Origin of the sequence: Amycolatopsis sp. NPDC098790 (genome assembly GCF_044759945.1) — a bacterium.
Taxonomy (GTDB): domain Bacteria; phylum Actinomycetota; class Actinomycetes; order Mycobacteriales; family Pseudonocardiaceae; genus Amycolatopsis.
Window position 1 is genome coordinate 511,066 of record NZ_JBIWAI010000003.1, and the last position, 55,093, is coordinate 566,158.

Sequence of the window (55,093 nt, forward strand, 5' to 3'; positions counted from 1 at the left end):
GGTGCCGGACGTGCTTTCCGGTGCGAGACTGGCTGCCGTGACCGTCGCCGCTGATCGTCAAGTCAAGGACCCGTGTGCCTGGCTCAGCGCCGTCACCCTCGATCTCGCCGGCGCCCATCCCGCCGACACGCGAGGGGTGCTTTTGACGGTGTGGGACGGGTTGGTCGCCGCCCGGCTCGCCGGGCTGTACGCCGCCGCGGCTTCGCCCAGATGGCAAGCCCGGCAACTGCACGCCGAAGCGGTCGAGTTCGACCTCGCGCTCCAGCTGGCCCGCAACTGCACCGTCGGCACCGGCCTGGCCATCCCGGCCCGGCTGCCGGGGGCCGCGGTCGCCTGGCCGGTCGCGCGGGCCGACGCCGCCGTCGCCGCGATCACCTCCTTCTGCGCCACGGCCGAAACGATGCTCCGCCGGGCCGGCGAGCTGACGCCGGTGTGGGAGGACAGCCTGCTCGGGCCGGTCGCGCTGACCCGCTGGCTGGCCGACTGCTGGACGGGCCGCCACACGGGCTGCCCGCTGCGGCTGCCGGTGCCCCCGCCGTCGTGGTGGCGCTGACCCGTCCGTCAGGAGAAGGCTGGACGCGGGGAGAAAGGAGGCGGGGGTGGCCGGATCAGCTGTCCCGCCCACGAGACTCGCGGAGCGAACCCGCGCGGCGGTGCGCGAGGTGCTGCTGGCCGAGCTGTCTTCGGCCGGCACCCGGGCGCTCGCCGCGGGTTGTTCGCGGGAGACGCTGTTCGAAGTGCTGGCCACCCGGTTGGGTCCGGTGGTCGAAGATCCTCGTGAGCAAACGATTTCCGCCTGCGGGCCCGCGATCCCGCCGTCGGCGGCTCACCCGGCGGCCAACGTTCCTTGCCAGCAGACAACTTCTCCCTGCGCGCCCACCCCTCCACCTTCAGCGGCCGAGGATCGCCAGCACCGTCGCGACGATCCGCTCGAGCCGGACCTCGTCGGCAAGAGCGGTGGCTAACCAGTCGTCGAGGGTGGATCCGGTGTGCGGCAACCGGTCCAGCGCGGCCCCGCCGGCTCCGAACACCCGCCGGACGACCGCGCGCACCGCGGCCGGCGGGTCCTCGCCGTCCGCCAGTCTCGCCTCGATCGCGCGCAGCGCCTGCTCGGCCAGCTCCGCCAGCCGGGCGTCGTCCTCTTCGGCCGCGCCTACCAGCTGCAGCGGGACGGGCTCGGCCGCGCCGTCCGCCGGCATCGGCGCCACCGGGGCCCGCTTGTGCCCGAGGGGCCGCTCGACGTGCTCGGCGTACCACTTCGGCCGCTTGCCCATCGCCGCCAGCACCTGCCGCACCTCGAGGTCGAGCGGGTCGCGGCCCGGCGGTGGCGCGCCCGTGACCTGGGCCCGGCGCGCCGCCCAGCCGTCCAGTGGCCACAGCTCCGCGCCCGCCGTCGCCGGCACCCCGGCCCACACCAGGATCTGCACGGCGAGGTCGCACAGCCACGGGTCGCCGCCGAGGGCGTCACCCAGCCAGGCCGGCAGCCGGGGCCGTTGCAGCGCCCCGATTTCGCCGCGCCGCCGCCGGTGGGCGTCGACCGTCGCCGGGCTCAGCCGGGTCGCCAGCCAGCCGTCGAAGTTCTCGATCGGGTCCGTCGCGCGCCGCAGCGCGTGCTCCACGACGGCTTCGACGTCGTCGTGGAAGCGGTCGAGGCAGTCGGGCCGCAGCCATTCCAGCCCGCGGGCGCAGTCCGGGTGCCGCCGCTGCCGTTCCAGTGGTTTGGTGATCCGCGCGAAGACCAGTGGCCAGGCCACCGTGTAGACCGCCCCGCGCAACCGGGCGAGGTCGCCGGGCGGGGCGGCCGACGCGGAGCCGGCGAGCCTGCCGTCGCGGGCCAGCCGGCGAACGCCTTCGACGTCCACCGGTCCCGCGCACGCAAAAGTGGTGTCGAGCAACCCGTCCTCCCCGATGCCGTCGACCGGGACATGGTCGGTCAGGCGCGGAACCGGCAACGGCCGTCGGCGGGCCGAATCACCGGGGAACTGGCCACGCGCTGGCCATCCCGGGAATCACCTGATCGGCGCAGGCGCTGCCCCCGATCGCGCGGAAGTCCGCGTGCCACAATCGAAACCCCATGGCACACGAGGACGGGTTGCTCCGCGAGCTCACGACGTTGCGCCGCGGCTGGGGTCTGGAGGCCGAACGGCTGCGCGACCGGCTCGGGCCGATCGTCGCCGGGTGGTGCGAAATCCACCGCACGGCGAACGACCGCGAAGCGCGGCGCGTGCTCCGCGACGCGATTTCCGCGGCCATCGCGGAGTTCCCGGCCGACGACCGGCTCGCGGTCAACGTCGCGCTGGGCATCGCCCCCGGCTCCCAGCACGCGTTGCTCAGCGACCGCGTCGGTGTCCTCGCCGACCAGCTGCGCGTCTCCGAACGCACGGCACGGCGCCGGATCGACCGCTCGTTCGCCCGGCTGGCCGCCGAAATCGAGGCCGCCGGGCGGCCCGGCGGCGAAGTCCCGGACCCCGACCAGGGCTGGTTCGTCAAGCGGTTGCGGGCCATCGTCCGGCTCGACACGCCCGGGCCGGAGCTGATCGAGGAACGGCTGATCGTCGCGACCCGCGACGGGCTGAGCCGGATCGCCGCCCAGTTCACCGTGCCGCGCCTCGAAGACGGCCACGACGGCGAGCGCGACGTGGCCGCCGACGCCCAGCACGGCGTGCGGATCACCGACGCGAAACGGGTGGGGCAGCGGCACTTCCGCTGGTTGCTCGACCTCCCGCGGCCGCTGTCGCGTGGCGACACCCACACGTACGCGCTGGTGATCCGAATCCGGGACGGCCTGCCGATCCGGCCGTCGTACACGTTCGTGCCGCTGGTGACGTGCGAGTCGTTCACGGTGCGGGTCCGCTTCGACCCGCGCCGGCTGCCGTGGCGGGTGTGGCGGGTGGACCGGGTGCCGCCGTCGGTGCTCGCCGACCCGCCGCAGCCGGGCGCGCCGCTGCCGCTGGACGGCGCGTGCGAGGTCGCGCAGGAGTTCACCGCCCCGCAGCTGGGCTACGCCTACGGCCTCCGGTGGCTGACCTAAAAGATATTCCTTGACTTGAATATTCTGCCATGTGAATACTGGGCACATGGACGGGATCGCGGCAGCACTGGGCGACGCGGCGCGCTGGCGTCTGGTCGAGCTCCTGGCGGAGCGGCCCAGATCGGTCGGAGAGCTGGCCGAGCTGACCGGCCTGCGCCAGCCGCAGACGACCAAGCACCTGCAGACGTTGGCGCGCGCCGGCCTCGTCACGGTGTTCCCGCTGGGACAGCGCCGGGTCTACGCGCTCGAAGCCGAGCCGCTGGCGGCGTTCGCGGCCCGGGTGGCGGACCTGGCGAAGGAGACCGAAGCGCACCGGGGTGAGCGGGACGTGGTCGCGCGATACCGCGAAGCGGTGGAGGCGGAGACGGCGGCGGCGGACCGCGACAGCTGGGCGGACGGCCGGGCGTTCGGCTTCGAGCGCGCACTACCGGCGGCGCGTGACGTCGTCTGGCGGTACTGGACGGACCCGGCGCTGCTGTCGTCGTGGTGGGTACCGCCGTCGATGACGGTGACGACGTGCCTCCTGGAGCCACGCCCGGGAGGCAAGGCGGCACTGGCGTACCGCGACGCGGACGGCGAGTACCGAGCGGAAGGCTGGGTCCGCGTGGCGGAGGAGCCAGGAAGGCTGGCATTCGACCTGGCGGTAACGGGAACGGCATCGTTCACCGGCCACTACGACCTGGAGCTGACGCCGGGACCGAACGGCACCCGCTTGCGACTGGGCCTCCGCATCACGGCAACAACGGTGGAAGCGGCCCCGGCGATCGCCGGAATAGAAACGGGCTGGGGCCAGGTCTTGGACCGCCTCGCCGAAGTACTGACACAGCAGAAAGGCTGAAAAATGACCCGCAGAGTAACCGCAAACCTGAGCCTCACGCTGGACGGCCGTTACCAGGGTCCGGGCGGCCCCACGGACATGAGCGCAATAGTCTCGTACGCGACAACAGAGGTGGCACGCCACCACCTGACCCAAATCTGGGAGAACGCAACAACGGCAGTACTGGGCCGCGTGAACGCGGAAGGTTTCCTGGGTTTCTGGCCAACGGTAGCGGCGGACGAGAACGCGGACCCCCGAGACCGGGCGTACGCAAAATGGCTGGTAGATGCCGAAAAGGTGGTGTTCTCGACAACATTGACCGAGGCGCCGTGGAACCGAGCCCGCCTGGCAAACGCCCCAGTAGCGGAGGTGGTCAAGGATCTGAAGTCCACCGGCTCGGGAGACATCCTGATCAACAGCAGCGCAAGCCTGATCAAGCCCCTACTGGCAGCGGATTTGCTGGACCGCATGTACATAATGATCTGCCCGGAGATAGCAGGCGGAGGCCCCCGCCTGTTCGAGGACGGCCTACCAGCATCGTCATGGCACCTGACCCACCAGGAAGCAGGCGAGAAGGGCGAACTGGCCCTGGTGTACGACCGCTGAATGTCCACTGTGGACCCACCATCCGGCAGCCGGCAGGCCAACCCGGCCACACGGACGGGGGTCCGGGGGCGAGCCCCCGGGCGGGGTGTGGGGGTTGCACCCCCACAGGGGGAAAGCGAACCGAGCGGTTCGAGCGTCAGCGAGAACCGCAGAGGGTAGGGCGGGCGGGGCTCGAACCCGCGGCCAAGGGATTATGAGTCCCCTGCTCTAACCAACTGAGCTACCGCCCCCTGGCCCCGGCGCGGTGGCGGCTCGGGGATGTGCGTTTGCACAGAAGACCCAGTTCGCTTCAAGTTATCACAGCGGCCATCCGGGCAGATCCGGTAGGCCAAACAGGTTGAAGTGGCCACCAAGCGGCGCAGGCTCGTCTAGGTTGCAAGGGCGTCGCCGCTGAACGGAACGGCGGGAGGGTGAGCGATGGTCACGGCACCGCGAGCCACCCCGTACGAGCCGCGCGTGTTCCGGCTGGCGTTGCTGGACGCACTCACCGCCGGGGCGGGTCTGGGGTACCTGGCGCACCTGTACCGGGAGGCGCTTGTGGCGAACCTCGCGGCCATCGGCCTGGGCTTGTTGCTGGCGTTCGCGGTGGGGTACGCGATCCGTGCGGCGGTGCGGTCGTTGCGCCGGGCGAACCGTCGTGTGGAGGGGATTTTCGCGGAGGAGCTACGGAAACCCTCACCGCGGCCGCGGTGAGGGTGCGGATTCCGCTCAGGAGCCGCCGCCGGTCGTCGTAGAAGTCGGCTCCGACGAGGTGGTCGGCGGAGGCGTTGTGGTCGGCGGAGACGTGGGTGTGGGCGTCGTCGTCTGGGGCGTCGTGGTCGGCGGTGCCGTCGGCGAACCGTAAGCCGCGTAGGTGAACCAGATCTGGCCGAATGTCTTCGGCGTGGTCTGGGTGAACATCGCCCGCACCTGGAACGTGGTCGCGGTGTACGACCCCAGCACCGTGTTGAGCGTGAACGCGTTGTTGGGGCTCGGCGTGTTCGGCGAGACCACGATCGCGTCCGGCACCTTGCCGAGCGAGTGCGTCACGGTGCAGACGCCGGCGCCGTCGGTCAGGCAGGTGGCCTGAGCCGCCTGGACGATCGGCGCCGGCGACGGCCCGACTGCCGACGACGCACCGGCGAAGGCCACCGCTCCCGCCGTCACCACCAAAGCCCCGGCCAGCGCGGCCACCGCGGTTCGTGCCATGACGATCCCCCTCTCTCGAAACGACGCCCCCGGAATCGTCCCGCCGCGCCCCGCCGTTACGCGCTCACCTCACTGTCCATCGGGGACCCGGTACCAGGCGTTCACGATCGGCCCGGCGTGGCTCAGCTCCAGGACCTCCAACCGCACCGGCGCGCCGGCCGGGCGCTCGAACAACCGCACCCCGTCGCCGAGCAGGACCGGTGCCACGTGCACCAGCACCTCGTCCAGCAGCCCCGCTTCCCAGCACCGCCGGGCCGTCGTGGCACCCAGCACCGCCACGTACCCGTCGCCGGCCGCCGCGGAGGCGGCCGACACCGCCTCCGGCAGGTCCGGGACCAGTGTGAACCCCGGGGTCGGTGCCGCCGAGCGGGTCACCACGAAGATCGGGCCCTCCCAGCGGCCGCCGTACACCTTGCCCTCGGCCGTCGTCGCCGGGGCGTACGTGTTGTGCCCCATCACGATCGCCCCGATGCCGGCGGTCACCCGCTCGACGACCGGGTTCGGTCCCGCGTGCAGCCCGGACAGCCACGTCATGTCGTCGCCGGGGGCCGCGACGAAGCCGTCCAAGGACATCGTGATGTGGTACAGAACCTTCGCCATGGTGCCGCCTTCCAAGTAGGTGTCACACCGTACTGACGACCACCGTCGGAAAACTCATCGGTCGAAGGCTCAAGCCGGGACGAGCTCCGGAGCGGACACGGCATACCGCCGCGCGAGTGAAGCGCACACGATCAGCTGGATCTGGTGGAACAGCATCAGCGGCAGCACGATCAGCCCCACGTGCGCGTGCCCGAACAGCACCGTCGCCATCGGCAACCCGCTCGCCAGGCTCTTCTTCGACCCGCAGAACACGATCGTGATCCGGTCCGCGCGCGCGAACCCCAGCAGCCGGGCGCCCCAGCTCGTCGCGGCCAGCACCGCCGCCAGCAGCACGCAACACAGTCCGACCAGAACCAGCAGCGGGACGACGTCGAGCCGGTGCCAGATGCCTTCGGTCATGCCCGCGCTGAACGCCGTGTACACCACCAGCAGGATCGAACCGCGGTCGAACAGCTTGAGCGGCGCGGAGTTCCGGGTGATCCACCCGCCGATCCAGCGCCGCGCCAGCTGGCCCGCGACGAACGGTGCCAGCAGCTGCAGCACGATCCCGAGCACGGCCGATCCGTCGACGCCGGCGCCGTCGCCGGCCAGCAGCAGCGCCACCAGCAGCGGCGTCAGCACGATCCCGGCCAGGTTGGACAGCGACGCGCTGCAGATCGCCGCCGCGACGTTGCCGCGGGCGATCGACGTGAACGCGATCGACGACTGGACCGTCGAGGGCAGCACGGCGAGGAACAGCACCCCGGCCGCCAGCTCGTCGGGCAGCACCGGCTCCGGCAGCAGCGTGAGCGCGAGGCCGAGCAGCGGGAACAGCACGAACGTGGCCGCCAGCACGACGGCGTGCAGCCGCCAGTGCCGCAGCCCGTCGAGGGCCTCCTGCGTCGACAACCGGGCGCCGTACAGGAAGAACAGCAGCCCGACGGCGATCGTGGTGGCGGTGCCGAAACCGTCGGCCACGACGCCCGAAGCGGGCAGCAGCGTGGCGATCCCGACGGTGGCGAGGATGGCGAGGACGAACGGGTCGAGACGTAACCAGGACATGGAACTCCTTCCACACCCAGTTTCGGCGGTGCAACGCTCATTGTGAACCCCGATCACCGGACTGACTGTCATCGCGAATCACGATAAAGTGGCCGCGTGCTCGACCCGCGCCTGTGCCGCTCGTTCCTCGCCGTCGCCGAGACGCGCAGCTTCACCGCGGCCGCGCGGCGCCTGGGCGTCGGCCAGCCGACCGTCAGCCAGCACGTCCGGCGCCTGGAGCGCGACTCCGGCGGGCTGCTCTTCGCGCGCGACACCCACACCGTCGAGCTCACCGCGCGCGGGCAGGCGATGCTGGGCTTCGCGCAGACGGTCGTCGACACCGAAGAGCGGGCCGAGCGGCACTTCCGCGGCGCCGAGCTGCGCGGCCGCGTGCGCTTCGGCGTCTCAGAGGACTTCGCGCTCGGCGAGCTGCCGGACATCCTGAACCGGCTGCGCCGCAGCCACCCGCTGGTGGACGTCGAGCTGACCGTCGAGCTGTCGGACGTCCTCGCGCAGCGGCTGCGCGCCGGTCAGCTGGACCTGGTGCTGGGCAAGCGCCGCCCGGGCGCGCACCACGGGCGGCTGCTCTGGCGGGAGCCGCTGGTCTGGATCGGCTCGGCCGCGACGGTGCTGGAGCCCGGTCAGCCGGTGCCGCTGGTGCAGTACCCGATGCCGTCGATCACGCGGCAGCTCGCCGTCGAGTGCCTCGAACGCGCGGGTCTCGAGTGGCGCGCGGCGTGCCAGACGTCGAGCCTCACCGGCCTGCGGGCCGCGGCGGCCGCCGGGCTCGGCGTCACCCTGCACGCGCGCAGCCTGGTGCCCGCCGACCTCGTCGAGCTGGCCGGCCTGCCCGAGCCCGGCGACATCGAGTTCATGCTGCTGGCCCGCGAGTCGAAGGAGGGACCGGCGGCGGCGCTGGAGGAGTTCGTCCTCGAACACGTGCGCCGCTGATCACCCGATCCGGAACCGCCGCCGGTGCTCGCTCGGCGTCGAGCCCAGCGCGCTGGCGACCATCACCGACCTGTACGGCGTGGTGGTGCCGGGCTCCGGCGCTAGTCCTCTTCGCCCGTCAAGAGCCGCCGCAGCCGACCCAGCGCGCGGTGCTGGGCGACGCGGACCGCGCCCGGTGTCGAGCCCACCGCGTCCGCCGTCTCCTCCGCCGACAGCCCGACCACCACCCGCAGCACGACGATCTCGCGCTGCTTGGCCGGCAGGACGTCCAGCAGCCGCGCCAGGCGCTCGTTGAGCTCGAACCGCAGGGCGTGCTGCTCCGGGCCGTCCGCGTCGGAGACGCCGTCGGGGATCTCCGGGACCGGGTCGGAGCGGTTGCGGGCGGCGGCGCGGTGGGCGTCGGCGACCTTGTGCTGGGCGATGCCGTAGACGAACGCGAGGAACGGCCGGCCCTGGTCCCGGTAGGACGGCAGCGCGGTGAGCACCGCGACGCACACCTCCTGGGCGACGTCGTCGGCCGAGGCGAACGACCGCTCGTTCCGCCCGACGCGGGCGCGGCAGTAGCGCACCACCAGCGGCCGGATCGTCGCGAGCAGGCGGGCGGTCGCGGCGTCGTCGCCGGCGATCGCGTCGGCGACCGGCTCGTCGTGGCGCCGCCAGTGCGCCGGGAACGCCTGCGGGGGCTCCGTCGCGGCGATCTCGCGGACGAGGGCGCGGCTGCGCACCCGCAGCAGCGTGCCCTCGACGTCGAGGCCGACCCGCAGCGAGTCGTGCAGCGCGGCGTTGGACTCCCGCAGCAGCTCGGTGATCGCCCGGTCCCCGTACTCGGTTGCCGGCATGGTGCTCACCCTTCCCTGTCCCGCTGGTCGCCGGGCGGTGCGGCCCGGTGGCGCCTGAGGCGTTCCCGCACGTGGCGGAGGTTGGAACGGACGGTCGCTGGGGCGATGCGCAGCGCGTTCGCGATCTGCGTCGGCGTGAAGCCGTCGAGCGACCACGCGAGCACCATCCGCTGCTGGCCGGGCAGGGAGGCGAGCACGTCGATGAACCCCGCGTGCTGGTCGACGAGCGCGGCCAGCTTCTCGTCGTCCCGCCGGTCGTCCGGGGTCCAGTCCGCGCGCGCGTCACCCACCGCGTCGAGCAGCCGGCCGGCGACGCGGCGCACCCAGGCGCGCGGGTCTTCGGGGACCGGCCACGCCTCCAGCGCGTGGAGCATCGCTTCGACGGCGACGTCACGGGCGATCTCGACCTCGAACCCGGCCTTGCACAGGAACGCCACGAGCGGGGGGAAGTCGGCGCGGAAGAACGCGTCGAAATCGTCGTCAGCCCACACGGACCCCTCACCACCCCTCGCCTCCACTGGAACAAGTGCGCCGAGGTGACCGCCACGTGTAACGATTCGATCAAGACTGCTCGGTCGGAGTAATGGCCTGCTCCGGATCGGTGACGAGCGGTGACGAATGGGTGCGGGCATCTCGGGTACCCGGGCCCGATGACCCAGCGAGACACGGTCGAGCGCCTGCTGAAGGAGGCAGGCCCGACGTACGCCGCCGAAGCGGGCATCAAGCTCGCCGACCAGCCGGCGCCGCTCTACCGGCTGCTGGTGCTGTCGGTGCTGCTCTCGACCCGGATCAAGGCGGGCATCGCGGTCGACGCGGCGCGGGAGCTGTGGGCCGCGGGGATGGGCACGGCGAGAGCCATGGCGGACTCGACGTGGCAGCAGCGGGTGGCCGCCCTCGGCCGCGCGCACTACAAGCGCTACGACGAACAGACCGCGACGGCGCTCGGCGACGGCGCCCGGTACCTGCTCGACGAGTACCGCGGCGACCTGAGACGGGTGCGCGAGGCCGCGAACGGCGAATTCCGGACACTGGCCGGGCTCCTCGGGAAGGTCCCGCGGCTCGGCCCGGTGGGCGCGGACATCTTCGGCAGGGAGGTCCAGCTCGTGTGGCCGGAGTTTCGACCGCGTCTGGACGGGAAAGCGTTGCAAGGGGCCGAAAAGCTCGGCCTGCCGACGCAGCCCGGTCGGCTCGCGAAGCTGGTCGATCCCGGCGAACTGGCGCACCTCGCGGCGGCCCTCGTGCGGGTCGCGCTGGAGCGTGGTCTCGCCGATCGGGTGACGTGATCGACATCGAGATCCCGGGAAGAAGGGCGTACTCTCATGTGTTGCAGTCTTGGTTGCCCGGAGGGTGAGCCGGGGACCGAAGCCAAAACCCCCTTGACCCACGCGGATGCGCTCGCGCGCCCGCGAGCGTCAAGTCGGTTGACGCGCCACGACAATGGGAAACAGAAGTAGCAGAGGGAGGTGAACGAAGGAAATGGAAGCCACGATGACGGGCTGGGCGGAACTCGCGGCCTGCAAGGACGAGGACCCGGAACTGTTCTTCCCGATCTCCGCGGTGGGCCCCGGCGCCCGGCAGACGGCGCAGGCCAAGGCCGTGTGCGCGCGCTGCCCGGTGCGCGCCGAGTGCCTCGGTTACGCGCTTGACAACGGCCTGGACCACGGTGTTTTCGGCGGGACCACCGCCGAGGACCGACGCCGGCTGGCGCGTACCGCGCCGCAGCGGCACCGAGCTGCTTGACCCGCTGCCCGGTGACCTCTTCCCGGCGGCCTCGAGGACGAACCCGAATCGGAAGAATTTCTTTCCGGATGGGTGTGCGCCCGGGCGGGTGATTCCCCGTGAATCGCCCGCCCGGGCTTTTTCACGTGCCGGCCCCTGGTCATCGTGCTCATTCACGCAGGATTTCCGGGAGGCCCCAGGCCGCCGCCGGGACGGACTCGAAGGCGGCGAGCTCCGTGATCAGCCCGTGCTCGATCGTCAGCAGGGAGACGCCGAACCAGCGGTACTCGGCTTCGCCGGGACGGCGGAGCCAGGTCGCGACCGCGGGCCGGCGGTTGGCGCGCGTTGGGCGCATCCGGAAGCGGCCGACGCACTGCGGCGACGCCGGGTCCAGCGACATCGACAGCGCGCGCACGATCGCCGCGGCACTGGCGAACCAAAGCTCGTACGGCGGCATGATCGCGCGGGCGTCTTCGTGCAGCAGCCGGGCGACGGCTCGCGGGTCACCGTTTTCGTAGGCGGCGATGAACCGCTTGAGCAGCGCGGTTTCCTCGGCCGTCGGAGCGCCGGCCGTCCACTCGGTACGGTGGGCGGGCAGTCGTGCACGCAGGGTGGCGCGAGCCCGCTGGAGGGCGCTGTTCGCCGACGCGACGCTCGTCTCGAGCAGATCCGCGGTCTCCTTGGCCGACCACCCGAGAACGTCCCGCAAGATGAGCGCGGCCCGCTGCCGCGGCGGCAGGTGCTGCAGGGCGGCGAGGTAGGCGAGTTCGATGGTCTCCCGCTCGACGGCGAGGGCGTCCGGCCCGGCCTCGTCGAGCAGCCGGTCGGGGAAGGGCTCGAGCCACGGCAGGTCGGCGGCGCAGATCGGGCCGTCCGGTTCGCCGGCAGGACCGAGCTGATCGGGCAGCACCCGCCGCGGCCGCCGCGCGAGGACGTCGAGGCAGGCGTTGGTGGCGATCCGGTAGAGCCAGGTCCGCACACCGGCCCGGCCTTCGAAGCGGTCGCGGGCCTTCCAGGCGCGCAGGAAGGTTTCCTGGGCGAGGTCTTCGGCGTCGGCGAAGGAGCCGAGCATCCGGTAGCAGTGCACCTGGATCTCCCGCCGATGCCGTTCGACGAGGGTTTCGAAATCCAGCGCGCGCCCCACCCGGGGCACGCTAGCGCACGCGGGCCGGGGTTGCGGGCTTCGCGGACGCGCTTCGGGTCGCGCTCGGCCGCGACGAGCCGACGGGTTGCGCGCTTCGGCTCGCGCTCGGCCGCCGCGGTCGCGACTCGAGTGCAGGCGGATTCGGCGGGCCGCGGTCCGGGTGCCGGCCCGCGGCTGCCGGTTTCGGCGCAGCCTTGCGCCGAGCTTCCGCGGGCCCGTGGTCCGGGTGCTGGGCGGCCGCTTTCGCCGGCTCGGCCGGCCTCCCTTCGCCGTGCGAGCGCGCTTCGGCTCGCCGAGCGAGCGCGCGTCGGCAAGCGCTCGGCCGCCGCGGTCGCGACTCGGGCGCAGGCGGATTCGGCGGGCCGCTTCGCCGGCTTGGCTCGCGTTCCGCCGCCCGCGGGCTGCGGGCCGCTTCGCCCGGCTTGGCTCGCGCTCCGCCGCCGCGGGTTGCGGGCCGCGGTCCGGGTGCCGGCCCGCTGCTGCCGGTTTCGGCGCAGCCTTGCGCCGAGCTTCCGCGGACCCGTGATCCGGGTGCTGGCCGGCCGCTTTCGCCGGCTCGGCCGGCCTCCCTTCGCCGTGCGAGCGCGCTTCGGCTCGCCGAGCGAGCGCGCTTCGGCTTGCGCTCGGCCACCACGGCTCCCGGCCCAAAGGTCTTGAATGAGTCATTCAGGACCTCCGAGGTCCCGAATGACTCATTCAAGACACCGGACCCAGCCGGCAGCCGCCCAAAACCCGCGCACCCCCGGCTGGGAGACTGCCTCCGTGAGCGGAACCCTCCTGGTCCTCGGCGGCCGCAGCGAAATCGGCCTGGCCGTGGCGGAACGACTGGCCGGCGACCACGACAAGGTCGTCCTGGCCGCCCGCCCCGGCGCGGACCTCACCGCCGCCCTGGCCACGCTGCAGAAGGCCGTAACCGTCGACTTCGACGCTGACGACCTCGCCGCCCACGGACCCTTCCTCGAGAAGGTCCAAGCCGAGCACGGCCCGATCGACGTCGTCGTCCTGGCCTTCGGCATCCTCGGCGACCAAGCCCGCGCCGAAGAGGACGCCGCCCATGCCGCCGCCATCGTGCACACCGATTACGTCGCCCAGGTCGGCGTCCTCACCCACGCCGCGAACCTGCTGCGCGCCCAGGGCCACGGCAGCCTCGTCGTGTTCTCCTCCGTCGCCGGGATCCGCGTGCGTCGCGCCAACTACGTCTACGGTTCCGCGAAGGCCGGCCTCGACGGCTTCGCGAGCGGCCTCGCCGACGCCCTCCACGGCTCGGGCGTCCACCTGCTGCTCGTCCGGCCCGGCTTCGTGATCGGGCGGATGACCGAGGGCATGAGCCCGGCGCCGTTCTCGAGCACGCCGGACCAGGTCGCCGACGCGACCGTCGCCGCGCTGCGGAAGCGGCGCGGCGTCGTTTGGGTGCCCGGCGTGCTCCGTCCGGTCTTCTTCGCGATGCGCCTGCTGCCGCGCGCCGTGTGGCGCAAGATGCCGCGTTGATGCCACTGTGGTCGCAACCACAGCACTCGCGCGTACGCGTTCCGGCACAGTGCGTCGCGAAAGCGGCGGAAAGGCTCGGCCGTTCGGCTAGCGTCACAGTTTTTCGACAACTTTCTCAGCTGATTCCCAGCTAACGCGGTGATCCTCGAAGGAGGGGATCCACCAGAGGGAAGCAAGGGGAAGTGTCGTGCTGCTGTCGTCCCGGGGGCGTCGCATCGGCGGGCGGGTCGCGCTCGGCGTCGTGTCGGCGCTCGTGCTCGGCGCCACCGGGTACGCCTGGTCGCAGCTGAGCAAGCTGGACGACGGCCTCGTCACCGCCGACGTCATCGCGCCCTCGGCGCAGGTGGACGAAGAGGACACCATCCCCGGCGAACCGCTCAAAGTCGCCCAGAACATCCTGCTCGTCGGGATCGACGCGCGCACCGACGCGTACGGCAACCCGTTGCCCCAGAACGTGCTCGACGCCCTCCACGCCGGCAGCGGCGACGACGGCGGCGACACCACCGACACGATGATCGTCGTCCACATCCCGGCCGGCGGCGCCGCGGCCACCGCGATCTCGATCCCGCGTGACTCCTATGTGGACATCGCAGGCGGCTACGGCAAGCACAAGATCAACTCGGCCTACAGCCGCGGCAAGAACGCCTCGATGTCCGGATTGCGCTCCCAGGGACTGTCCGGCCCGCAGCTGGAAGTGGCGGCGAACGAGGCGGGCGCGAAGACCGCCATCCAGACCGTCGAGAAGTTCACCGGGCTGACCATCAACCACTACGCGGCCATCAACCTCGCCGGCTTCGACGCGCTGTCGCAGGCCGTCGGCGGCGTCGAGGTCTGCCTCAAGGAGCCGGTGCACGACACCTACTCCGGCGCGAACTTCGCGGCCGGCCCGCAAACGCTTTCCGGCGCGCAGGCGCTCGCGTTCGTCCGGCAGCGCCACGGCCTGGCCAACGGCGACCTCGACCGCATCGCGCGGCAGCAGGCCTTCCTCTCCGGCATGGCGAAGAAGGTCCTCAGCGCGGGCACGTTCACCGACGTCTCGAAGCTGAACGCGCTGGTCAACGCCGTGCAGGGCGCGGTCGTGCTGGACAAGGGCTGGGACGTGCTCAGCTTCGCGCAGCAGCTGCGGGGCATGAGTTCGGGCGCGATCGCGTTCGCCACCATCCCGGTGCAGAGCCTCTCGCTGGCGACGCCGTCGGACGGTGACGCCGTGAAGGTCGACCCGGCGCAGGTCCAGCAGTTCATCCGCACGGCGATCAGCACGCCGGCGGTCCAGGCTTCGGGCGATGACACCGCGGGCGGCGTCAAGCCGGTGGCGGCGACCACCACCAAGACCGCGGACAGCAAGCAGCCGGCGACCAGTACGGCCGCCGGCTGCGTCGACTAGAGGCTCACACGAAGGCGCTCTGCCCGGTGATCGCCTTGCCGACGATCAGGGTGTTCATCTCGCGCGTGCCTTCGAACGAGTAGATCGCTTCGGCGTCGGCGAAGAACCGCGCGACGTCGTACTCGAGCACGATCCCGTTGCCGCCGAAGATCTCGCGGCTCCAGGCGACGACCTCCCGCATCCGCGAGGTGACGAACGCCTTGGCCAGCGACGACTGCTCGTCCTTGAAGATCCCCGCGTCCTGCAGCCGGGCGAGCTGCACCAGCATGCCCCACGACGCGGTGATGTTGCCGAGGCTCTTCACGAGCAGGTCCTGCACCAGCTGGAACCGCGCGATCGGCCGGCCGAACTGCTTGCGCTCCTGCGAGTAGGCCAGCGCGGCCTCGTACGCGCCGATCATCACGCCCAGCGCCTGCCAGGCGACGCCGCCGCGGGTGGCGCGCAGGATCTCGGCGACGTCGCGGAAGGAGTTGATGCCCTGCAGGCGGTTCGCCTCCGGCACGCGGACGCCGGTCAGGGTGATCTCGGCGTTCTCGACGATCCGGAACGCGGTCTTGCCCTGGATCTTCTCCGGCACGAACCCCGGGGTGCCCTTCTCGACGACGAATCCCTTGACGTGGTTGTCGTCGACGTCCCGCGCCCACACCACGACGTAGTCGGCGAAGGTCGCGTTGCCGATCCACTTCTTGGCGCCGTCGAGGACCCAGGTGTCCCCGTCCCGCTTGGCGGTGGTCCGCATGCCGCCCGCGACGTCCGATCCACCCAGGGGCTCGGTCATCGCGAAGGCGCCGATCTTGTCCATCGCGGCCATCTCGGGCAGCCAGCGGTCGCGCTGTTCCTGGCTCCCTCCACTGTGGATGGAGTACATCGCGAGTCCGTTGTGGACGCCGAAGAACGTCGCGACGGACGCGTCGGTGCGGCTCATCTCCATGGCCATCATGCCGGTGAGCAGGTGGCTGACGGCGGGCTTGTGCTCGCCGTAGCCCTCGTAGGGCAGGCCCGCGAGACCGCTTTCGCGGAACATCCCGATGAGTTCCTCCGGGAAGGTGCCGGCTTCCCAGTTGTCGTTCACCAGCGGCTTGACGTCGTTCGTCATGAACTCGCGCGCCTTGACGAGCAGCTTGCGCTCGTCGTCGGGGAGCAGTGCCTCGAAGTCGTAGAAGTCGGCGGTGAGCTTGTCCTTGAGCGGTTCCATGTCAGTTCTCCTCCACTGCGTGCAAAACGGCGAGCTGCTTGCGGTCGCGCGTCTCGGCGAGGTCCGAGTACGTGGAGGAGCCGTAAGCCTGTTCGACGGCTTCGATGAGCCGTTCCTGCTCTTCGGGGCTCTGGCTGGGGTTGCCCAGGCCGGCCCACATCTTCTTCATGGACTTGCCGATGTGCTCGGCCATGTGCCGGTAGCCGCCGGGGCCGCCACCGAGGTGCGAGCCGAGGAACGGCCCGACGGTCGCCCAGCGGATGCCGAGCGAGTTCGTGATCACGGTGTCCAGTTCGGACGGTGTCACGACGCCCTGTTCGACGAGGTAGATGGCCTCGCGGCTCAAGGCGTTCTGCAGCCGGTTGCCGACGAACCCGGCGATCTCCTTGCGTTCGACGACCGGCGTCCGGCCGAGGGAGGTGTAGAACTCGACGGCCTTGGCCACCGACTCCTCGCTGGTCTGCTCGCCGGGAACGACTTCGACGAGGGGGATCAGGTGCGGCGGGTTGAACGGGTGTCCGATGAGGACACGCGATCCGTCGATCTCTTCGGTGAACGCCGTGGACGGGATGGCGCTCGACGAACTCAGCAACAGCGCGTGCTCCGGCGCTTCCTCGACGAGCTTCGCGAACAGTTCCTTCTTGAACTCGACGCTCTCCGGCCCGTTCTCCTGCACGACGTCCGCATCTTTCACTGATTCAGTGACGTCCCCGGCGAGGTGGACGCGGGTCGCCAGCTCTTCGGCGGTGGTGCCGAGATGCGGCGCGAACGTCTCCAAGGCTTCCTTGACGGCGTCGGCGAGGTCCGGGCGGGGGTCGGTGACCCGGACGGTCAGGCCGTGGTGGGCGAACAGCGCCATCCAGGACAGGCCGATGGTGCCGGCGCCGATGACTGCGGCGTTCTTCATGACCGCGCTCCTTCCAGGTAGTCGAAGACCGGCTTGACCGGGGCGAGCGTCAGGTCGGTGAGGATGTGGCTCGCGGAGACGACCTCCAGCACCGGCAGGTCGGCCAGCGGCGCGAGGACGTGCTGGAACAGCTGTAGCCGCGCGGGGCCGGTGTAGGCCTCCTTGACCACGACGTCGGTGATTTCGGTGCGCACCAGTTCCTGGACGCGCGGGGCGCCGTCGTAGCCGGGGATCGTCTTGAGCATGAACGTCGGGACGGTGATCTGGCGTTCGGCTTCGCGGGCGTCCAGCTCGTGGTGCTTGTAGCCCATGGTCGCGGTCGCCACCCGGAGCGTTCCGTAGTCGAGGGTGCCGACGAGCACGCCGTTGTCGACATAGAGGTTCGGCGACCCGACGGTCTTCGGGTACGCGCTCACCTCGCGCCCGGACGCGGTCGCCGGGAAGTTGTCGAGGTACATCGCGTGCAGGTACTCGCCGCGTTCGCCGTCGAAGCCGACCTCGATGGCCTGGCCTGACTCGGTGTACGGGCCGTAGCCGGAAACGTCGCCCATCTTCATGACCTCGAAGCGCACCAACGGTTCTCCGACCGTCAGCGGCTCCGGCACGACGGCGCGCAGGGCGTCGGCGTCGGTGCGGTAGACGATATTCAGGTACTCGCGGTTGGTGAACCTCGGGACCACCGGCGCGAACGCCGGGGCGGTCAGCGGGGTCGTCACGTGCTGCCGGACTTCTTCGATCTTCATTCGCCTGTCCACTTCGGAGCGCGGCGCTCGGCGAAGGCGGTCATGCCTTCGCGGACGTCGGCGGACTGCATCAGCTTCTTGACTTCTTCGTGTTGCACGGCCGCGGGATCCGCGGCACGCACGATCTTCTTGACGGCGGCCAGCGCCAGGGGCGCGTTCTCCGCCAGCTTCTCGGCCAGCTGGAGCGCGACGGCGGCGGCGTCGCCGGCCGGGGTGACGCGGTTGACCAGGCCCAGCTCGCCGGCACGACGTCCGGTGACGGGCTCGCCGGTCAGCAGGAACTCCATCGCGAGGTGGTGCGGGATCCGCTTCGGTAGCCGGAGCACGCCGCCGCCCGCGGCGATCAGGCCGCGCTTCACCTCGGGGAGGCCGAACTTCGCGTCTTCGGCGGCGACGATCAGGTCGCAGCCCAGCGCCAGTTCGAACCCGCCGCCCATGGCGAACCCTTCGACGGCGGCGATCAGCGGCTTGGCCAGCTCGGCCTCGGTCAGGCCGCCGAACCCGCGTCCCGGGACGGACGGCGATTCGCCCTTGAGCGCGGCTTTGAGGTCCATGCCGGCGCTGAAGGTGTTGTCGGCGCCGGTCAGAACGCCCGCTCGCAGCGCGGGATCGGCTTCCAGCTCGTCCAGGGCGGCGGCCAGCTGCGTCGCGACGGCGGCGTTGACCGCGTTGCGGGCTTGTGGCCGGTCGATCGTGATCAGCAGGGTGCTGCCGACCCGCTCGGTGCGTACTTCACTCATGACTTCACTTCCCAAGTGTCACTTTCATAGGGAAAGTGAGGCGGAGGTGCTGGCTCCGGATCACTTTCGTAGGGAAAGTGCGGTGGTTCAGACCAGTTCGGCGAGGACTTCGGCGGTGTCCTGGCCGGCCAGGGGGGCCAGACGGCGGATCGAGCCGGGCGTCGCGGAGAACTTCACCGGGATGCCGACCGTGCGGATGGTGCCCTCGCTCGGGTGCTCGACGGTGTCGAGCAGGTGGCCGTCGCGGACGTAGGGGTCCTCGTGCGCGCGGTCCAGCTCCAGCACCGGCGCCATCGGGATGCTGTGCTTCGCGCAGACCTCGGCCCACTCCTCGGTGGTCAGCGCCGGCGCGCAGGCGGCGATCTGCCCGGTCAGCCACTCGTTGTCGGCGCGGTCGATGGCCTCGCCGTTCACGCGCGGGTCCTCGGCGAGGTCCGGGCGCTCGGCGGCGGCGAAGAAGTCGCGGAAGTTCTTCGGGTTGTACGGGATGACGCAGGCGAGGCCGTCCTTGGTGCGGACCGCGGCGTGACCCTTCGTCATCGACAGCGCGAACCCGGTGGGGCCCTCGGCCGGCTCGTAGGTGTGGCCCGCGAGGTGCTCGACCAGGTTGAACGCGAGCAGCGTGTCGGTCATCGGGATCTCGATCTGCTGGCCCTGGCCGGTCCGGTCGCGGTGGACCAGGGCGGCGAGCACGCTGTAGGCGATGGTCAGCGACGACACCTTGTCGCCGATGATCGTCGGCAGGTAGACCGGCTCGCCGAGCGCCCGGTTGGCGACGTCGACCAGGCCGGAGGAGGCCTGCACGGTCTCGTCGTAGGCGGCGTTGCCGGCCTGCGGCGAGTCGCCGCGGAAGCCCTGCGCGTGGGCGTAGACCAGGCGCGGGTTGCGCTCGGCGACGTCGTCGTAGTTCAGGCCGAGGCGGCTCAGCGCGCCGGGGCGCATGTTGGTGATCAGCACGTCGGCGGTGTCGATCAGCTTGAGGGCCTGCTCGCGCTCGTTCTCGTCCTTGAGGTTGAGGGCCACGCTGCGCTTGTTGCGGTTCACGTTGAGGTTGAGCGCGGTCATGCCCGGCGTGGTGCGGTACTGGCCGACGCGGACGGTGTCCGCGGGGGACTCGATCTTGATCACGTCGGCGCCCAGGTCGCCCAGGATCTGAGCCGCGTACGGGCCCATCACCACGGTCGAGAGGTCGATCACGCGCACGCCGTCCAGGGGGCCGGTGCTGTTCATCGTTCGTCCTTTCGCGCCTTTGCTGTTTCGCTCTACTTACGAACGTAGGCGCGTCCGGCGGAAAAGGGAATGATCATGATGCGAACAATGGTATGACCGCAGCGGTCATACCATTCTAGGTGGTCAGCGGCTCGGCGAAGATCTCTTGGGCGGCTTCGACGAGCCCGCGCAGGTCCCCGTCGGCGCGGTCGCGGCGCCAGAGCAGGCCGGTGTCCAGCTGGGGGCGGAAATCCGTGAAGGGCAGGACGATGACGTTGTCGAGCCGGTAGCCGTGCATCGGGCTCTTCTTGTCGAGCATGGAAATGGAAAAGGCTTCGCCGCTGGAAATGATTTCCGACGTCCCGCCGTAGCCGGTGTTGGTCAACCGGATGCGTTTCTTGACGCCCAGTTCCGCCAATTGGTGGTCGAGCTGGTCGAAATACGCGGGGGTGATTTCCCCTGGTGAGGCCACGTACGGGAATTCGGTGAGCTCGGCCAGGCTCACCGAGTCCCGCCCGGCGAACAGCTCGGCCGGGACGACCGCGCCGAGCCGTTCCGACATGACGGGCACCTGCTCGAGCGCCGGATCAGTGACGGGCAGCCGGGCCAGGGTGAGGGCGAGCTTGCCCTCGTGCACGCCCTGGACGAGGTCGGCGGTGGTGCCGGGCCACCGTTTCAGCTCGTAGTGCTCGTGCACGCGCGCGGCGAGGGCGTTGACGCGGTCCCGCAGGTCGGGGTGCACGCCGGCGGGCATGCCGAGGAAGACAGTGCTGCGCTGCGGCCGGGTCGCCTCCCGCATCTTCCAGGGGATGGCGTTGACCCGGTCGAGGACGTCCCGCGCGAGCGGCAGGAGAGCGGTTCCGGCGTCGGTCAGGGTGACGTGGTGGGTGCTGCGGTCGAAGAGCGGCTGCCCGAGTTCGTGTTCGAGGTCCTTGATCCGCTGCGAGAGGGGAGAGGCGGCCATGTGCAGCTTCCGCGCGGCGGCGGAGAAGTTCAGTTCCTCGGCGACAACTACGAATCTTCTAATGCGCTCTAGATCAAGCGCTGGCCTGCTGTTATCTGCCATCGCCGCTCCCTACCCTCGTCGTGGCCTGCGCACGCTGACAAGATGATCAGTCAGTACCGGCAGGTCCTACTGTGCCTGTTCATCCTGCCGTGCGAAGCCATGGGCCGCCCCGGTGCCTGTTCAAGCAGGAGCCGGGCGGCTCGCTTGCTTTCGGGTTCGCTTTTGGGCCGAGCATCGAGGAGCCGCCCGACGCTGTCCTTTCAGCGCCGGGCGGCTCAACTCTGGTAAACCCACGTGGGCGCAGGTGCATCAGTGCGGGGTGTTAGGGACCGCTCCACACCTTGGATTCCGCCATAACTGGCGCTGATCGATGCGCCAAACGGTGACTTTAACGTCCACGTGAGAGGGACTTCGCATCAGTCTGAATCGGATTCCGCCGCGTCGTTATCCTCAATTGTCATCTCAAGCAGCCTATTCAACAAGCGCGCCTGTCGCATGTCGCCCCTGCTGGCGGCTTCCAAAGCGGCTGCGGCGGCCTGTTCTTCTTGTTTGGTGGGCTTTCGATCTGGCATGACTTTCGTGAACTCCCATTTACAACAGACCGCCACAACTATTTGAGCTTGTGCAGCCCATCTAAGATGCGCTTCATAAGCTCGTCGTCTGGCGGCAATGCTGGCCTTCTTCCACGACGCACCGAACGTTGCACGTAGGTCCTGGGGCGTTTAGGCAATGGCAGCGTTCCGCAAAATCGCCCGTCGAGGTCCGGATCATGCGGAAGCTGACTACGGGCGATCTTCGGAATAACACCAGTGTCCGCATCGGCAAGATCGCGCGTCGTCCGGCTACGGAGCCCCTCCACTGAGCGATCTGGATAACGACTAAGAAATTTCCTCCGATTCCGTCCGCTGCGGTACTCGCTGAAGCTCCAAACCGCTAACGCTATCAGCGGCACTGCCAAGACAACCAGCGAGCCGATCCCCCAGAGAACCATTATTCTGGTGGCTCTCGGAGGGCGTGACGACCACCCGAATTTGAGTCGGGCATCTTGTCGGCATAAAGCTCAAGAGCTTGAGCTAATGCGATGAGTAGACCGGCGCAATCCCTCAACTCTTGAGATGAAACATCGCCGGAATCGAAGCGCCTCGCCACCAATTCGAGGTTGGCGCCGGTGGCGCCGATGTGCTCAGAAATACTTACCGGGGATTGACTCACGCGCCCGAATCCTCACTTCCTTTGATGCGTTCGCTTCGAATGTCTTCCGCTATGACCAGTCTTTCAGTGGAAGTATGGCGGGGCCACCGAATGGGCCAGTGTGGAAGTAACGACGTTGCCGAAGAGTGCCCGCATTGACTACTTGCTCGACGATTACCCCATCCTTTAGATACCTGCTGACTATCGAGTAGACCTCTTCCATCCTGACGCCGCTACGCCGGGAAATATCGAACATCGTCAGCCTTCCCGCGCAGTCCCACAACGTGCGCAATACGGCCCGTTTCTGCGAATTGAGCTGCCTCGCGAGCCGATCACATTTGGCTTGATCCGCTGACCAGTCCGTTTCAGCAAGGTTAGAACTCAAACTCGCTATCGGGTCCACGCGTAAATCCCTGGGTCAGTCGATCTATCTCTTCGGCGCTTGTTTCGTCGGCACTGTTTAGCATTTCGATAAGCATGTCGTACAGTTGTCCCTCAAGGCATCCATTCGCATTCCCCCGCTCAAGCAGCGCCCAGACGACTGCGTTGTTGATTTCGTCTCCACTGCATATCTCGCCAGTGAAGAGCAGTTGGATCGCGCGAAAGTGAAATCCGTAGTTATCTAGGCGCGGCCAGCGCTCCAACTCTAACCGAAAGCACGTATCCGCAAGAATAAGGCCAACCGGCATCTTCGTGTATCCCCCATCGATGAGTTCCTCGATCGCGGAGACGGCCGGAGCAAAATCGCCCGTTCTAATACAGTCGGCGATCGTCGCAAACGCGCGTGATCTAGCGGCTTCGAAGTCGGGTCCTCCGGCAGTCACTGGATCACCGGTTCGACACACATAGCAAATACCTCTGCACGTTCGCTCTTCGGCATGACGTGACCTCTATGCAGAAAGTGGCGACGGGGGTTCAGGCGGTTCGGGAGTCGTTAGACGCCTGTAGCTTTCGGCGTACCGCACACTGAACTGATGCACCATAATTCCCAACTGGCTGAGCAAATCACCGAGAAGCTCAAACTCCGGGGAGGTGGGGCACGGCGGCAGGCGAGAGGCTAACTCGACCACGGAGGCGGAGGGGTTTTGAATCTCGTCGTACTCCACTGCGTTTACCTCCAGAACGCGAGCGAGATCACGCAGGTGCTCCGCATACTTGCGCTCGCCGTCTAATGATCGGCGGTTCTCTCGAATGTCGCGAGCAAGGCACCGAGTTCCTTTGCTCGCAGCTTCGAGGGCGTCAATGACGGCATGTTTTTCTACTGACAGGTTCATTCGATTTCGGTCCGCTCTCGCATGGCCATTATTTCAGCACTTGCGACCCGGTTCATTTGCTCCAGCATGAGATCTTGGAGACGTGCATGATGGGCCAGATGACGCAGGCTTGGCACCACGACACAGTGCACATCTTGCTTAACCAGCTCTTCCAACAACTCTTCGAACGCCTCGTGAGAGCCGCAATGAAACTCAAAGAAGAAGCTGACAAGGTAACGTCCGCGAGATTCTGCAAACGCTCTGACTTCTTGCTCCAGTCGAAACACTTTTTCGTCTGGTACGTCAAGTGGCACGCGCATGTATCCGTAGGCCCTTGGCAGTGATACCAAAACTGGTTGCGGCTGATCGATTGTAGCTGTCATGTCGTCTTCCCTGCGTGCAACTCATTTTCGCGAGCTATCCAGTCAAGCAACTGGCCTCGCTAGTAGATGTCGTATGGGCGCCACTGAATACAGCTTGGACGTTTTCGAGTCTCAAGCCACTCAAGGATGGCGGTGCGTGCGTCAAGTACTGGAATAGCAGCCGTTCGCGGAAAGACAGCTCCGGTCGTGCCGTTGAATATGAGGTCAACTTCCGGAAGTGGCCGCTTCGGATTGAACGAATTAGCGATCGGCATATTCGTGTCATCGTGATCTGTATAATTCAGAGCCGCCAACCCCATTGACGGACGGACACTGATCCGCATTTGATGGTTAGGGTACGGACCGTCCTTGCTGCGATGATATTCGACGTCGCCGACCGCCATCGTTGTTTCCCAGTCGACGTGGTCCAGATTGAGAATTTCGTTGATCAGGCGAATCGAGGCCGAACTTCCATTTGTGACTCGGGCCACGCCAGTAGTGAGCGATGCCGTGAGGATCATGAGGTCACGTCGCCGTTCGGTCGTCAGGGCTGGTCAGGGCAGTGCTGGCCGTCGCGTCCGAGGGCGCTCCGGCGTTGTGGTGCAACCGTCACGCTGCGCAGCAGGGTTGGTCTATGTCGGCGTGAGCATGCGGCATGCTCGGAGCGACATAACCGCAGGTCAGCGCACCTTTGAGGAGTGGCCCGGTTCACTCCCTGGTGAGACCCAGTCGCCGTAGGTACGCTGATCAGCAGGACATGGCGCCGATAGCGAGAGGTACCTCCGATGAGTTCACCCAGCGGTCCGCAGAACCGCGCCGCCGGCACTTCCGGCGGCCGGAGCTGCCAAGGGTGCGGGGGTGCGCTTGCCGCAGATAACACGGCACGCTTGTGCAGTAAGTGCCACCGCGAACAGCGGGACCAATTGCGAACTCCTCCGGCTCAGTTGCGGAACGAATTCTTTGAGACAGACGAGTTTCGGGCAGCGTTCGCGAGTCAACATATCGGCAAAGTGTTCAAGGCGTACCGGAACCACCCGCGTCACCTCCAGCTTTTCGGCAAGGCGCTAAACCAAGAACTACTTGGGCGCTGGCTAGGGCTAACTCAGGCCCAGGTGAGCAAACTGGAAAACGGTAAGCCGGAGCAAAACATTGACACCCTCCGAAACTACGCTCGAATTCTTCACCTTCCGCAACACCTGTTGTGGTTTGACTTTCCCGGTCAAAGCCGCCTTAGGTTGCCACGTTCTTTGCGAACCACTGACGGCGGCGGACCGGATTCACAGTCGAGCGGCTTGATTACTCCGCAGGCTCGTGACGAACTTCTCGTCGTCAACACCGGTATGGACACGCTCGAATTGCTTCGTCGGGTCCGCGCGTCCGCAATCGACTCCTCTACGATCGATGCTCTCAATATCACCGTTGAGCAACTGTGCTGTGATTACGCTCACGCGGACGCCCGCGAATTGATGACAGCGGGTAAGGAATGGCTCGGCAAGATGACTGAGCTTCTGAATAACCGCCTGACGCTCGCTCAACACCGCGAGATATTGACAAAAGCTGGAATGCTGGCATTGCTGGTTGGTTGTCTCGAATACGATTTGGGTGACGCGCGATCAGCTGAAGCGACTCGACGCATGGCAATGGAACTCGGCAAGGAAGCCGAGGATGCCGGAATCGTCGGATGGGCACACGAAATGCTTGCGTGGTTTCATCTCACGGCAGGCAACTACCGTGCGGTCATTCCTGCCGCCGAATCCGGAGCATTGGCCGCGCCGTCTCACTCTGTGGCGGTCCAGCTCTACGGGCAGCAAGCGAAGGCATTCGCTCGGATGGGTAATGTCGAGGAAGTCCATAAGGCCCTGGATACAGGTAGCGCACTTTTGGGCCGCCTTCCATACCCAGACAGGCCAGAGAACCACTTTGTCGTTGATCCGGACAAGTGGGATTTCTACGCTATGGACACCTATCGGATTGTCGGTGAGGACCAGCTCGCCCAGCGCAACGCCGAAGAGGTCATGCGACGAAGCGTCAACTCTGAGGGCACCCCCGTGGCTCCGATGCGCATCGCCGAAGCGCAGCTCACGCTCGCCGTCATCGCCGCTAGACGTGGGGACGTCGACGAGGCCGCCGCGCTGGGCATCCAGGCCCTTCAGAACGGCCGCCGCAGCCGCCCGTCCCTGCTGATGGTCTCGTCTGAGCTGGAGCACGAGCTAGACACCTACGGTGCAGGCGCGGGCGGCGACTTCCGAGAGCTGTTCGCCGACATCAAGCGTGCCCAGTAGTCGGATATTCTCCCTGAGAATATCCGGACTTAAATATTCTTTCTGAGAATATCTGTTGGGTTCGACATGCCCTCTGACCTGCGGATATTCTCCGTCGAAATAGTATATTCACGCCCGCGCATGGGCGTTTCTTGGTGCTGGCGGCTTACTTAGTGGCAACGGCTCGCAAACCGCGAGTCGAAGCCAAGAGTAAGGGTCAAAACACTGATGAAAACGACAACTCATATTGCGACGTCTGCCGCATTCGTTTCGATTCCCCAGGCTGCATGGGTTCTCGGAGTCACCGAGTCGTGCGTGTGCTCGGCAATCCGTAGGGGTGTGCTGCGTGCGATGCGACGTCGCTCCCGTCTCGTCATCTCCGCTGCTGAGCTGCGGCGGACGTTGGGCGGCGGTGCGCGATGACCGGATACGACTTCGAGGAGATGGCTGCTCAGCTTGACCGCTACGCCGACGTGCCGGGCGACGTGCTGAGCGAAGTGGTTGCCCGGGACGGTCTGTGTTTCTGGGCGTTCGACCGGGCCGACATGCCGGAGCTGTCCGGAGTGGACTCGCCGGATCGGGAGTTGGCCGCCCGCATGTGTGCCGGGTGCCCGGTGATCGATCAGTGCCGGGAACTGGACTTGCGGACGTCCGGGCCGGATACGGTCGGGGTGTGGGGCGCGTTGCCGGACACCGACCGGCGTGCCCTTTACCCGGTGTGGGCGCGTCGCCGGGGTGGTGAGGCGCGATGAACGTCAACCTCACGCCGACACAGATCCTCGCCGGGGTCGGGGTGCTGCTGGTCCTGTTCATGGTCTGGCGGTGGAGCGCCCGGAAGGCTCGCCGGGCCGCCGACGCGGCGCGGGCAAGTTCGCGGGTGGTATCGCTGGCCGGGCGGGTGCTGTTCATGGGTGCCGGGTTCACGGGCGTTCAGTGGCTGGTGCTCACCCACGTGCACAACCCCACGTTGGTCCTGGTGGTCCTCGGAGTGCCGGACCTGATCGCGGCCTACGTCCTGACGCGTGCCCTCACGGTCACGTCCATGGACACCACGGGTCGCCGGGGTGGTGGTCGCCGATGACCACCACCAACCACGAGAACGCGGCCGCCGTAGCAGGTCGGGCGCGACGACTGGCGCAGGATGCCGCAGAGGCGGCCGACGTCCGCCGCTGGCAGACCCACCCTGACGTGGTGGCGCTGCGGGTGGAGCGGGTCCGGTCTCAGGTGGACCGGCTGTGCTGGTCCGGGATCGTGCTCGGGTTGGCGTTCACCACGGCCAACGTGCAGTGGTTCGCCGCCGCCGGTTCGGCCGTGGGGTCGCTGCCGTGGCTGACGGCGTGGCTGCTAGACCCGACCGTGTGTCTGGTCCTGCTGGCCATCCTGCGGGCCGAACAGGTCACCGCCCGGTACCAGGTCCACACGGGAGCATGGGTACGGGCGGCGAAGTGGTTCACGCTGGCCGCCACGTATGTGATGAACACCTGGTCATCGTGGGTGTCCGGTTCGCCGGCGGGGGTGGTGCTGCACTCGGTTCCGCCGCTGGTGGTGTTCGTCGCCGCTGAAGCGGTCACCGACCTGCGGGACAAGCTCACCGACGCCGTGTCGGTGGCGTTCATGAACGCCACCGGCCGAGCGGCCACGCCGGAACCGGCCCCGGTTCCTGAACCGGCGGCCCCGGTCCACGAACCGAACACGACGGCTCTCGAACCGACCGAATCGGCAGGAGAGCTGAGCGGGCCGGTTGGTGAACCGGCGGCACCGCGACCGGCCCGGCGGAAGCTGTTCGCCGACTACCTCGCCGACGCTCGGGCGGCGTGGACGCCCGGTGTGGAGATCACCCCGGCGTGGGTGCGGGAAGCCACGGGGTGTTCCCGGGGCTTGTCCTCCCGGCTCGCCGCTGCCCTGTCGGCGGAGACCGGCAAGGGGGGGCGGGCTGATGACTGAACCGAACCGGGAGAGCCACGACCACGGCGCGCTGACCCCCGCCGCCGGGCGGGACGTCGAACACGTCGGCCCGGTACTTGACGGCGAGTTGATCGACGACACGTTGCCCCAACCCCGGGGCCGCACCGTCCCGCGTCGGGTGTCGGCGTGGCGGCGGGTCGCCGACGCGGCCGGGCGGGTGTGGCGGTCCGGGCCGATGGTCCGGGCGCGTTCGCTGGCCGCCTACCGGGTGCGGAAGGTCCCGCAGGACGTGTTCCGGCTGGTGTGGTTTGTGGTGCGTGGGAACTGGCGGTGGCTGGTCAAGTTCTGGAACTGGGCCACTTACGCCGATCTTCGCGCGGATGCCCGCCGGGCACGGCTGGCCGGAGACGCCGAAGCGCGCCGGGCCGCGCAGGAGCTGATCCGCTCCGATGCCACGGCGCGGTGGGCGAAGCTCGGCATTGCCGTGCGCCGGGTGGTGATGACCGTTCGGGTTGCCGCTCCGGTGGCCGGGGTGCTGTGGCTGGTGGATTCGGTGATGGACCGGGCGGACATGTGGCCGTGGCTGGCCGACGTCTACATGGGAGCGGACACCGTGTGGTCGGCGCTCACTGTCGTGGTTCCGCTGCTGCTGGTCGTGGTTCCGGTGGTGTGGGCGGTGGCTGCGGCTTTCGAGGGACGCGACCGGTCCCCGGGTGCGGGGTGGCTGGTCCGCCCGGACCGTGACGACGCCGATTCCTGGATTGATGAACGGATGATCTCGAAGGCGTTGGCGCATTTGGGAATCGCGCCGTTGGACCGGTTCTACCGCGACGGCGGCGAGCTGGTCTACACCGTGGCCGCGCGTAAGGACGGTGACGGGACGTTCGCTCAGGTCCGGTTGCCGCTCGGGGTGACCGCGGACATGGTCGCCGCCCGGCGGTCCAAGTTGGCCGCCAACCTGGGGCGTGCGTCGCTGGAAACGTGGCCTACCAAGGGAGATGAAGACGGCGTGTTGGATCTGTGGGTCGCCGATAAGGGCGTCCTGCGGGGCGGGGCCGGCGGATGGCCGTTGGTCCACGATGGACAGGTCGACGTGTTCGAGGGTGTCCCGTTCGGACTGTCGCAACGTGGAACGGTGATCAACGCGCCGTTGGTCGGGGTGAACTGGCTGATCGGTGGCCGTCCCGGGCAAGGCAAGTCGGCGGCGTTGCGGACGCTCCTGCTGGGCGCGGCACTGGACCCCACGGCGGAGTTGTGGGCGTTCGTGATGGGTGAGTCCCCGGACTTCGAACCGTTCCGGCCCCGGCTGTCGCGCTATGGGATGGGGATGGATGACAGCGTTGCCGAAGCGGCAACGCAGGCGCTGGCCGATCTGCTGTCCGAAATGGAGCGACGCGGCAAGATCCTTGGGGAGCAGCCGGGCCGCCCGCCGAAGGTCTCGCGCAAGCTGGCCGATAAGGCGGGGCTTGGCCTGCACCCGCTGGTGTGTGGGATCGACGAGTGTCATGAGTTGTTCCAGCACCCCAAGTTCGGCAAGAAGGCCGCCGAACTCGCGGTGCGGTTGATCAAGCGAGGACGCAAGTACGGGATTGTGCTGCTGCTGGCCACTCAGTCGCCGACGAAGGACAGCATCCCTCGGGAGGTCACTCGCAACGTGTCGTGCGGAGCGGCGTTCAGCGTGGCCGATCAGGTGGCCAATGACGGGCTGCTCGGGTCGGGCAAGTACGCGGCCGGTATCCGCGCAACAGAGTTGCGGATCAACACCGACCGGGGAACGTGTGTCGCGGTCGGGATCACCGATGAGACGTTCGAGCTGGTCCGCACGTTCTACGTGCCGTTCGAGGACGGGGCCGACGATGTCACGCCGGTCATCGCGCGGGCGGTGGCGCTGATTGAGGAGATGGGCCGGGCGGTCGAGTCCAGCGCACGCCCGCAGCTCGACGCGGCACCGGTCGTCGCCGACCACTTGGCCGACGTCGCGGCGGTGCTGAATGGGGAGAAGCGGCTACGCACTCAGGTGATCTTGAATCGGCTGGCTCGGCACGATCCCGGGGAGTACGGGGAGTGGACGTTCCGGGACCTGACGGCCGCCCTCGCGCCGTACGGGGTCGCCCCGGTCAAGTCGGATGGGAACAAGGTCATCCGGGCCGACGACGTGGCCGCCGCACTCGCCCGCCGGGACCGCGACGACGCGGGCAGCGGGGCCGACGACAGGCCCGGAGACGGCAGGGATGCGGGCAGGGACCCGGCAGGGACTCAGGGACTTCTCCCTGACGGGTCCCTGCCCGAAAGTCCCCCCTCTGACCTGGGCGAACACGGTTCAGGGACCCCAGGGACCCACCGCCGGCGAGACCCCGGATCGGACCGAAACCGGGGTGATTCCGGGACCGACGATGGTCCCTCCCTGCCTCTCCGCCGACCGGATGGGGGGAGGTGACCGGCCCTTTGTCCGACCACACCACCCAGGCACCGCAGACGACCATCCGGCAGGACCCGAAAGGCAGCGACTATGACCACCACCGTGACGCAGAGGACGGCAGTCCGCCCGGCGACAACGCACCGGACGCGACCAGCACGCCAGACGGTGACGGTGCCGACCGCCCGGACGACGGCGACCGGCCGGGCACCGACCGGTCCCGACGAGCCCGGCGAGGCACCGCCGTAGGACGGCCTGAGCGGGCCGTAGACGGCTCGACACCGTCACAGTCGAACCGGGCGACCGGCGCGGGGTGTCGACGCGTCAGGGCCGTTGCGGGCCGACCACGAAGGAGAGCCGCCTCGCAGCGTCCGATCCCGACCCCGGAGGAGTGGGCGCAAGAACAGTTGAAGAACGCTCCGGAGCGCTCACACGCATGGGCCGCGAAAGTCGCGGCGATCTACGGCCTTGGGATACCCGCCGACTCCCACCGTGAGACCTGAGGGTTCCCGGAAGCACCGCGCGAACAGTGGGGGGCGACCAGTTCAGCACTGGTTGCCCCCCGCCGTCGTCTGGACAACTTCAGCCGTCCTCCTCGTCGGAGTTCGGCGGTGATGGCGCCGTCACCCACGCGTACGCCGCGTCCAAATCGGCAACCAGCATGATGACTTCGCTCATCCCCACGATCTCGAACACGCGCGCCACAGTTCGTTGCGCGGCGGCGACCACGAACGAGATCTTTTTTGTAGACGTCACCGTCGCCGCGTGGGCCATTGCGTGTAGTCCGGCTGACGTGCAGAACGTCAGGTGTTCGAGGTCGAGAATCAACCCCGCTGGGTCATGTCCCAGTTGCGTGAATATCGCCTTGCTCAACTGTGGAGCGCTAGCCAGGTCGAGTTCCCCGGCAACCTTGAGCACCACCGCGCCGGGCAACGTCCGGACAGTGATGCTCACGCCACGGTCAACATGTTCGTCCGACATACCTCAGAACCCTATCGCCTCCGCGCCCTGGTCGAGCCGTCCTGTTGGCTCGGTTCACACTCCGGCGCATGGCTGATATGCGACGACTAGATGCCCCTGACCACGTTGCTGCGCAAGCGTTAATCGCCCGATTTGCGGCCCAGGATTCGCATGCGGGGTGTCGTCGGTCAACCCGCTGAAATCCAGATGGCACGCGTCCACAAACAGCGTGCCGTCCGGGTTGGGCTGTGTCGCCTGCCCCGGGAGGGACAGGTTGTTCACGTAGTCGCCCGCCGCCGTCACCTCGGCTGCCATCGCGCGGATCGCGGCCGGGCAGTCCGGCACATGCCGGGCGTCGGCGAGTTGCTGACGGGCAGCAGGCGCGAAGACGAAACACGCGTCGGCGACCGCGTCCGGCGTCGGGCGGGCGATCCGTTCCGCCAGGAAATTGACCATGCTCCCGGGGCTGTGAGGCAAGATCCGGGCCACCGCCTCATCGTGGGCCTGATCCAGTTCCTGTTGCGACTGGCGCGCGTGGCGGGCCGCGTCCACGGCCAGCATCACCCATCCTGTTGCCACCATCGCCACACCCAGCGCAAGCGCCGTCAGTGTCTGCCACCGCCGGACCCGTAGCTGCAACATCACCAGTGAGGCCACCCCAGCACCGGTCACCGCGACCCCCGCCAGCAGCACCCACCACCACGGGTCCACATAGGTCAGCAACCACACCCCGACCACCAGCAGCGGCCCCGTCAGCCGCCATACCGGCGGCAATCGCCGGGCGAACACCAGCACGGCCAGCAGACCGCCGATCCCGCCGAACAACCACGGCCACATTTCCCAGCCGGACAGCCACCACGCGACCAGCGCGAGAATCCCCGCGCCGATCAGCGCGGGCACCCGTATGGCGCGTTCAATGGCCGCGCGTCGCCGGTTCCTGTCCTGGTCGCGGGCCGCTTTCCGCTCCCCGGCAGCGACCACACGGTCTACGAAATCTCTCCCGCCCATGATCCCAGGATGCGCCTCTACCTGCGACAACGCCACCGCGCCGATCATCCGAGCGGGGACCCGGGCGCGCGAAGCGGCGGGGCACTCGACCAGAAAACCCACAAGTCGGGCGGTCTTGTTTTCCCCGCCTTTTAAAAAAATTCCCCCGTACGCCGGCAACTGTGTTAAAGCACGTGATTTGACATTCTGGTGGAGCTTATGCACGCTGTTCCTATGCGAGCTACCAGCCACGTAATCCGGAATCTGTTCAAGGAAACCAGCATGTTGGTTCAGGCAGGCGAGACGTTCCCGATGGACAGCATGGAAGCCTACCGAGCGAGCGCACAGCGTTGGCTCAAGGACAACTCGAACCTCTCCACGAGGACTATCGAGCACGCCGACTGGCAAGAGGTCTATGAGACCTTCAAAGCATAAAGAATCCCCCCCCCCGGGAGACCGGGGGGGCTTTCTCTGTGTTTGCGGCAGGGATCGAAAGGTCAGTCGCTGTGCCGGAAAATCGGCTTGATTTGGTCTGGATGGAACCGGACACCCTTCCCTGCGGGTGTAATCACCACGGCGGTAAGAGTCTCGGCAATCGCTGCTTGTTTCAATTCGATGGTGAAGCTCGGCTTTTCCCACTGTTCGTCAAGGTTCGCGACGGCCGCATCGCGGGCGTCCTGTTGTGCCTCATACTTGCGTTTCTCGCGTTTGAGAGTGGCCTCTGTGGCTTCCATTCGCGCGAGGCTGGGAAAGTAGTTTTCCGCCGAGTAGGTACCGGCTTCGTATCGCATCGATGATTCCCGCATTCGTTCTTTAAGGTCGGCGAGTTCCTTTTCTTTCGGCCATGGCGGTAGCTTCTCTATCTTTCGAGACTGAATCTTCCGATGCTCGGCAAGCACCAGTGCGCGGATGTAGGCGTCCACGGGGGCCGCGTCCCGCGAAGTGCTGGCGCACCCGCCTTGCCCTTTCCCCGGGCACCGGTAGATCTCGACCAGTTCTCCGGAACGCTGGTTACGCCTGTTGGACCCCACCATGCGGGCATTGCACTTGCCGCACCGGACGAACGGCGACAACAAATGATTGGTCCGGTACCCGCGTCCCTTCCCGCCGACGCGCGACTGTTCTTGCCCCTGAGCGGGAGCCCAGGCGCGCACGATGGCCGCATGCTGGTCGTCGGTAAGAATCGGCTCCCACTTCCCGCGAACCGGCTTACCGTCCTCGCCGTTGAGAACCGCGCCACGGTAGACGACTTTCCCGCACATACGCGGGCGGGTGAACATATTCCGCACTGTAGCGGCCCGCCACTCCACTCCGGTCACGGTGGGAATCTTTCGCTCATTCCACTCTTGCGCCAATGTGAGCGGGCTCAATCCCGCGATAATGCGTGGAACGGCGGCAAGGATGTGCTTCGCTTCCCGCTTGTTCACGGTGAGTCGGTCTTTGCGCCAGCCAAACGGCCGATTGGGGCCGCCGTGCGTCTTGCCCGCCTGAGCGGCACGACGTTTTCCATCGGTGACACGACGGGATGTGTTGCGGGATTCGGCGTTGCGTTGATTGACCAGCCGTCGCGCGGAGTCGATTCCCTCATCGGTCGTCAGGTTGACATTCCCGGTCATGCTGACGACGTAAATTCCGTACAACTCGACCGCGTCGATGAGATCTTCAAGAATGCGCGGATCGCGGGTCGCCCGGTCGATATCGGCGCACGCGAGGGCGTTGCATTCACCCCGACGCAAGGCGGTGAGAATCGACTCCCAATCCGGGCGGACAACACGGAAGCCGTAGGTGCCATCCGGCAGCAGCACGCGCCGCCGCTTGAACGACGACACGTTGGGTTCCGGGACCTCACGATCAACCCGACCGCCGATCGTCTTCACGAACGCCCGTAGGTCGCTGAGCTGGTAGTCAACCTGTCCCTCACCAGGGGCGTCCTGCCCCGGTATGACCCTGGACTCACGGGCTTGGAGGATCCAAACTAGCTGGTCAGGGGCGTGCTCGATCAGCGTCCGGCCCCGCTCGCGGAGTGGCTGTGAAGGTCCCATGACACCCAGTGTGCACTAGGAGAGTCATAGCTACCGCGACGAAGTAGCGCAGGTGGAGCATCTCCATGCCCCGACCCTACGGCTGAAGGGCACCTTCCTCTCATCAGATGCGACGAAGGTGCCCTTCAGCTCATCTCATGCGAGGAAGGTGCCCTTCAGCGCTGTCCACATCACCCCGGTTATCCACAGGGCAGGCGCTCGGGTCTGGTACTTGACGGCTGGCGGTGGTCAAGATCATGACGTGAAGGTTGGGTACTGGGGCGACGACCCCGAACTGCTGAGCGACAACAGCGACAAGGGCGTGATCCGGGTGCAGCGGCTGCAAGAGCTGGGAGTACCTGCGACGACCGCTTACCGGAGATGCGGCCCAGGCGGACCTTGGACCCGGCTGCTCCCGGGCATCGTCCTGCTTTCGAACGCGCCTCCGACGCATCCACAGCGGATCGCGGCCGCCTTCCAGTACTGCGGACCCGAGGCGATCCTCACCGGTACGGATGCTTGTCGCGTGTTGGGCCTGCGGAACGTGCCGGAGGAGTGCACTGCCATCCAGTTGCTGGTTCCGCACCGTCACCGGCGGCGCAACTATGACTACGTGCAGGTCGAACGCACCCACCGCTTGCCGAAGGTGATCACCCGACGTGGGTTGCGCGTGGCCGAGCCGAGCCGTGCGGTTCTGGACGGATGCCGCCAGATGAGCGAGCTCCGGCCTGTACGCGCTCTCTTGACCGAAGCTGTGCAGCGCTCCTTCACGACGTGGGAGCAACTCAACGAGGAATTGGCGAACGGCAGCCAGCGAGGTAGTGCGGTTCCTCGTCTGGTCCTTGCGGAGATGGCCGGCGGCGCCGAGTCGGTGGCTGAGCTCGACGCCGTCCGGCTCTGGAAGCGAAGCGGGCTGCCGGAACCGAAGTGGAACAAGCCACTCTTCGCGCGTTCCGGGGCCTACATCGCGAAGCCGGATGCCTGGTTCGACCAAGCCGGCCTCGCCTGGGAGATCGACTCGGTGGCTTTCCACGCCGACGCGAAGGGGTTCGCGCGAACTTTGGACAGAAACGCGCGCTACGCAGCTGCCGGAGTATTGGTCCTGCCGACACTGCCGTCGCGGCTGCGTACCGAACCCGAGGCGGTGATCGTCGAGCTCAAGAGTGCATACGCGGCGGCCGCTGCCCTGCCCAAGCCGAACGTCCGGGCCGTAGCGTGAGCTGAAGGGCACCTTCCTCTCATCAGATGCGACGAAGGTGCCCTTCAGCTCGTCTCATGCGAGGAAGGTGCCCTTCAGCGCGCGGCCAGGGGGAACGCCATCGTGAACGCCGCTCCGCCCTCCGGGGCCGGGCCCGCCGTCAGCGTCCCGCCCATCCGCGTCACCAACCCGTGCACCAGCGCCAGCCCGATGCCCGACCCCACCGGCCGCCGGTCCCGGTACCTCGCGTTCAGCACACCGCGATCGAACGCCACCGGGTAGTCCTCCGGGGCCAGCCCCGGGCCGCCGTCGCGTACCGACAGCGCCGCGTCCGAAGCGGACACCGCGAGTGAGAACACCATCGGCGCCCCGGCCGGGGTCACGCGCAACGCGTTCTCCGCCAGCCCGTCCACCACCTGGCGCAACCGCCGCGCGTCCGCCACCACCGGGACCGCGGCGGCGGGCGCCGAAACCGACAGCCGGACGCCCTCGCGCTCGCACCGCAGCTGCCACACCTCGGCGCAGTCGCGGACCAGCGCGGCCAGGTCCACCGTGGCCGGATCCAGCCGGAACTCGTCCGCGCCCAGCCGGGCCAATTCCAGCAGGTCCGTCACCAGCCGCTCCAGTCGCGCCGCCTCGCGCTGGATCGTCCGACCCGCGCGCACCGCGTCGTCACCGGAGGCGACGCCGTCCGCGATCGCCTCGGCGAAGCCCGTCACCGCGGTCAACGGCGTCCGCAGCTCGTGCGACACCGACAGCAGGAAGTCCCGCTGCCGCGCCTCGCTCACCGCCAGCGCGTCGGCCAGCGAGTTCAACGAGCCCGCGACCTCGGCCACCTCACGCGGCCCCTGGACCGGCACGCGCACGTCCCGTCGCCCCGCCCGCAGCGAGCCCGCGGCCAGAGCGGCCCGGCGCAGCGGACGGCCCAGCAGCCGGCCCGACAGGAAGCCCGCCAGCGCCGCCACCAGCAGCCCGATCCCCAGCGCCAGCGCGATGTTGCGCACCAACGCCCGTTGCGTCGCTTCGGCGTTGCGCGCCGGCAGGACCAGCGCGAACGCCGCCCCGCGCGTGCCGACCACGCGCGTCTCGACGAGGTACTGCGACCCGCCGGCCGTGACGCGCCCGGAGTGGTCCGCGGCGAGCCCGAGCTTGGCCGCCGCCTGCACCGCGGCCGCCTCGCCGAGCGCCTGCCCGCCCGCGCGCCGGACGACCACCGAGATGCCCTGCCCCCGCACGACGTCGGCCACCTTGCCGACGCCCAGCCGGTTGCCGATGCCGGTCTCGTCGAGCTGCGTCGCGACGACGTCGGCCTGCGCCGACAGCGACGACTGCAGCACGTTGTCCGCCGTCGTCCGGATCAGCCGGGCCGCGACGAGGCCGGCCACGATCACCGCCACGCCCGCCACCGCCAGGCACACGAGCGTGATCCGCCCGGCGAGCGTGCCGCGGTACCTCACGCCGGGTCCGCCGCGTAGCCGATGCCGCGCACCGTCCTGATCGGACTGGCTGGCCCGAGCTTCGCCCGCAGCTGCGCCACGTGGACGTCCACCGTGCGCGTGCCCGCCGCCGCGGCGTAGCCCCAGACGGCGCTCAGCAGCTGGTCGCGCGAAAGCACCTGCCCCGGGTGCCGGAGCAGGTGCGTGAGGAGGTCGAACTCCGTCGACGTCAGGGAAACCTCGGCGTCACCGGCCCACGCCCGCCGGGAAAGGACGTCGACGCGCGCGCCGCCCACGGCGAACGTCTCGGCCGCCGGGGTCGCCCCGGACGCGCGGCGCAGCACGGTCCGGACCCGGGCCGCCAGCTCGCGCGGGCTGAACGGCTTGGTCAGGTAGTCGTCGGCGCCGATCTCCAGGCCCAGCAGGCGGTCCAGCTCGTCGTCGCGGGCGGTGACGAACAGCACCGGCGTCCAGTCCCCGGCCGCGCGCAGCGCCTTGCAGATCTCGATACCGTCCATTCCGGACAGTCCGATGTCGAGCACGATCGCCACCGGCTTCAGCCGCCGCACGGCGTCCAGCGCGCGGCCGCCGTCGGCCTCGACGTGCACGCCGAAGCCGTCGCGCTTGAGGTACAGCGCAGCCAGCTCGGCGATCGCGGCCTCGTCCTCGACCACGAGGACGAGGCCGCGTCCCGGTGACCCCATGCCCGCTCCCGTCGCCGCCGTCGTCAACGGGGAGACGCTAGCCGGTCAGGGCGAGCCATCGCTGTTCATGTCGGATTCGATGCCGTTGAGCGTCGACTCGATCCCGCTCAGCTCGGACGACGCGGGCGCGTTCTCGGACGGCGAGCCGACGAGGTTGTCGCGGCAGGCCGAGCAGCCGAGCGCGATGAGCGCGGCGGCCCCGACCGCCGCCGCGACCCTCGCGCCCCTCACTTGGCCGGCTTGCAGTGCGCGGACGCGAAGGCGTCGAGCTTCTGCTTGGCCGCGTCGAGCTCCCCGATCCGGCCCTGGCGCTTGGTGGCGCGGTCGTCGAGCTTCTTGGCGCGGTCCTCGTGGCCCTTCGCCCGCTGGTCGGCGGCCCGGGCCTTGAGGTTGGCGACCGAGCCGCTGATCTCGGCGCCGCCGTTGATCCGCGTCTTGAGGTTGCCGGCCTTCTTCTGCAGCTTCGGCACCCAGTCCGAGCAGACCTGCTGCGACTCCTCGGGGCTGAGCGTGATCGGCGCGACCGGCGCCGGCGACGTGGTCTGGGCCGAGGCCAGCGGCGCCGCCACCAGCAGGCAGGCCGCGCTCCCGCAGCCCGCCAGCGCCAGCCGCGTCCAGGTGGTTCCTCGCATCGTGTCTCCCTTGGGTGAGGTGCTTGCGGGGAGAACTTTCGCGGGACGGTGTTCGGAGGGCGTCCGCCTAGTGTTCGGGCTTTGTAAGGCCGAGGGTGAGCGACGTCCGGGCGAGGTCGAACGTCAGCGTGTCGCCCAGTGCCGGCAGGTCCGGGTCGAAGAGCAGCCCGTCGGTGCCGCCGAGCAGCAGGCCGAGCCGGTGCCCGGCCGGGACGACGTGGTCGAGCGCGGTGAGGGTGAACGTCATCGGGTACGCCCGGCCCGGGACGAGCGGTTCGCCGTGGCGCAGCGACGCGTGGTGCCCGAGGTCCGCCGAGCCGTACGCGACGATCTGGTGGTCGACGTGCACGAGGTCGGTGGCCGTGTCGAGGAAGCACGCGGAATCGCCGGGGAAGCTCACGCCCCAGCAGGACGTCATCGTCAGGTTCTCGATCCCGCTGCCGTAGTTCGCGGTGTCGCGCACTTCGGCCGGGCCGTAGTCGACGAGCGCGACGCCGAGCCGCGCGGCGGTCTTGTCCGACGACGCCGTGATCATCACCGACGGCGACCCGGCGATCCGCACCGCCGAAGTCAGCGGAGCGCCGGTGAACCGCGCGGCCGACACGCCGGCCGCCCAGTCCTCGCGGCCGACGGCGGGGTCGTCGACGACCGTGGCCGTGCCCGACCCGCGCGGCCCGAGGCTGCCGTCCGCCGAAGCCCGCAACGTCACCGGCACCGTCGCGGGCGGCCAGCTCCGGACGTCCGTCCACCGGTCCGGGGCGGTTTCGAGGTGCACCGCGGGCTCGTGCTCGACGCCGTTGCGGATGCCCTTCAGCCAGCGGTCGAACCAGCGGCCCAGCGTCTCGACCCACTCCGCGCGCCGCAGGTCGAACGGGTCGACGTGCCCGGCCTGGCTCAGCCACGCCTTGCGCGGGACACCGGCCCGCCCGAGCGCGTCCCAGTAGGCGGCGAACTGGTTCGGCGCGACGGCGCCGTCCCCGAAGCCCTGCGCGACCAGGACGCTCGCGCGCCCGGGCCGCGGCACGTAGTTCACGCTCCGCCAGTAGGCGTTGTAGTCGCCGTTCGTGCCCATGCGCGCTTTCAGGTCCGCTTCGAACGGCCGGCACAGCTCGGCCGCGCGTTCGTTGTAGGTGAAGGCCGACCCGGTGTGCTCCGGCGTGGCCAGCGGCGCGCCGTTCGCGACGAGCTGGCTGTAGTTGTCGGCGACGCCTTCGATCGGCACGATCGTCTTCAGCCCGGGGAGCCCGGACGCGGCCATGCCGATCGCCGTGGCGCCGTCCTGGGACTTGCCGATCGCACCGACGTCCCCGGTGGCCCAGTCCGCCTTCACCGGACGGCCGCCTTCGGGGGCGTCGAACGCCTTCGCCCGCCCGTTGAGCCAGTTCACGACGGCGTTGCCGCTGCCGACGTCGTCGAAGCACCCCGACGAACGATTCGTCCCGCCGACGTCGGCCAGGACCACCGCGTAGCCGCGCGGCACGAAGTAGTTGTCGTAGAACAGCGGGAACTGCTCCGGGGTGCCGTCCGGTGCGTAGGTCTTCTTCTGCGATTCGTTGCCCCGGCCGCAGCACGCGTAGTACGGGCTGACGTCCAGGATCACCGGGACGCGTCCGCCGCTCGCCGGCCGGGCGATGTCCGCGGCGACGCGGTCGGGTTTGCCGTCGCGGTCGTGGTCGGTGCCGGTTTCGACCCAGGCCGTTTCGCGGATTGGGCTTCCGGTGGCGGCCGCCATGGGTGTTAGCCCGGTCGTCGTGATCAGTGCGGTCAGCAACCCCAGTAGCAGACGCATTGCGTCAGTATCACGTGGTTCGTTCGTGCGTCGCCAGGAACTGCGTGAGGGCCCGGGTGGTTTCCGGCACCCCGAAGCTTGATTGTGACTACGGCCGGCGGTACCGCGTCAAGGCGGGAAAGATGCCTTGACCCGGTGCCGCCGGCCGTGTTCTGGCTTCGGATCGGGGTGCGGGGGGTCTGGGTGCTCGTTGGCTCTCTTTGGTCGGGTCAGGCGCTGTTTTCGTACATCTTCAGGAACTTCGCCATTGCCGCGTTCACGGCTTCTCGGTCGCCCGTCGTCACGAGGTCGAGCAGCAGCCCTCGCGTGACCGCGAGGCCGAGGCGTGCGTGCGCGGGCCGGTCGGCTTCCGGTACTCCGCGCTCGGCCAGTAGCGCTTCGATCGGGCCTAGCCAGTCGTCGATGACGCCGTCCAGGAACTCCGTCGTCCCCGGTGTGCCGCCTAGTGCCTGGCCGTAGAGCTGGAAGAACAGCTTCTCGTTCGCGCGCAGGTCGTCGTCGGTGAGGCGGCGCCAGAAGTCCGGCGGGTCCAGGTCGGCCAGCGCTGCCCGCTGGCGGGCCTCGACCTCGCGCGCCACCGCCGTGAGCAGGCCTTCTTTCGAGCCGAAGTGGTAGATCAGCATGCGGTGGCTGGTGCCGACGTCCGCGGCCAGCGCGCGGAGGCTCTGGCCGGCGCCTCCGTGGTGGGCGATGCGGTCGATTGCCGCGTCGAGGAGCTTCTCGCGCGGGCTTGCGTCGATCATGTACCAAATGGTACACGTACCAAATGGTACAGAGAATCTCTGTCCGCGGGGTGACAACCGCGGACGCTGACGCCGTGTACGCGCTGTTGCGCGACGGCGCGAGCTGGCCGCGCTGGTCGCCGCTCGGGTCGTTCGAGCTGGTCCGCCAAGGGGTGGACGAACCGGAGGGGATCGGCGCGATCCGGCTGTTCCGGACCGGTGGCATCCGGTCCTACGAGGAGATCGTCGCGCTCGAACCGGGCCGCCGGTTCGGCTACGCCCTCGACCACGGCCTGCCGCTGCGGGACTACATTGCCTACGTCGACCTCGCGCCGGTGGACGGCGGCACGGAAATCCACTGGCACTCGTCGTTCACGGCGAAGGTCCCCGGCACCGGCTGGTTCTACCGCCGGTTCCTCGCCCGGTTCATCGGGCGGGTCGTGGCGGGGCTGGTCAAGGCCGCGCCGGTGGCCCCATAAAGTAGGCGCATGTCAGCGCCACGACGGGGATCGACCGGCCGCACCCAGGAGGAACGCAGCGCGGCGATGCGCGTCCGGCTGCTCGACGCGACGATCGACTGCCTCGTCGAGTACGGCTACGCGGGCACGACGACGACCCGGGTGGCCGACCGCGCCGGCGTCACGCGCGGCGCGCAGGTGCACCACTTCCCGACGAAGGCCGACCTGGTGACGTCGGCGGTCCGGCACCTCGCGGAAAAGCGCACCGAGGTCGCGATGGCCGAGCTCGACCGGCTCCGCGCCTCCACCGACCCGGTCGGCGACGCGCTGCAGCTGATGTGGGAGATGCACCAGGGCCCGGTGTTCTCGGCGACGGTCGAACTGTGGGTCGCCGCCCGCACCGACGCCGACCTGCGGCGCCAGATGGCGGCGGTCGAGCCGATCGCGACGTCGAGCCTGGTCGAGTTCGGCAAGGCGCTGCTGCCGGACCACGCGGAGCACCACGAGTTCCTGCACGCGGTCTACACGGCGATGGACGTGGTGCGCGGCATCCTGATCGCGAGCTGGGCGACGCGCGACCAGGAGGACCTGGAAGCCCGCTGGGAACGCGGCCGCCGCCACCTGCGCCTGCTGTTCACGACGCTGATGGCCACTGTCTGATTGGCGTGTTACTCTCCCGCGGAAAGTGAGGAGGCACGCCGTGCTGTCGAACCCGTACGACCGCAACTGCCCGACCCGCCAGCTGCTCGACCGCATCGGCGACCAGTGGACGGTCCTGATCGTCGGCGCGCTGAAGGACGGCCCGCTGCGGTTCACCGAGATCGCCCACCGGGTGGACGGGATCTCCCAGAAGGTTCTGACGCAGACGCTGCGCAGCCTGGTCCGCGACGGGATCCTGACCCGCACGGCGTACGCGGTCATCCCGCCGAAGGTCGAGTACGAGCTGACGGCGCTGGGCCGCAACCTGTCCGAGCCCCTGGACATGCTGGACCGCTGGGCCCGCCGGCACATGACGGCGGTCCAGGAGGCCCGCGACGCCTACGACGCGGAGCACACCCCGGCGTCGGCGTGAGTTCGGCGCCCGCCGAAGCGTTCCGCTCGTAGGTTCAGGGGCATGGACGAATTCCGCGCCCTCCACATCCCCGGCTCCCCGCTGCTGCTGCCGAACGCGTGGGAGTTCGGCGTCGGCGCTTTCCTCGCCGCCCAGGGCTTCCGCGCGCTCGGGACGACCAGCCTCGGCGTCTCCGCGGCCACCGGTGAACCCGACGGCGCCCCCTCGACGCGGGACACCACTGTCGCCCTCACCCGGCGGCTGACCAGGCTGGACGTCCTCGTCAGCGTCGACATCGCCGACGGCTTCAGTGCCGACCCCGCGGCCGTCGCCGATCTCGCCGCGGAACTCCGCGAAACCGGGGCCGTCGGCGTCAACGTCGAAGACGGGCTCGCCCCGGTCGGCCACCAGGTCAGCCTGATCAAGGCCGTCAAGGACCGCGTGCCGGACCTCTTCCTCAACGCGCGCACCGACACCCACTGGTCGGGCGACCACTCGGTCGAAGAAGCCGCACGACGGGCCAATGCCTACGCGGACGCCGGTGCCGACGGCCTCTTCGTGCCCGGCCTGGCCGACCCGGCGGACGTCGAGCGGATCGTCGGCATCGGGCTCCCGGTCAACCTGCTGTTCCTCCCCGGCAAGGTCACCTTCGCCGGCCTCGCGGAGCTGGGCGTCGCGCGGGTCAGCCTGGGCTCGCTCCCGTACCGGGCGGCCATCGCGGCCGCCGCGCAGACGGCGCTGGCCGTTCGTGACGGCCGGGACCTGCCGCTGAGCCCGCCGAGCTACGCCGACGTCGTCGCGCTGCTGTAAGGGGTGAACTGTCCCGCGCGGATCTGCTTGGCTCGGCGGCATGCGCGCCTTCGGAACCGACTTCGCCGTCCCGCCCGGCTACCTGAACACACCCAGCGTCGGCATCCCGCCGGCCCCGGTGGCGGCCGCGGTCGCCGAGTCCGTCGAACGGTGGCGCACCGGCGCGACGCGGCCGGGGGAGTTCGACCAGTACGTCGACCGGTCGCGGGCCGGGTTCGCGCGCCTGCTCGGCGTCGAACCCGGGCGCGTCGCGATCGGCGCGTCGGCCTCGCAGCTGGTCGCCAACGTCGCCGCCGCGCTGCCCGCCGGCACCCGCGTGCTCGCCGCCGAAGGGGACTTCACCAGCGTGACCTTCCCCTTCGCGGCCAACCCCGGCGTCACGGTGACCGAGGTGCCGCTGCAAGACCTCCCGGAGCGGGTCGAGGGCCACGACGTCGTCGCGGTGAGCGTCGTCCAGTCCGCCGACGGCAGGCTCGCCGACCTCCCCGCGCTGCGCGCCGCCGCCGAGGCCGCCGGGGCGGCGGTGCTGCTCGACGCGACCCAGGCCGTCGGCTGGCTGCCCCTCGACGTCGCCTGGGCGGACTGGGTCGTCGCGGCGGGCTACAAGTGGCTGCTGTCCCCGCGCGGCTGCGCGTGGCTCTCCGTGCGGCCGGACGCCCACGAGCGCACCCGGGCGGTCGCGGCGAACTGGTACGCGGGGGAGGACCCGTGGGCCACGGTCTACGGCCTCCCGCTGCGCCTGGCCGGCGACGCCCGCGCGTTCGACCTCTCGCCGGTCTGGCTCGCCCAGGTCGGCGCGGCCGCCGCGCTGGAGCACCTCGGCGGCCTCGACCTCACGCAGGTCGCGGCGCACAACACCGGCCTCGCCGACCTGCTGCTCGGGAAGCTCGGCCTGCCGCCGCGCGGCAGCGCGATCGTGTCGCTCGACGCCGATCCGGAGCGGGTCGCGGCGGCGGGCATCGTCTCGAGCGTCCGCGGCGGCCGGGTGCGCGTCGGCTTCCACCTCTACAACACCGCTGACGACGTCGAACGCGTCTTACACGCATTCGAGTGAACGCCGCCGGGGCGGTGAACTACCGTATGGCCCCGTGGTTGGTGCGCATTTCACCCCAGGCCCGTCCGACACGGCCCCGCTCGGCGCGGTGCCCCCGCAGCCGCGGCCGCCCGCCCCGGGCCCGCCGCCGCGGGACACCAAGGCCCTCGCGCTGCGCGGCGCCGGGCTGGTCGCGATCGCCGTCGTCGCCGGGCTGCTGTGGTACCTGATCCGGCACGACTCGACGCCGGACGAGCCCGTCGCGCAGCCCCCGGCCCAGAACACCGGCCAGTACCAGTTCACCAAGGTCGCCGGGCCGGACCGCGTCAACGACTGCTCGGCGAAGTCCTACGGCGACACGCAGAAGTTCTTCGAGGACACGCCGTGCCAGTCGCTGGCCCGCGCGCTGTACACGACGGAGACGGGCGGCGCGAAGGCACTGGTCTCGGTGGTCGTGGTGGGCATGCCGGACTCGACGAAGGCGAAGGCGCTCAAGACGCTGACCGAGAAGGACGGCACCGGCAACGTGACGGACCTGGTCCGGGACAAGACGTTCGCCGGCACCGGCGTCCCGAGCCTGAGTGGCAAGAACTCGGCGTACTCGTCGAAGGTCGAGGGCACGAACACGACGATCGTGCTGGCCGACTTCTACGACAAGCACACGGACAAGGCGTTGATCGAGAAGATCGCCGACGACGCCCTCCGCCTCTCGGCCGACCTCAAGGGCTGACCGGGCCCCCTCCGCACGACATGAATGACTCATTCATGTCGCCAGGCGACATGAATGAGTCATTCACTACGTCGGTGCGGGTTAGCCTGCCTGGCCGGGCATGGCGATCGCCGCCGGCTTCTCGCCCGCTTCGGAGCGCCACGGCGTCCCGCGACGCGACGCCGCCACCAGCGCGTGCAACGCCGTCGTCCGCAGGCCCGCGTCGTCGGTGTGGTTGACCACCGCCAGCCACGCGTTCGCGCAGTCGGCCTCGGCCGTCGCGACCACCAGCGACGCCGACTTCGCGTCCGTCACCGGCTTCTTCGGCACGTACGCCGCTTCGGGCGCGACCGGGGTTGCCCCCGACGCCGCCAGCGCCGTCTGCAGCCAGTCGCGACGCACCGCGTGCTCGGCGGCCCCGGCCTTCTCGGCGTCGCCGAAGTCGCCCGGCAAGAACGCGCTGACCAGGCCGTACACCCACACGGCGGCGTGCTCGGCGGCGAGTGCCGTCTGCAGCGGGTCGACCGCCTCCGCCGGCACCGCACCCCCGGCCGCCGCGGGTGCCGGCGCGTCCTCGCCGGGCCCCAGCGCGGGAGCCGTGCGCTGCAGGGCCGCGCAGCCCGCCGCCACCGCCGCGACCAGGCCGGCCCGGTAGCGCGGCAGCCCGCCGACGAGGTCCTCGGCCTGCTTGCGCGCGGTCGCCAGCCGCTCCTTCAGGTCGCTCAGCGCGGCCGGCGCCGCCGGGGCCCCCGACGTCGAGGGCTTGGGCCGGTTCAGCCGGTCCACTTCGGACTTCAGCGCGGCCGCGTGCGCCGCGCGGGCGTCGGCGAGCTGGCCGGCGGCGTCGGCGTCCTCGCCCTTGGCCAGCGCCCGCGCGGCGGTGGCGTCCGCCTCGGCGGCGGCCAGCAGCGGCTGCAGCGGGTCGGGGCTCTCGTCGTAGCCGGGCCCGCACGCGGCCAGGGGGACGGCCAGCGCGGCCAGCGCCCCCGCGCGGAGGGCGGCACGACGGGTCAGGTCGGTCGGTCTTCCGGTCACGTCGGCCCATCCTGCCAGGCCCCGGGGCGGCCCCGCCGCTCGCGCGGAGGGAACGGGGGACCGGATAAGCTGGTCCACCACCGACCCGCGCAACTCCAGCCCGAAACAAGGAGAGCCCCACGTGCCAGGAGAACTCGCCAGCCGGCTTCAGCCGATAGTGGCCGAAGCCGTCACCGCCGCGGGTTTCGACCTCGACTCGTTCGAGGTCCAGCAGGCCGGCCGGCGGCAGCTGGTCAAGGTCGTCGTCGACGCCGACGACGGGGTCGGGCTGGACGAGGTCGCCGAGGTCAGCCGCAAGGTCTCGGCGGCGCTCGACGAGAACGAGCACGTGCTCGCGAGCGCCTACACGCTGGAGGTCACCTCGCCGGGCCTCGACCGCCCGCTCACCCAGCCGCGGCACTGGCGGCGCGCGCGGTTCCGCCTGGTGAAGGTCACCCCCGCCGAGGGCGCGCCCTTCATCGGCCGGGTCGGCCACGCGGGCGAACACGCCGCCCGCGTCCTCGACGGCGGCGAGATCCGCGACGTCCGCTACGCCGACGTGGCGAAGGCGGTCGTGGAGATCGAGTTCAAGCAGCCGCCCGCCGAGGACCTGAAACTGCTCGAAGACGACGCGTCCGGCATGAAGGCCGCCGAGACGGAGAAGGGGTCGAAGTGAACGTCGACATCGCCGCGCTGCGGGCGATCGAACGGGACAAGGACATCCCCTTCGAAACGGTGATCGAGGCCATCGAGACGGCCTTGCTCACCGCGTACAAGCACACCGAGGGCCACCAGCCGCACGCCCGCATCGACATCGACCGCAAGACGGGCCTGGTGCGCGTGCTCGCGCACACGCTGACCCACGACGGCCAGGTCGACGAGGAGTGGGACGACACCCCCGAGGGCTTCGGCCGGATCGCCGCGACCACCGCGCGCCAGGTCATCCTGCAGCGGCTGCGCGACGCCGAGCACGAGAAGACGTTCGGCGAGTTCTCCACCAAGGAGGGCGAGATCGTCGCCGGGGTCATCCAGCGCGACGCCCGCGCCAACGCCCGCGGCATGGTCGTGGTCCAGGTGGGGGACACCGAGGGCGTGCTCCCGTCCGCCGAGCAGGTGGCGGGGGAGTCCTACGAGCACGGCAGCCGGATCAAGGCGTACGTGGTCACCGTCTCGCGCGGCAACCGCGGCCCGCAGATCACGCTCTCGCGCTCGCACCCCAACCTGGTGCGCAAGCTGTTCGCGCTCGAGGTCCCGGAGATCGCCGACGGGACCGTCGAGATCGCCGCCGTCGCGCGCGAGCCGGGGCACCGCACGAAGATCGCGGTCAAGTCCACCGTGGCGGGCGTCAACGCCAAGGGCGCCTGCATCGGCCCGGTCGGCGCGCGCGTGCGCAACGTGATGAGCGAGCTGGCGGGCGAGAAGATCGACATCATCGACTACTCCGAGGACCCGGCCCGGTTCGTGGGGAATGCCCTGTCGCCGGCGAAGGTTGTTTCGGTACGAGTCGTGGACGAGCGGGCGAAGACCGCCCGCGTCGTGGTGCCGGACTTCCAGCTGTCGCTGGCGATCGGCAAGGAGGGCCAGAACGCCCGCCTCGCCGCCCGCCTGACCGGCTGGCGGATCGACATCCGCAGCGACGCCGCACCGGTGGACGACGAGGGTGATCAAGACCACGCCCGTCCGCCGCGGCCCGCCGCGACAACCGGTTCGGCTGAGTGAAGGTCGAAGCGCTAGACTCAGGAGTGGTTCGAGGCCCGCGGCGGGTAGCCGAGCACCAGCCCCACCGGAATTCCCCGGTGCGGACTTGTGTCGGCTGCAAGCGGCGGGCATTGATCGGTGAGCTGCTGCGCGTGGTCGCGGTGGCCGGGCGGGTGGTCGTCGACGAGCGTCGGCGGCTGCCGGGCCGGGGGGCTTGGCTGCACCCCGACCCGGACTGCCTGGCCAAGGCCGAACGGCGGCGGGCCTTCCCGAGAGCCTTGCGGGCTCCCGGGGCGCTCGACGCCCGCGAGGTCCGCGAGCACGTCGGGCGCACCACCCCGCACCACGAACCCGGGACGTCCCCGGGGTCGCGAGGAATCAAGGAAGCAGGTCGACCCGTCATGAGTCAGCCGTGAAGCTGAAGCCATGAGCGTCAGACAATAAGGACGAGGTCAGCGGGATTTCCGCCTGGCCTCCCCTAGATGAGGAGAGTTGTGCCAGGCAAGGCCCGCGTACACGAGCTCGCGAAGGAGCTCGGCATCACCAGCAAGGACGTTCTCGCGAAGTTGAAGGAACAGGGCGAGTTCGTCAAGTCCGCGTCGTCCACGGTCGAGGCGCCCGTCGCCCGCCGTCTCCGCGACGCGTATGCGCCCAAGGGCGCGAAGAAGCCCACCCCCGGCCCGTCGGCGCGCCCCGGCCCGCCGGCCGCCAAGCCCGGTGCGCCCGCCGCCCCGAAGCCCCCCGCACCTGCCCCGCAGGCGCCGGCGGCCAAGGCGGCTCCCGCCCCGGCTCCGGCCGCACCCCAGCAGCAGGCGCCCGCGGCGTCGAAGCCGGCCACCCCGGGGCAGCGCCCCGGCCCCCGGCCCGGCCCGCGTCAGCAGCCCGCCGCGCCCGCTCCCCAGCAGCAGGTCCCGGCCGCCAAGGCCGAGGCACCCGCCGCGCCCAAGCAGGACACCCCGGCCGCGCCCGCGCAGGGCACCGGCTCGGTCGTCCCGCCGAAGCCGCAGGGCCCCAAGCCCGGCGGTCCCAAGCCCGGTCCGCGCACCCCGCGGGTCGGCAACAACCCGTTCGGCGTCGGTTCCGGCGCCCCGCCGCGTCCGCAGGCCCCGCGCCCCGGTGGCGGTCAGGGCGGCGACAACCGCCCGCCGCGTCCCGGTGGCGGTCAAGGCGGCGGTGACCGTCCGGCCCCGCGGCCCGGCGGCGGCGCCGGTGGCAACCGGCCGAGCCCGGGCAACATGCCCCCGCGGCCGAACCCCGGCATGATGCCGGGCCGCACGCAGCGTCCCGCCGGTCCCGGTGGCGGCGCGCGTGGTGGACCCGGTGGCGGCGCCCGTGGCGGCCCCGGTGGCGGCGGTCGTCCCGGTGGCGGCGGCGGCGGTTTCCGCGGCGGTCCCGGTGGCGGTGGCGGCGGCGGTGGCTTCCGCGGCGGCCCCGGTGGCGGCGGCGGTGGCGGCGGTTTCCGTCCCGGCGGCGGCACGGGTGCCCCGGCCGGTGGTGGCGGCGGCTTCCGCGGTGGCGGCGGCGGTCGTGGCGGCCCCGGTGGCCGTGGCGGTACCGCGGGTGCCTTCGGGCGGCCCGGTGGTCCCTCGCGCAAGGGCCGCAAGTCGAAGCGGCAGAAGCGCCAGGAGTACATGGACAACATGCAGGCGCCCAGCGTCGGCGGCGTCCGCCTGCCCAAGGGGCAGGGCGAGACGATCCGGCTGCCGCGGGGTGCTTCGCTGACCGACTTCGCCGAGAAGATCGACGCCAACCCGGCTTCGCTGGTGCAGGTGCTCTTCCACCTCGGCGAGATGGTCACCGCGACGCAGTCCGTGTCGGACGACATCCTCGAGCTGCTCGGCGGCGAAATGAACTACACGGTTCAGGTCGTCAGCCCCGAGGAAGAAGACCGTGAGCTGCTGGAGACCTTCGACATCACCTACGGCGAAGACGCGGGTGAGGAAGAGGACCTCCAGATCCGGCCGCCGGTCGTGACCATCATGGGTCACGTCGACCACGGTAAGACCCGACTGCTCGACACGATCCGGAAGACGAAGGTCCGCGAGAGCGAGGCCGGCGGCATCACGCAGCACATCGGTGCGTACCAGATCGAGACCGAGCTCGAAGGCAACCCGCGGCTGATCACCTTCATCGACACCCCGGGTCACGAGGCGTTCACCGCCATGCGTGCCCGTGGTGCGAACTCGACCGACATCGCGGTGATCGTGGTGGCGGCCGACGACGGTGTGATGCCGCAGACGGTCGAGGCGATCAACCACGCGCAGGCCGCCAAGGCCCCGATCGTGGTCGCGATCAACAAGATCGACAAGGAAGGCGCGAACCCGGACAAGATCCGGCAGCAGCTGACCGAGTACGGCCTGGTCGCCGAGGAGTACGGCGGCGACACGATGTTCGTCGAGATCTCCGCGCGGCAGAACATCAACATCGACGGCCTGCTCGAGGCGATCCTGCTGACCGCCGACGCCGCTCTGGACCTCCGGGCCAACCCGGACATGGAGGCCCAGGGTGTCGCGATCGAGGCGCACCTCGACCGCGGCCGCGGCCCGGTGGCCACCGTCCTGGTCCAGCGCGGCACGCTGCGCGTCGGTGACTCGGTCGTGGCGGGTGACGCCTACGGCCGCGTCCGCCGGATGGTCGACGAGCACAACGTCGACGTCACCGAGGCGCTGCCGTCGCGTCCCGTCCAGGTCATCGGGTTCACCTCGGTGCCGGGTGCGGGCGACACCTTCCTGGTGGTCGACGAGGACCGCGTCGCCCGGCAGATCGCCGAGCGCCGGTCGGCTCGCACGCGCAACGCGCTCAACGCGTCGCGCCGCAAGCGGGTCAGCCTCGAGGACCTCGACTCCGCCTTGAAGGAGACGAACAGCCTCAACCTGATCATCAAGGGTGACAACTCGGGTACGGTCGAGGCCCTCGAAGCCTCGCTGCTCCAGCTGGACGTCGGCGACGAGGTCGAGCTGAACGTGGTCCACCGCGGTGTCGGTGGCGTGACCGAGTCGGACATCGACCTGGCGACCGCGTCCGACGCGATCGTCCTCGGGTTCAACGTCCGCGCCCAGGGCAAGGCGACCGAGCGGGCCACCCGCGAGGGCGTCGACGTCCGGTACTACACGGTCATCTACCAGGCGATCGACGAGATCGAGCAGGCCCTCAAGGGCATGCTCAAGCCGGAGTACGAAGAGGTCGAGCTGGGCCGCGCGGAGGTCCGCGAGGTCTTCAAGTCCTCCAAGATCGGCACGATCGCGGGTTGCCTGGTCATGTCCGGCGAGATCCGGCGCAACGCCCGGGCTCGTCTCCTGCGCGACGGCACCGTCGTCGCGGAGAACCTGCCGATCAGCTCGCTGCGGCGGTTCAAGGACGACGTGGTCGAGGTCCGCGAGGGCTACGAGTGCGGTCTGACGCTCGGTTCGTACGGCGACATCAAGGTCGACGACCAGATCGAGACGTACGAGCAGCGCGAGAAGCCTCGCGCGTAAGGATGTTCGACACCGGGTGTGCGTTCTCGCGCACACCCGGTGTCTCCCTACTACACCACCAAAACTGCCTATGTTCGTCGGAGCTCTCGAGCTCGACATCCTGCTCGGCGACGTCCATTCGCTGAAGCAGAAGCGATCCGTGGTCCGTCCGGTGCTGGCCGAGGTGCGCAAGCGCTTCGCCGTGTCGGTGGCCGAAGCCGGGCACACCGACCTGCACCGCCGGACCCTCATCGGGGTGGCCGTGGTCGCCGAAGGTGGCGAGCACGTCCGTGACGTGCTCGACTCGTGTGAGCGGTACGTGGCGAGCCGGCCGGAGTTCGAACTGCTCTCCGCGCGCCGCCGGCTGCTCGGACCGGACGATTAGAACTTTTCTAGGAGAACGACATGGCTGATCCGGCTCGGGCTCGCAAGCTCGCGAAGCGGATCTCGCAGATCGTGGCGTCCGCGATCGAACACGAGGTCAAGGACCCCCGGCTCGACTACGTGACCATCACGGACACGAAGGTCACCGGCGACCTGCACGACGCCACGGTGTACTACACGGTGCTCGGCGAGAAGCTGGACTCCGTCCCGGACTTCGCCGGCGCCGCAGCCGCGCTCGAATCGGCGCGCGGCGTGCTGCGCACGAAGGTCGGCCAGGGCACCGGAGTCCGCTACACGCCGACGCTGACGTTCGTCGCGGACACGATCCCCGAGGAGTCGAAGCGGATCGAAGACCTCCTCGCGAAGGCCCGCGAGGCGGACGCGGAGGTCGCCCGCCGCGCGACGGGCGCCCAGCACGCGGGCGACGTCGACCCGTACAAGGCACCGCGCGAAGACACCGAAGAGGACGACGACGAGTTCGCGGAGGAGGAGAGCCGGGGCTGACCCGTGCTCTCCCGCCGCACCCTGCTCGCCGGCAGCGCGTTGACGCTGCTGGCGGGCTGCTCGTCTTCCCCGCCGACGCCGGACCCACCCGCGGTGGCGCCGCCGACCCGCCCGTCGCCACCGCGCGACCCGGTGACGGTCGAGCGCGTGCACTCGGCCGCTCGCGGCACGGACGTGGACCTGGTCCTCATCACCCCCGAAGGTGTTCCGGCTTCGGGTCTGCCGGTGTGCCTGGCCTTGCACGGCCGCGGCGCCCGCGCGCGAACCTTCCTCGACCTGGGCGTCCCCGCGGCGCTGACGGCGGCGGTCCGCGCCGGCGCACCACCGTTCGCGGTGGCCGCGGTCGACGGAGACCACTACTGGGTCGACGTCGGTTCCGGCGACGATCCGCAGCGGATGCTCACCGACGAGGTCCCCGCCTGGCTGGCGGGCCACGACCTGCGTCCGGCTTCGGCAGCGTTCGGCATTTCCATGGGCGGCTTCGGCGCTTTGCGCTTCGCGCGCTCACACCCGGACCTGAAGGCGGTCGCCACGGCGAGCGCGGCGCTGTTCGTCAGCTGGCCGGATGCCCGCAGCCGCAAGGTGTTCTCCGGCGAGGACAACTGGCGTGCGGAGGAACCGTTGCTGCACCCGGCAGAACTGCGCCCGGACGCACTGGGCGTCTGGTGCGGCGAGTCGGACCCGTTCCTGAGCGCGGATCGCAGGCTGGTGAAGGCGGTTTCGCCTGCGGTGTCGAGGTTTTCCCCGGGCGGCCACCAGGACGAGTACTGGCGCGGCATCCTGCCGGACGTCCTGGACTTCGTGGGGCAGCGCCTTTCCTGACCGGCTAAACCGCCGGGTGCCGCCGAGCGTGGTACGCCGGAATGCCGGCAACGAAAGGACTGCGCCCCATGAAGAGGATCCTGCACGTCTGGCTCTGTCTCGCGGCCGCTCTGGGCGGGATGCTGCTGTCGGGTTCCACCGCGTCCGCGGCCCCGGGCAACTGCGCGACCGCGGGCTGGGTGCTGCGGTCGGCCGACATCGTCAACCACACCAACGGCGCCGCGATCGGCAAGGTCTACACCTACGTCAACTCGTGCAACCAGTACTGGGCCCAGCTCAAGCTCGACAAGGCCCTCGGCGCGGGCCAGTGGGCCAACGCCTTCATCGACGTCCACCTGAACGGCAGCCCGGCCGGGCGCCTGACCTGCGCGCGCGGCGACGGCGGGAACGCCGAAGTCTCCCAAGGGCAGACCAGTTGCTACACCGGCTACTTCACCTCGACGGACACCGGGATCACCTACCAGTCACACGGTTACGTCTACAACTACCCGTCCAGCATGTTCGCCTCCGGGATCACCCAGAACTGCAGCCGCTGGGAATGCATCTGACCGCATCGCGGTGACCGCGAAGGCTGAAGCACTCCGCGTGCTTCAGCCCTTCGTGGCGCGCGCGAACAGAATTGCTTGCGACACCTTGTTCCCCGGGTCGAGCGCCCACTCGGCCTCGATCGTGAACCCGGCCGCCCGCACCCGCTTCGCCAGCCACCACGGCTGCCGCAGGTGGACGTTGACCCGCATCGGGTGGCCGCCGTAGCCCTCGGTCTTCAGGCGCGTCCCCACGCCGACGTGGTAGCCGATCACCAGCAGGCCGTCGGGCCGCAGCACGCGCCGGAAGTGGCCCAGCGCGACCGGCACCGACTCGTCCGGGACGTGGATCAGCGACCAGAACGCCAGCACCCCCGCGACCGACGCGTCCGGCAGCGCCAGGTCCGTCATCGAACCCACGTCGAACCGCAGCTCCGGGTGCGCCCGCCGGGCCACGTCGATCATCGCCGGCGACAGGTCGATGCCGGAAGCGTCGACGCCCAGCGAAGCCAGGTACGCCGTGAACTGCCCCGGCCCGCAGCCGACGTCCACCGCCGGGCCGTCGACCTCCGCCGCGAACAACGCCAGCGCCGCCTTCATGTGCGGGTGCTTCTCGAGAGCGCCGGAAACGAACTCGGCGTAGCTCGACGCCACCGTGTCGTACGACGTGCGGGTGTCCGCGAGCCAGGTCATCGCGCGCGCAGCCCGTCGAGGACCATGCCGAGCGCGCGCCGCCAGTCCGGGGTCGCCGTCGCCGCGGCGAACACCATCGCCAGGTCCTCCGCGCGGAAGTCCTTCCGCAGCGCACCGGCCTCCTGGGCGCGCGTGATGATCCGGTTCATCCGGGAAGCGTTGGCGTGCTTGGCTTTCTCCAGTCCCGACGAAGGGTCGAACACCCGCGAGCAGACCTCGGTGAAGCCGCGGTCGGACACCTGCATCAGCACCGACCGTTCGAGGAACAGCACGAAACCGTCCCAGGGGTCGTCGACGGCGAGGGCTTCTTCGCTGATGGCCTGGGCTTCTTCCAGCGTCGGCAGGAACGCGGCCTCGACCAGGTCGGCCCGGGTCGGGAACCGGTTGTACAGCGTGCCGATCGCGACCTCGGCGCGGCGGGCGATCTCGTCCAGCGGGGCGTCGACGCCCTTGGCGCCGAACACTTCCCGCGCGGCGGCGACGAGTGCCTCCCGGTTGCGCCGGGCGTCGGCGCGCAGGGGGCGGTCCTCGACGGTCACGAGCCGGAGTATATCGATCAGGACGCCGGTTTCACCGCGACGACCAGGTCGCGCAGGATGGCCTGGTCGACCCGGTGGGTGAACTCGTCCCACGGCCCGCCTTCGCGGACGTCGAGCCCGGCCTTGCGCAGCACCTCGACGAGCTCTTCGCGCGGCAGCACGGTGGTGTTCCACGAGATCCCGAGCGCCCCGCCCGGCCGCAGCACGCGCGTCCACACCGGGACGGCCGCGGCGAGCAGGTCGCGCGGGCTGCGCTGCAACCCGGCCTCGCGGTGGCTGCCGTGCTGGACGCCGTACGGCGCGTCGGTGACGATCACGTCGCACGAGTTCGCCCGCAGCACCTCGTCGGTGGTCAGCGTGTCGGCCTGGAAGTAGGTGAGCTTGCGGGTGTCGCCCGCTTTGTACGCTTCCTTGTCCAGCGCGTACTCGATGTCGAGGCGCCGGCCGAGCCGGACCTTGTTGCGGCGCAGCTGTCCCGAGTCGGCGGTGTGCTTGACGCGCTTGTTCCGCAGCCACGTCTTGATGAACGCCTCGTAGGCCTCGAAGTCCTTGGCGTCGACGTCCAGGCCGGTGGCGTGCAGGCCGTACATCATCGCCTGGTTCAGCGTGGTGCCGCGGCCGCACAGCGGGTCGAGCAGGTACTTCGGCCGGTCGGAGAACGGGTCCGCGGTCGCCAGCAGCGTCACGTTCAGCAGCAGCTTCGTGAACGACTCGTTGGTCTTGCCCGGGTACTTCTGGATGGTCAGCAGGTCCGAGTCCGCCTTCGCCAGCGGTGTCACGGTGACCGGACGGAGGACGCCGTCACCCAGCTCGAACAGCGCGTACAGCGACGAAAGGTTCGACAGCAGCGCGAGGTCGCGCCCGCCGAGGGGCACCGAGCTGGTGAAGCGCACGTAGCCGACGCCGCCGAGCTCGACCTCCTCGATCCCGGACAGCTCGGCCGGCAGCGCCGCGCCGAACACCGCCAGCTCCGCG

At 69.6% G+C, this 55,093-nt stretch carries 60 protein-coding genes and 1 tRNA gene (2 of these 61 running past the window's edge); 31 read left to right on the forward strand and 30 right to left on the reverse strand.

The features are described from left to right. Positions 1-553: the 3' portion of a hypothetical protein gene (locus tag ACIQWX_RS27540; RefSeq protein WP_400876941.1), read on the forward strand. 11 nt of this gene lie to the left of the window's left edge; 553 of the gene's 564 nt are visible here — the last part of the coding sequence; its start codon lies off the left edge, out of view; its stop codon occupies positions 551-553. Between the two features lie 337 nt (positions 554-890). On the opposite strand, the gene ACIQWX_RS27545 is transcribed toward ACIQWX_RS27540, so the two are convergent. Next, positions 891-1,952 carry a hypothetical protein gene (locus ACIQWX_RS27545; RefSeq protein WP_400876943.1) on the reverse strand — a complete coding sequence of 354 codons (1,062 nt, stop codon included), beginning with the start codon at positions 1,950-1,952 and terminating at the stop codon, positions 891-893. 122 nt (positions 1,953-2,074) lie between these two features. Between ACIQWX_RS27545 and ACIQWX_RS27550 the strand changes: the two genes are divergently transcribed. From ACIQWX_RS27550 to ACIQWX_RS27560, 3 genes are read left to right on the forward strand one after another with little or no spacing between them, the layout of a single operon-like run. Further along, positions 2,075-3,031: a hypothetical protein gene (locus ACIQWX_RS27550; protein ID WP_400876945.1), complete on the forward strand. Its 957-nt coding sequence runs from the start codon at positions 2,075-2,077 to the stop codon at positions 3,029-3,031. Between the two features lie 46 nt (positions 3,032-3,077). Next, the gene (locus tag ACIQWX_RS27555) at positions 3,078-3,869 is read left to right on the forward strand and encodes a metalloregulator ArsR/SmtB family transcription factor (RefSeq protein WP_400876947.1); all 792 of its coding nucleotides are present in this window, start codon (positions 3,078-3,080) and stop codon (positions 3,867-3,869) included. 3 nt (positions 3,870-3,872) lie between these two features. Continuing rightward, complete coding sequence (locus ACIQWX_RS27560) at positions 3,873-4,454, forward strand: dihydrofolate reductase family protein (RefSeq protein ID WP_400876949.1); 582 nt, start codon at positions 3,873-3,875, stop codon at positions 4,452-4,454. A 156-nt stretch (positions 4,455-4,610) separates the two neighbouring features. Here the strand turns inward: ACIQWX_RS27560 and ACIQWX_RS27565 are convergent. Further along, positions 4,611-4,684: transfer RNA gene (locus tag ACIQWX_RS27565), tRNA-Ile, on the reverse strand. A 187-nt stretch (positions 4,685-4,871) separates the two neighbouring features. On the opposite strand from ACIQWX_RS27565, the gene ACIQWX_RS27570 reads away from it, so the two are divergent. Then, positions 4,872-5,147, forward strand: coding sequence for a hypothetical protein (locus ACIQWX_RS27570; RefSeq protein WP_400876951.1), 276 nt, complete (start codon positions 4,872-4,874; stop codon positions 5,145-5,147). Between the two features lie 15 nt (positions 5,148-5,162). Here ACIQWX_RS27570 and ACIQWX_RS27575 read toward each other — a convergent pair whose 3' ends face one another. From ACIQWX_RS27575 to ACIQWX_RS27585, 3 genes are all read right to left on the reverse strand, one after another. Beyond that, complete coding sequence (locus ACIQWX_RS27575; RefSeq protein ID WP_400876953.1) at positions 5,163-5,642, reverse strand: hypothetical protein; 480 nt, start codon at positions 5,640-5,642, stop codon at positions 5,163-5,165. Positions 5,643-5,711: 69 nt separating this feature from the next. Then, a complete protein-coding gene (locus ACIQWX_RS27580) occupies positions 5,712-6,242 on the reverse strand; it encodes a dihydrofolate reductase family protein (protein ID WP_400876955.1) in 531 nt (176 codons plus the stop codon). A 69-nt stretch (positions 6,243-6,311) separates the two neighbouring features. Beyond that, positions 6,312-7,283, reverse strand: a complete 972-nt coding sequence (locus ACIQWX_RS27585) for a bile acid:sodium symporter family protein (protein WP_400876957.1) — start codon at positions 7,281-7,283, stop codon at positions 6,312-6,314. A 96-nt stretch (positions 7,284-7,379) separates the two neighbouring features. Here ACIQWX_RS27585 and ACIQWX_RS27590 point away from each other — a divergent pair, with 96 nt between their 5' ends. Further along, the gene (locus tag ACIQWX_RS27590) at positions 7,380-8,213 is read left to right on the forward strand and encodes a LysR family transcriptional regulator (RefSeq protein ID WP_400876959.1); all 834 of its coding nucleotides are present in this window, start codon (positions 7,380-7,382) and stop codon (positions 8,211-8,213) included. A gap of 101 nt (positions 8,214-8,314) precedes the next feature. Here the strand turns inward: ACIQWX_RS27590 and shbA are convergent, their stop codons facing one another. Both shbA and ACIQWX_RS27600 read right to left on the reverse strand, forming a co-directional pair. Then, on the reverse strand, positions 8,315-8,911 hold the full coding sequence (shbA, locus tag ACIQWX_RS27595; protein ID WP_400877597.1) for an RNA polymerase sigma factor ShbA: 597 nt from the start codon (positions 8,909-8,911) through the stop codon (positions 8,315-8,317). 146 nt (positions 8,912-9,057) lie between these two features. Next, positions 9,058-9,543, reverse strand: a complete 486-nt coding sequence (locus ACIQWX_RS27600; RefSeq protein WP_400876961.1) for an RNA polymerase sigma factor — start codon at positions 9,541-9,543, stop codon at positions 9,058-9,060. A 159-nt stretch (positions 9,544-9,702) separates the two neighbouring features. On the opposite strand from ACIQWX_RS27600, the gene ACIQWX_RS27605 reads away from it, so the two are divergent. Continuing rightward, positions 9,703-10,335 (forward strand): endonuclease, encoded by a 633-nt coding sequence (locus tag ACIQWX_RS27605; protein WP_400876963.1) that lies wholly within the window; start codon positions 9,703-9,705, stop codon positions 10,333-10,335. Positions 10,336-10,528: 193 nt separating this feature from the next. Next, positions 10,529-10,792, forward strand: a complete 264-nt coding sequence (locus tag ACIQWX_RS27610) for a WhiB family transcriptional regulator (protein ID WP_086679434.1) — start codon at positions 10,529-10,531, stop codon at positions 10,790-10,792. 148 nt (positions 10,793-10,940) lie between these two features. Here the strand turns inward: ACIQWX_RS27610 and ACIQWX_RS27615 are convergent, their stop codons facing one another. After that, entirely contained in the window at positions 10,941-11,915 is a 975-nt protein-coding gene (locus ACIQWX_RS27615) for an RNA polymerase subunit sigma-70 (RefSeq protein ID WP_400876966.1), read from the reverse strand. A 762-nt stretch (positions 11,916-12,677) separates the two neighbouring features. On the opposite strand from ACIQWX_RS27615, the gene ACIQWX_RS27620 reads away from it, so the two are divergent. Next, on the forward strand, positions 12,678-13,403 hold the full coding sequence (locus ACIQWX_RS27620; protein WP_400876968.1) for an SDR family NAD(P)-dependent oxidoreductase: 726 nt from the start codon (positions 12,678-12,680) through the stop codon (positions 13,401-13,403). A 187-nt stretch (positions 13,404-13,590) separates the two neighbouring features. Continuing rightward, positions 13,591-14,787: an LCP family protein gene (locus tag ACIQWX_RS27625; RefSeq protein WP_400876970.1), complete on the forward strand. Its 1,197-nt coding sequence runs from the start codon at positions 13,591-13,593 to the stop codon at positions 14,785-14,787. 4 nt (positions 14,788-14,791) lie between these two features. On the opposite strand, the gene ACIQWX_RS27630 is transcribed toward ACIQWX_RS27625, so the two are convergent. The 9 genes from ACIQWX_RS27630 to ACIQWX_RS27670 all read right to left on the reverse strand — a co-directional run bounded on the left by ACIQWX_RS27630 (position 14,792) and on the right by ACIQWX_RS27670 (position 23,914). Beyond that, on the reverse strand, positions 14,792-15,982 hold the full coding sequence (locus tag ACIQWX_RS27630; protein ID WP_400876972.1) for an acyl-CoA dehydrogenase family protein: 1,191 nt from the start codon (positions 15,980-15,982) through the stop codon (positions 14,792-14,794). A gap of 1 nt (position 15,983) precedes the next feature. After that, positions 15,984-16,889, reverse strand: a complete 906-nt coding sequence (locus ACIQWX_RS27635; protein WP_400876974.1) for a 3-hydroxyacyl-CoA dehydrogenase NAD-binding domain-containing protein — start codon at positions 16,887-16,889, stop codon at positions 15,984-15,986. Continuing rightward, a complete protein-coding gene (locus ACIQWX_RS27640; protein ID WP_400876976.1) occupies positions 16,886-17,632 on the reverse strand; it encodes an acetoacetate decarboxylase in 747 nt (248 codons plus the stop codon). The genes ACIQWX_RS27635 and ACIQWX_RS27640 overlap by 4 nt, the downstream gene beginning before the upstream one ends. Further along, entirely contained in the window at positions 17,629-18,372 is a 744-nt protein-coding gene (locus tag ACIQWX_RS27645; protein WP_400876978.1) for a crotonase/enoyl-CoA hydratase family protein, read from the reverse strand. The genes ACIQWX_RS27640 and ACIQWX_RS27645 overlap by 4 nt, the downstream gene beginning before the upstream one ends. Before the next feature lie 87 nt (positions 18,373-18,459). Next, positions 18,460-19,602, reverse strand: a complete 1,143-nt coding sequence (locus ACIQWX_RS27650; protein ID WP_400876980.1) for a CaiB/BaiF CoA transferase family protein — start codon at positions 19,600-19,602, stop codon at positions 18,460-18,462. Positions 19,603-19,717: 115 nt separating this feature from the next. After that, a complete protein-coding gene (locus ACIQWX_RS27655; RefSeq protein ID WP_400876982.1) occupies positions 19,718-20,647 on the reverse strand; it encodes a LysR family transcriptional regulator in 930 nt (309 codons plus the stop codon). 1,505 nt (positions 20,648-22,152) lie between these two features. After that, complete coding sequence (locus ACIQWX_RS27660) at positions 22,153-22,602, reverse strand: hypothetical protein (RefSeq protein ID WP_400876984.1); 450 nt, start codon at positions 22,600-22,602, stop codon at positions 22,153-22,155. Positions 22,603-23,048: 446 nt separating this feature from the next. Next, positions 23,049-23,414: a hypothetical protein gene (locus tag ACIQWX_RS27665; protein ID WP_400876986.1), complete on the reverse strand. Its 366-nt coding sequence runs from the start codon at positions 23,412-23,414 to the stop codon at positions 23,049-23,051. Positions 23,415-23,473: 59 nt separating this feature from the next. Continuing rightward, the gene (locus tag ACIQWX_RS27670; protein WP_400876988.1) at positions 23,474-23,914 is read right to left on the reverse strand and encodes an Imm1 family immunity protein; all 441 of its coding nucleotides are present in this window, start codon (positions 23,912-23,914) and stop codon (positions 23,474-23,476) included. Between the two features lie 591 nt (positions 23,915-24,505). On the opposite strand from ACIQWX_RS27670, the gene ACIQWX_RS27675 reads away from it, so the two are divergent. From ACIQWX_RS27675 to ACIQWX_RS27700, 6 genes are all read left to right on the forward strand, one after another. Beyond that, positions 24,506-25,675 carry an XRE family transcriptional regulator gene (locus ACIQWX_RS27675; protein ID WP_400876990.1) on the forward strand — a complete coding sequence of 390 codons (1,170 nt, stop codon included), beginning with the start codon at positions 24,506-24,508 and terminating at the stop codon, positions 25,673-25,675. Positions 25,676-26,073: 398 nt separating this feature from the next. Further along, the gene (locus tag ACIQWX_RS27680; RefSeq protein WP_400876992.1) at positions 26,074-26,406 is read left to right on the forward strand and encodes a WhiB family transcriptional regulator; all 333 of its coding nucleotides are present in this window, start codon (positions 26,074-26,076) and stop codon (positions 26,404-26,406) included. Further along, a complete protein-coding gene (locus tag ACIQWX_RS27685; protein ID WP_400876993.1) occupies positions 26,403-26,735 on the forward strand; it encodes a hypothetical protein in 333 nt (110 codons plus the stop codon). Before ACIQWX_RS27680 ends, ACIQWX_RS27685 begins: the two co-directional genes overlap by 4 nt. Beyond that, positions 26,732-27,598, forward strand: coding sequence for a hypothetical protein (locus ACIQWX_RS27690; protein ID WP_400876995.1), 867 nt, complete (start codon positions 26,732-26,734; stop codon positions 27,596-27,598). Before ACIQWX_RS27685 ends, ACIQWX_RS27690 begins: the two co-directional genes overlap by 4 nt. Next, the gene (locus ACIQWX_RS27695) at positions 27,591-29,996 is read left to right on the forward strand and encodes an FtsK/SpoIIIE domain-containing protein (RefSeq protein ID WP_400876997.1); all 2,406 of its coding nucleotides are present in this window, start codon (positions 27,591-27,593) and stop codon (positions 29,994-29,996) included. Before ACIQWX_RS27690 ends, ACIQWX_RS27695 begins: the two co-directional genes overlap by 8 nt. A gap of 72 nt (positions 29,997-30,068) precedes the next feature. Beyond that, the gene (locus tag ACIQWX_RS27700) at positions 30,069-30,224 is read left to right on the forward strand and encodes a hypothetical protein (RefSeq protein ID WP_400876998.1); all 156 of its coding nucleotides are present in this window, start codon (positions 30,069-30,071) and stop codon (positions 30,222-30,224) included. 333 nt (positions 30,225-30,557) lie between these two features. On the opposite strand, the gene ACIQWX_RS27705 is transcribed toward ACIQWX_RS27700, so the two are convergent. The 3 genes from ACIQWX_RS27705 to ACIQWX_RS27715 form a co-directional block, all read right to left on the reverse strand. Beyond that, on the reverse strand, positions 30,558-30,956 hold the full coding sequence (locus ACIQWX_RS27705) for an STAS domain-containing protein (RefSeq protein ID WP_400876999.1): 399 nt from the start codon (positions 30,954-30,956) through the stop codon (positions 30,558-30,560). A gap of 54 nt (positions 30,957-31,010) precedes the next feature. Continuing rightward, positions 31,011-32,102 (reverse strand): hypothetical protein, encoded by a 1,092-nt coding sequence (locus ACIQWX_RS27710; protein WP_400877001.1) that lies wholly within the window; start codon positions 32,100-32,102, stop codon positions 31,011-31,013. A gap of 317 nt (positions 32,103-32,419) precedes the next feature. After that, positions 32,420-33,799, reverse strand: coding sequence for a recombinase family protein (locus tag ACIQWX_RS27715; protein WP_400877003.1), 1,380 nt, complete (start codon positions 33,797-33,799; stop codon positions 32,420-32,422). A 406-nt stretch (positions 33,800-34,205) separates the two neighbouring features. Here ACIQWX_RS27715 and ACIQWX_RS27720 point away from each other — a divergent pair, with 406 nt between their 5' ends. Continuing rightward, positions 34,206-35,162, forward strand: coding sequence for a hypothetical protein (locus ACIQWX_RS27720; protein WP_400877005.1), 957 nt, complete (start codon positions 34,206-34,208; stop codon positions 35,160-35,162). 74 nt (positions 35,163-35,236) lie between these two features. Here the strand turns inward: ACIQWX_RS27720 and ACIQWX_RS27725 are convergent, their stop codons facing one another. The 6 genes from ACIQWX_RS27725 to ACIQWX_RS27750 all read right to left on the reverse strand — a co-directional run bounded on the left by ACIQWX_RS27725 (position 35,237) and on the right by ACIQWX_RS27750 (position 40,445). Then, the gene (locus tag ACIQWX_RS27725) at positions 35,237-36,598 is read right to left on the reverse strand and encodes an ATP-binding protein (protein ID WP_400877007.1); all 1,362 of its coding nucleotides are present in this window, start codon (positions 36,596-36,598) and stop codon (positions 35,237-35,239) included. Then, a complete protein-coding gene (locus ACIQWX_RS27730; RefSeq protein ID WP_400877009.1) occupies positions 36,595-37,281 on the reverse strand; it encodes a response regulator in 687 nt (228 codons plus the stop codon). Before ACIQWX_RS27730 ends, ACIQWX_RS27725 begins: the two co-directional genes overlap by 4 nt. 45 nt (positions 37,282-37,326) lie before the next feature. After that, entirely contained in the window at positions 37,327-37,512 is a 186-nt protein-coding gene (locus ACIQWX_RS27735; protein WP_400877011.1) for a hypothetical protein, read from the reverse strand. Next, positions 37,509-37,913, reverse strand: a complete 405-nt coding sequence (locus ACIQWX_RS27740; RefSeq protein WP_400877012.1) for a hypothetical protein — start codon at positions 37,911-37,913, stop codon at positions 37,509-37,511. The genes ACIQWX_RS27735 and ACIQWX_RS27740 overlap by 4 nt, the downstream gene beginning before the upstream one ends. 67 nt (positions 37,914-37,980) lie before the next feature. Further along, a complete protein-coding gene (locus ACIQWX_RS27745; protein ID WP_400877014.1) occupies positions 37,981-39,702 on the reverse strand; it encodes a CocE/NonD family hydrolase in 1,722 nt (573 codons plus the stop codon). A gap of 209 nt (positions 39,703-39,911) precedes the next feature. Further along, the gene (locus tag ACIQWX_RS27750; protein WP_400877016.1) at positions 39,912-40,445 is read right to left on the reverse strand and encodes a TetR/AcrR family transcriptional regulator; all 534 of its coding nucleotides are present in this window, start codon (positions 40,443-40,445) and stop codon (positions 39,912-39,914) included. A gap of 23 nt (positions 40,446-40,468) precedes the next feature. On the opposite strand from ACIQWX_RS27750, the gene ACIQWX_RS27755 reads away from it, so the two are divergent. The 6 genes from ACIQWX_RS27755 to ACIQWX_RS27780 all read left to right on the forward strand — a co-directional run bounded on the left by ACIQWX_RS27755 (position 40,469) and on the right by ACIQWX_RS27780 (position 44,506). Beyond that, complete coding sequence (locus ACIQWX_RS27755; RefSeq protein ID WP_400877018.1) at positions 40,469-40,903, forward strand: SRPBCC family protein; 435 nt, start codon at positions 40,469-40,471, stop codon at positions 40,901-40,903. Between the two features lie 66 nt (positions 40,904-40,969). Then, positions 40,970-41,542, forward strand: a complete 573-nt coding sequence (locus tag ACIQWX_RS27760; protein WP_400877599.1) for a TetR/AcrR family transcriptional regulator — start codon at positions 40,970-40,972, stop codon at positions 41,540-41,542. 40 nt (positions 41,543-41,582) lie between these two features. Continuing rightward, positions 41,583-41,954 (forward strand): winged helix-turn-helix transcriptional regulator, encoded by a 372-nt coding sequence (locus tag ACIQWX_RS27765; protein WP_400877019.1) that lies wholly within the window; start codon positions 41,583-41,585, stop codon positions 41,952-41,954. 42 nt (positions 41,955-41,996) lie between these two features. Then, positions 41,997-42,743: an isocitrate lyase/phosphoenolpyruvate mutase family protein gene (locus ACIQWX_RS27770; protein WP_400877021.1), complete on the forward strand. Its 747-nt coding sequence runs from the start codon at positions 41,997-41,999 to the stop codon at positions 42,741-42,743. Positions 42,744-42,783: 40 nt separating this feature from the next. Next, positions 42,784-43,797, forward strand: a complete 1,014-nt coding sequence (locus ACIQWX_RS27775) for an aminotransferase class V-fold PLP-dependent enzyme (RefSeq protein WP_400877023.1) — start codon at positions 42,784-42,786, stop codon at positions 43,795-43,797. An 88-nt stretch (positions 43,798-43,885) separates the two neighbouring features. Beyond that, entirely contained in the window at positions 43,886-44,506 is a 621-nt protein-coding gene (locus ACIQWX_RS27780; protein ID WP_400877601.1) for a hypothetical protein, read from the forward strand. Positions 44,507-44,587: 81 nt separating this feature from the next. Here the strand turns inward: ACIQWX_RS27780 and ACIQWX_RS27785 are convergent, their stop codons facing one another. Continuing rightward, positions 44,588-45,520, reverse strand: a complete 933-nt coding sequence (locus tag ACIQWX_RS27785) for a ferritin-like domain-containing protein (protein WP_400877025.1) — start codon at positions 45,518-45,520, stop codon at positions 44,588-44,590. A gap of 121 nt (positions 45,521-45,641) precedes the next feature. Between ACIQWX_RS27785 and rimP the strand changes: the two genes are divergently transcribed. From rimP to ACIQWX_RS27825, 8 genes are all read left to right on the forward strand, one after another. Next, complete coding sequence (rimP, locus tag ACIQWX_RS27790; protein WP_400877026.1) at positions 45,642-46,175, forward strand: ribosome maturation factor RimP; 534 nt, start codon at positions 45,642-45,644, stop codon at positions 46,173-46,175. Continuing rightward, complete coding sequence (nusA, locus tag ACIQWX_RS27795) at positions 46,172-47,218, forward strand: transcription termination factor NusA (RefSeq protein ID WP_364271750.1); 1,047 nt, start codon at positions 46,172-46,174, stop codon at positions 47,216-47,218. Before rimP ends, nusA begins: the two co-directional genes overlap by 4 nt. Before the next feature lie 110 nt (positions 47,219-47,328). Then, positions 47,329-47,613 (forward strand): YlxR family protein, encoded by a 285-nt coding sequence (locus ACIQWX_RS27800; RefSeq protein ID WP_400877028.1) that lies wholly within the window; start codon positions 47,329-47,331, stop codon positions 47,611-47,613. Positions 47,614-47,691: 78 nt separating this feature from the next. Then, a complete protein-coding gene (infB, locus tag ACIQWX_RS27805) occupies positions 47,692-50,673 on the forward strand; it encodes a translation initiation factor IF-2 (protein WP_400877603.1) in 2,982 nt (993 codons plus the stop codon). A gap of 70 nt (positions 50,674-50,743) precedes the next feature. Next, positions 50,744-51,037, forward strand: a complete 294-nt coding sequence (locus ACIQWX_RS27810; RefSeq protein ID WP_003083991.1) for a DUF503 domain-containing protein — start codon at positions 50,744-50,746, stop codon at positions 51,035-51,037. Positions 51,038-51,057: 20 nt separating this feature from the next. Further along, positions 51,058-51,540 carry a 30S ribosome-binding factor RbfA gene (rbfA, locus tag ACIQWX_RS27815; RefSeq protein ID WP_400877030.1) on the forward strand — a complete coding sequence of 161 codons (483 nt, stop codon included), beginning with the start codon at positions 51,058-51,060 and terminating at the stop codon, positions 51,538-51,540. A 3-nt stretch (positions 51,541-51,543) separates the two neighbouring features. Continuing rightward, positions 51,544-52,362, forward strand: coding sequence for an alpha/beta hydrolase (locus ACIQWX_RS27820; protein WP_400877032.1), 819 nt, complete (start codon positions 51,544-51,546; stop codon positions 52,360-52,362). 68 nt (positions 52,363-52,430) lie between these two features. Beyond that, positions 52,431-52,910, forward strand: coding sequence for a hypothetical protein (locus ACIQWX_RS27825; RefSeq protein ID WP_400877034.1), 480 nt, complete (start codon positions 52,431-52,433; stop codon positions 52,908-52,910). A gap of 42 nt (positions 52,911-52,952) precedes the next feature. Here ACIQWX_RS27825 and ACIQWX_RS27830 read toward each other — a convergent pair whose 3' ends face one another. The 3 genes in view from ACIQWX_RS27830 to ACIQWX_RS27840 are tightly spaced (at most 17 nt apart) and all read right to left on the reverse strand, a layout consistent with a single transcriptional unit that may run on beyond the window. Next, a complete protein-coding gene (locus tag ACIQWX_RS27830; RefSeq protein ID WP_400877036.1) occupies positions 52,953-53,579 on the reverse strand; it encodes a class I SAM-dependent methyltransferase in 627 nt (208 codons plus the stop codon). Further along, a complete protein-coding gene (locus ACIQWX_RS27835) occupies positions 53,576-54,118 on the reverse strand; it encodes a TetR/AcrR family transcriptional regulator (RefSeq protein ID WP_400877038.1) in 543 nt (180 codons plus the stop codon). The genes ACIQWX_RS27830 and ACIQWX_RS27835 overlap by 4 nt, the downstream gene beginning before the upstream one ends. Positions 54,119-54,135: 17 nt before the next feature. Continuing rightward, positions 54,136-55,093, reverse strand: the 3' portion of a protein-coding gene (locus ACIQWX_RS27840; protein ID WP_400877040.1) for a TRM11 family SAM-dependent methyltransferase. It continues 74 nt past the right edge of the window; the window shows 958 of its 1,032 coding nt (coding positions 75-1,032); its start codon lies beyond the right edge, outside the window; its stop codon occupies positions 54,136-54,138.

What these genes read in the sequence shown, in the direction of transcription:
- ACIQWX_RS27655 (WP_400876982.1), bottom strand. Translation starts at nt 20,647, where the DNA reads ATGGCAGATAACAGCAGGCCAGCGCTTGATCTAGAGCGCATTAGAAGA.
- ACIQWX_RS27550 (WP_400876945.1), top strand. Translation starts at nt 2,075, where the DNA reads ATGGCACACGAGGACGGGTTGCTCCGCGAGCTCACGACGTTGCGCCGC.
- ACIQWX_RS27705 (WP_400876999.1), bottom strand. Translation starts at nt 30,956, where the DNA reads ATGTCGGACGAACATGTTGACCGTGGCGTGAGCATCACTGTCCGGACG.
- ACIQWX_RS27695 (WP_400876997.1), top strand. Translation starts at nt 27,591, where the DNA reads ATGACTGAACCGAACCGGGAGAGCCACGACCACGGCGCGCTGACCCCC.
- ACIQWX_RS27755 (WP_400877018.1), top strand. Translation starts at nt 40,469, where the DNA reads ATGGTACAGAGAATCTCTGTCCGCGGGGTGACAACCGCGGACGCTGAC.
- ACIQWX_RS27680 (WP_400876992.1), top strand. Translation starts at nt 26,074, where the DNA reads ATGACCGGATACGACTTCGAGGAGATGGCTGCTCAGCTTGACCGCTAC.
- ACIQWX_RS27650 (WP_400876980.1), bottom strand. Translation starts at nt 19,602, where the DNA reads ATGAACAGCACCGGCCCCCTGGACGGCGTGCGCGTGATCGACCTCTCG.
- ACIQWX_RS27700 (WP_400876998.1), top strand. Translation starts at nt 30,069, where the DNA reads ATGACCACCACCGTGACGCAGAGGACGGCAGTCCGCCCGGCGACAACG.
- ACIQWX_RS27560 (WP_400876949.1), top strand. Translation starts at nt 3,873, where the DNA reads ATGACCCGCAGAGTAACCGCAAACCTGAGCCTCACGCTGGACGGCCGT.
- ACIQWX_RS27775 (WP_400877023.1), top strand. Translation starts at nt 42,784, where the DNA reads ATGCGCGCCTTCGGAACCGACTTCGCCGTCCCGCCCGGCTACCTGAAC.
- ACIQWX_RS27570 (WP_400876951.1), top strand. Translation starts at nt 4,872, where the DNA reads ATGGTCACGGCACCGCGAGCCACCCCGTACGAGCCGCGCGTGTTCCGG.
- ACIQWX_RS27740 (WP_400877012.1), bottom strand. Translation starts at nt 37,913, where the DNA reads ATGCGAGGAACCACCTGGACGCGGCTGGCGCTGGCGGGCTGCGGGAGC.
- ACIQWX_RS27750 (WP_400877016.1), bottom strand. Translation starts at nt 40,445, where the DNA reads ATGATCGACGCAAGCCCGCGCGAGAAGCTCCTCGACGCGGCAATCGAC.
- ACIQWX_RS27585 (WP_400876957.1), bottom strand. Translation starts at nt 7,283, where the DNA reads ATGTCCTGGTTACGTCTCGACCCGTTCGTCCTCGCCATCCTCGCCACC.
- ACIQWX_RS27640 (WP_400876976.1), bottom strand. Translation starts at nt 17,632, where the DNA reads ATGAAGATCGAAGAAGTCCGGCAGCACGTGACGACCCCGCTGACCGCC.
- ACIQWX_RS27770 (WP_400877021.1), top strand. Translation starts at nt 41,997, where the DNA reads ATGGACGAATTCCGCGCCCTCCACATCCCCGGCTCCCCGCTGCTGCTG.
- ACIQWX_RS27730 (WP_400877009.1), bottom strand. Translation starts at nt 37,281, where the DNA reads ATGGGGTCACCGGGACGCGGCCTCGTCCTCGTGGTCGAGGACGAGGCC.
- ACIQWX_RS27830 (WP_400877036.1), bottom strand. Translation starts at nt 53,579, where the DNA reads ATGACCTGGCTCGCGGACACCCGCACGTCGTACGACACGGTGGCGTCG.
- rbfA (WP_400877030.1), top strand. Translation starts at nt 51,058, where the DNA reads ATGGCTGATCCGGCTCGGGCTCGCAAGCTCGCGAAGCGGATCTCGCAG.
- ACIQWX_RS27610 (WP_086679434.1), top strand. Translation starts at nt 10,529, where the DNA reads ATGGAAGCCACGATGACGGGCTGGGCGGAACTCGCGGCCTGCAAGGAC.
- ACIQWX_RS27630 (WP_400876972.1), bottom strand. Translation starts at nt 15,982, where the DNA reads ATGGAACCGCTCAAGGACAAGCTCACCGCCGACTTCTACGACTTCGAG.
- ACIQWX_RS27605 (WP_400876963.1), top strand. Translation starts at nt 9,703, where the DNA reads ATGACCCAGCGAGACACGGTCGAGCGCCTGCTGAAGGAGGCAGGCCCG.
- ACIQWX_RS27745 (WP_400877014.1), bottom strand. Translation starts at nt 39,702, where the DNA reads ATGCGTCTGCTACTGGGGTTGCTGACCGCACTGATCACGACGACCGGG.
- ACIQWX_RS27825 (WP_400877034.1), top strand. Translation starts at nt 52,431, where the DNA reads ATGAAGAGGATCCTGCACGTCTGGCTCTGTCTCGCGGCCGCTCTGGGC.
- ACIQWX_RS27580 (WP_400876955.1), bottom strand. Translation starts at nt 6,242, where the DNA reads ATGGCGAAGGTTCTGTACCACATCACGATGTCCTTGGACGGCTTCGTC.
- ACIQWX_RS27760 (WP_400877599.1), top strand. Translation starts at nt 40,970, where the DNA reads ATGCGCGTCCGGCTGCTCGACGCGACGATCGACTGCCTCGTCGAGTAC.
- ACIQWX_RS27575 (WP_400876953.1), bottom strand. Translation starts at nt 5,642, where the DNA reads ATGGCACGAACCGCGGTGGCCGCGCTGGCCGGGGCTTTGGTGGTGACG.
- ACIQWX_RS27670 (WP_400876988.1), bottom strand. Translation starts at nt 23,914, where the DNA reads ATGATCCTCACGGCATCGCTCACTACTGGCGTGGCCCGAGTCACAAAT.
- ACIQWX_RS27645 (WP_400876978.1), bottom strand. Translation starts at nt 18,372, where the DNA reads ATGAGTGAAGTACGCACCGAGCGGGTCGGCAGCACCCTGCTGATCACG.
- ACIQWX_RS27685 (WP_400876993.1), top strand. Translation starts at nt 26,403, where the DNA reads ATGAACGTCAACCTCACGCCGACACAGATCCTCGCCGGGGTCGGGGTG.
- ACIQWX_RS27810 (WP_003083991.1), top strand. Translation starts at nt 50,744, where the DNA reads ATGTTCGTCGGAGCTCTCGAGCTCGACATCCTGCTCGGCGACGTCCAT.
- ACIQWX_RS27635 (WP_400876974.1), bottom strand. Translation starts at nt 16,889, where the DNA reads ATGAAGAACGCCGCAGTCATCGGCGCCGGCACCATCGGCCTGTCCTGG.
- ACIQWX_RS27690 (WP_400876995.1), top strand. Translation starts at nt 26,732, where the DNA reads ATGACCACCACCAACCACGAGAACGCGGCCGCCGTAGCAGGTCGGGCG.
- ACIQWX_RS27665 (WP_400876986.1), bottom strand. Translation starts at nt 23,414, where the DNA reads ATGACAGCTACAATCGATCAGCCGCAACCAGTTTTGGTATCACTGCCA.
- ACIQWX_RS27555 (WP_400876947.1), top strand. Translation starts at nt 3,078, where the DNA reads ATGGACGGGATCGCGGCAGCACTGGGCGACGCGGCGCGCTGGCGTCTG.